45 protein-coding genes and 2 pseudogenes (1 of these 47 running past the window's edge) are annotated in these 57,671 nt (G+C 64.7%); 20 read left to right on the forward strand and 27 right to left on the reverse strand.

Annotated features, from left to right (window positions below):
• The 6 genes and pseudogenes from C4T42_RS27195 to C4T42_RS31625 all read right to left on the reverse strand — a co-directional run.
• Positions 1–301, reverse strand: a 301-nt coding sequence (locus C4T42_RS27195; RefSeq protein WP_181049223.1) for a transposase, incomplete at its 3' end; no start/stop codon positions are given.
• 139 nt (positions 302–440) lie between these two features.
• Complete coding sequence (locus C4T42_RS27200; protein WP_103986199.1) at positions 441–1,124, reverse strand: hypothetical protein; 684 nt, start codon at positions 1,122–1,124, stop codon at positions 441–443.
• Between the two features lie 508 nt (positions 1,125–1,632).
• Entirely contained in the window at positions 1,633–3,369 is a 1,737-nt protein-coding gene (locus tag C4T42_RS27205) for an omptin family outer membrane protease (RefSeq protein ID WP_103986200.1), read from the reverse strand.
• 277 nt (positions 3,370–3,646) lie between these two features.
• Positions 3,647–3,855: pseudogene (locus C4T42_RS32545) on the reverse strand (IS5/IS1182 family transposase); the annotation flags it as partial.
• Between the two features lie 231 nt (positions 3,856–4,086).
• A complete protein-coding gene (locus tag C4T42_RS31620; RefSeq protein ID WP_146074042.1) occupies positions 4,087–4,590 on the reverse strand; it encodes a hypothetical protein in 504 nt (167 codons plus the stop codon).
• Positions 4,591–4,808: 218 nt separating this feature from the next.
• Positions 4,809–5,198, reverse strand: coding sequence for a hypothetical protein (locus C4T42_RS31625; protein WP_146074043.1), 390 nt, complete (start codon positions 5,196–5,198; stop codon positions 4,809–4,811).
• 329 nt (positions 5,199–5,527) lie between these two features.
• On the opposite strand from C4T42_RS31625, the gene C4T42_RS27210 reads away from it, so the two are divergent.
• The 4 genes from C4T42_RS27210 to C4T42_RS27225 all read left to right on the forward strand — a co-directional run bounded on the left by C4T42_RS27210 (position 5,528) and on the right by C4T42_RS27225 (position 11,279).
• The gene (locus tag C4T42_RS27210) at positions 5,528–6,079 is read left to right on the forward strand and encodes a hypothetical protein (RefSeq protein WP_103986201.1); all 552 of its coding nucleotides are present in this window, start codon (positions 5,528–5,530) and stop codon (positions 6,077–6,079) included.
• A gap of 176 nt (positions 6,080–6,255) precedes the next feature.
• On the forward strand, positions 6,256–7,890 hold the full coding sequence (locus C4T42_RS27215; RefSeq protein ID WP_146074044.1) for a hypothetical protein: 1,635 nt from the start codon (positions 6,256–6,258) through the stop codon (positions 7,888–7,890).
• A gap of 730 nt (positions 7,891–8,620) precedes the next feature.
• Positions 8,621–8,860, forward strand: coding sequence for a hypothetical protein (locus tag C4T42_RS31630; protein WP_146074045.1), 240 nt, complete (start codon positions 8,621–8,623; stop codon positions 8,858–8,860).
• 379 nt (positions 8,861–9,239) lie between these two features.
• Complete coding sequence (locus tag C4T42_RS27225) at positions 9,240–11,279, forward strand: AAA family ATPase (RefSeq protein WP_103986204.1); 2,040 nt, start codon at positions 9,240–9,242, stop codon at positions 11,277–11,279.
• Between the two features lie 134 nt (positions 11,280–11,413).
• Here the strand turns inward: C4T42_RS27225 and C4T42_RS32115 are convergent, their stop codons facing one another.
• A complete protein-coding gene (locus tag C4T42_RS32115) occupies positions 11,414–11,554 on the reverse strand; it encodes a hypothetical protein (RefSeq protein WP_181049224.1) in 141 nt (46 codons plus the stop codon).
• Positions 11,555–11,798: 244 nt separating this feature from the next.
• On the opposite strand from C4T42_RS32115, the gene C4T42_RS27230 reads away from it, so the two are divergent.
• Positions 11,799–12,149 carry a hypothetical protein gene (locus C4T42_RS27230; protein ID WP_103986205.1) on the forward strand — a complete coding sequence of 117 codons (351 nt, stop codon included), beginning with the start codon at positions 11,799–11,801 and terminating at the stop codon, positions 12,147–12,149.
• Positions 12,150–12,170: 21 nt separating this feature from the next.
• Here C4T42_RS27230 and C4T42_RS27235 read toward each other — a convergent pair whose 3' ends face one another.
• From C4T42_RS27235 to C4T42_RS27250, 4 genes are read right to left on the reverse strand one after another with little or no spacing between them, the layout of a single operon-like run.
• The gene (locus C4T42_RS27235; RefSeq protein WP_103986206.1) at positions 12,171–13,412 is read right to left on the reverse strand and encodes a hypothetical protein; all 1,242 of its coding nucleotides are present in this window, start codon (positions 13,410–13,412) and stop codon (positions 12,171–12,173) included.
• Between the two features lie 45 nt (positions 13,413–13,457).
• Positions 13,458–14,345, reverse strand: a complete 888-nt coding sequence (locus tag C4T42_RS27240) for a hypothetical protein (RefSeq protein WP_103986207.1) — start codon at positions 14,343–14,345, stop codon at positions 13,458–13,460.
• A gap of 33 nt (positions 14,346–14,378) precedes the next feature.
• Positions 14,379–14,672, reverse strand: a complete 294-nt coding sequence (locus C4T42_RS27245; protein ID WP_103986208.1) for a hypothetical protein — start codon at positions 14,670–14,672, stop codon at positions 14,379–14,381.
• A 39-nt stretch (positions 14,673–14,711) separates the two neighbouring features.
• On the reverse strand, positions 14,712–15,140 hold the full coding sequence (locus C4T42_RS27250; RefSeq protein ID WP_244603292.1) for a hypothetical protein: 429 nt from the start codon (positions 15,138–15,140) through the stop codon (positions 14,712–14,714).
• A gap of 123 nt (positions 15,141–15,263) precedes the next feature.
• Between C4T42_RS27250 and C4T42_RS27255 the strand changes: the two genes are divergently transcribed.
• Positions 15,264–16,298 (forward strand): WYL domain-containing protein, encoded by a 1,035-nt coding sequence (locus C4T42_RS27255; protein ID WP_103986209.1) that lies wholly within the window; start codon positions 15,264–15,266, stop codon positions 16,296–16,298.
• A 7-nt stretch (positions 16,299–16,305) separates the two neighbouring features.
• Here C4T42_RS27255 and C4T42_RS27260 read toward each other — a convergent pair whose 3' ends face one another.
• From C4T42_RS27260 to C4T42_RS27290, 7 genes are all read right to left on the reverse strand, one after another.
• Positions 16,306–18,645, reverse strand: a complete 2,340-nt coding sequence (locus tag C4T42_RS27260; RefSeq protein WP_181049225.1) for a DUF262 domain-containing protein — start codon at positions 18,643–18,645, stop codon at positions 16,306–16,308.
• Between the two features lie 419 nt (positions 18,646–19,064).
• Positions 19,065–19,790: an endonuclease/exonuclease/phosphatase family protein gene (locus tag C4T42_RS27265; protein WP_103986211.1), complete on the reverse strand. Its 726-nt coding sequence runs from the start codon at positions 19,788–19,790 to the stop codon at positions 19,065–19,067.
• A gap of 163 nt (positions 19,791–19,953) precedes the next feature.
• The gene (locus C4T42_RS27270; protein WP_103986212.1) at positions 19,954–20,763 is read right to left on the reverse strand and encodes a hypothetical protein; all 810 of its coding nucleotides are present in this window, start codon (positions 20,761–20,763) and stop codon (positions 19,954–19,956) included.
• A 44-nt stretch (positions 20,764–20,807) separates the two neighbouring features.
• Positions 20,808–21,194 (reverse strand): hypothetical protein, encoded by a 387-nt coding sequence (locus C4T42_RS27275; protein ID WP_103986213.1) that lies wholly within the window; start codon positions 21,192–21,194, stop codon positions 20,808–20,810.
• A 597-nt stretch (positions 21,195–21,791) separates the two neighbouring features.
• On the reverse strand, positions 21,792–22,895 hold the full coding sequence (locus C4T42_RS27280) for a J domain-containing protein (RefSeq protein WP_103986214.1): 1,104 nt from the start codon (positions 22,893–22,895) through the stop codon (positions 21,792–21,794).
• Positions 22,896–22,905: 10 nt separating this feature from the next.
• Positions 22,906–23,145: a hypothetical protein gene (locus tag C4T42_RS27285; RefSeq protein WP_146074047.1), complete on the reverse strand. Its 240-nt coding sequence runs from the start codon at positions 23,143–23,145 to the stop codon at positions 22,906–22,908.
• Complete coding sequence (locus C4T42_RS27290; RefSeq protein ID WP_146074048.1) at positions 23,142–24,362, reverse strand: hypothetical protein; 1,221 nt, start codon at positions 24,360–24,362, stop codon at positions 23,142–23,144. Before C4T42_RS27290 ends, C4T42_RS27285 begins: the two co-directional genes overlap by 4 nt.
• Before the next feature lie 402 nt (positions 24,363–24,764).
• Here C4T42_RS27290 and C4T42_RS27295 point away from each other — a divergent pair, with 402 nt between their 5' ends.
• Entirely contained in the window at positions 24,765–25,313 is a 549-nt protein-coding gene (locus C4T42_RS27295; protein WP_103986217.1) for a hypothetical protein, read from the forward strand.
• Between the two features lie 424 nt (positions 25,314–25,737).
• Here C4T42_RS27295 and C4T42_RS31635 read toward each other — a convergent pair whose 3' ends face one another.
• Positions 25,738–26,115, reverse strand: coding sequence for a DUF2958 domain-containing protein (locus C4T42_RS31635; protein ID WP_146074049.1), 378 nt, complete (start codon positions 26,113–26,115; stop codon positions 25,738–25,740).
• 143 nt (positions 26,116–26,258) lie between these two features.
• Between C4T42_RS31635 and C4T42_RS27300 the strand changes: the two genes are divergently transcribed.
• The 5 genes and pseudogenes from C4T42_RS27300 (at position 26,259) to C4T42_RS31640 (ending at position 30,923) form a co-directional block, all read left to right on the forward strand.
• On the forward strand, positions 26,259–27,173 hold the full coding sequence (locus tag C4T42_RS27300; RefSeq protein ID WP_103986218.1) for a hypothetical protein: 915 nt from the start codon (positions 26,259–26,261) through the stop codon (positions 27,171–27,173).
• Positions 27,173–28,408: an MBL fold metallo-hydrolase gene (locus C4T42_RS27305; RefSeq protein WP_103986219.1), complete on the forward strand. Its 1,236-nt coding sequence runs from the start codon at positions 27,173–27,175 to the stop codon at positions 28,406–28,408. Before C4T42_RS27300 ends, C4T42_RS27305 begins: the two co-directional genes overlap by 1 nt.
• Positions 28,409–28,431: 23 nt before the next feature.
• On the forward strand, positions 28,432–28,809 hold the full coding sequence (locus tag C4T42_RS27310; protein ID WP_103986220.1) for a hypothetical protein: 378 nt from the start codon (positions 28,432–28,434) through the stop codon (positions 28,807–28,809).
• A 254-nt stretch (positions 28,810–29,063) separates the two neighbouring features.
• Positions 29,064–29,974, forward strand: a pseudogene (locus C4T42_RS27315) (IS630 family transposase); the annotation flags it as partial.
• Positions 29,975–30,287: 313 nt separating this feature from the next.
• Positions 30,288–30,923, forward strand: a complete 636-nt coding sequence (locus C4T42_RS31640) for a hypothetical protein (protein WP_146074050.1) — start codon at positions 30,288–30,290, stop codon at positions 30,921–30,923.
• A gap of 1,068 nt (positions 30,924–31,991) precedes the next feature.
• Here C4T42_RS31640 and C4T42_RS27320 read toward each other — a convergent pair.
• The 6 genes from C4T42_RS27320 to C4T42_RS32915 all read right to left on the reverse strand — a co-directional run bounded on the left by C4T42_RS27320 (position 31,992) and on the right by C4T42_RS32915 (position 38,699).
• On the reverse strand, positions 31,992–33,032 hold the full coding sequence (locus tag C4T42_RS27320; RefSeq protein ID WP_103986236.1) for a hypothetical protein: 1,041 nt from the start codon (positions 33,030–33,032) through the stop codon (positions 31,992–31,994).
• Positions 33,033–34,212: 1,180 nt separating this feature from the next.
• A complete protein-coding gene (locus tag C4T42_RS31645) occupies positions 34,213–34,500 on the reverse strand; it encodes a hypothetical protein (protein WP_146074051.1) in 288 nt (95 codons plus the stop codon).
• 149 nt (positions 34,501–34,649) lie between these two features.
• Entirely contained in the window at positions 34,650–35,051 is a 402-nt protein-coding gene (locus tag C4T42_RS27325; protein ID WP_103986221.1) for a helix-turn-helix transcriptional regulator, read from the reverse strand.
• Positions 35,052–35,183: 132 nt separating this feature from the next.
• Positions 35,184–36,095: a replication initiator protein A gene (locus tag C4T42_RS27330; protein ID WP_244603293.1), complete on the reverse strand. Its 912-nt coding sequence runs from the start codon at positions 36,093–36,095 to the stop codon at positions 35,184–35,186.
• Between the two features lie 549 nt (positions 36,096–36,644).
• Positions 36,645–38,192, reverse strand: a complete 1,548-nt coding sequence (locus C4T42_RS27335) for a hypothetical protein (protein ID WP_103986223.1) — start codon at positions 38,190–38,192, stop codon at positions 36,645–36,647.
• 297 nt (positions 38,193–38,489) lie between these two features.
• Entirely contained in the window at positions 38,490–38,699 is a 210-nt protein-coding gene (locus C4T42_RS32915; RefSeq protein WP_348529880.1) for a hypothetical protein, read from the reverse strand.
• 644 nt (positions 38,700–39,343) lie between these two features.
• Here C4T42_RS32915 and C4T42_RS27345 point away from each other — a divergent pair.
• From C4T42_RS27345 to C4T42_RS27380, 8 genes are all read left to right on the forward strand, one after another.
• Positions 39,344–39,565, forward strand: coding sequence for a helix-turn-helix domain-containing protein (locus C4T42_RS27345; RefSeq protein ID WP_210202153.1), 222 nt, complete (start codon positions 39,344–39,346; stop codon positions 39,563–39,565).
• A 358-nt stretch (positions 39,566–39,923) separates the two neighbouring features.
• Positions 39,924–40,145, forward strand: a complete 222-nt coding sequence (locus C4T42_RS31650) for a helix-turn-helix domain-containing protein (protein ID WP_146074052.1) — start codon at positions 39,924–39,926, stop codon at positions 40,143–40,145.
• A 197-nt stretch (positions 40,146–40,342) separates the two neighbouring features.
• Complete coding sequence (locus C4T42_RS27355; RefSeq protein ID WP_103986226.1) at positions 40,343–40,636, forward strand: hypothetical protein; 294 nt, start codon at positions 40,343–40,345, stop codon at positions 40,634–40,636.
• Positions 40,633–42,189 carry a YfjI family protein gene (locus tag C4T42_RS27360; RefSeq protein ID WP_103986227.1) on the forward strand — a complete coding sequence of 519 codons (1,557 nt, stop codon included), beginning with the start codon at positions 40,633–40,635 and terminating at the stop codon, positions 42,187–42,189. The genes C4T42_RS27355 and C4T42_RS27360 overlap by 4 nt, the downstream gene beginning before the upstream one ends.
• Before the next feature lie 808 nt (positions 42,190–42,997).
• Positions 42,998–46,075, forward strand: coding sequence for an anti-phage ZorAB system protein ZorA (gene zorA, locus C4T42_RS27365; RefSeq protein ID WP_103986228.1), 3,078 nt, complete (start codon positions 42,998–43,000; stop codon positions 46,073–46,075).
• A 14-nt stretch (positions 46,076–46,089) separates the two neighbouring features.
• The gene (locus tag C4T42_RS27370) at positions 46,090–46,947 is read left to right on the forward strand and encodes an OmpA family protein (protein ID WP_103986229.1); all 858 of its coding nucleotides are present in this window, start codon (positions 46,090–46,092) and stop codon (positions 46,945–46,947) included.
• Complete coding sequence (locus C4T42_RS27375; protein WP_103986230.1) at positions 46,944–48,353, forward strand: EH signature domain-containing protein; 1,410 nt, start codon at positions 46,944–46,946, stop codon at positions 48,351–48,353. The genes C4T42_RS27370 and C4T42_RS27375 overlap by 4 nt, the downstream gene beginning before the upstream one ends.
• Positions 48,350–51,418: a DEAD/DEAH box helicase gene (locus C4T42_RS27380; RefSeq protein ID WP_146074053.1), complete on the forward strand. Its 3,069-nt coding sequence runs from the start codon at positions 48,350–48,352 to the stop codon at positions 51,416–51,418. Before C4T42_RS27375 ends, C4T42_RS27380 begins: the two co-directional genes overlap by 4 nt.
• Positions 51,419–51,709: 291 nt before the next feature.
• Here the strand turns inward: C4T42_RS27380 and C4T42_RS27385 are convergent, their stop codons facing one another.
• Positions 51,710–57,151, reverse strand: coding sequence for an FtsK/SpoIIIE domain-containing protein (locus C4T42_RS27385; RefSeq protein WP_103986232.1), 5,442 nt, complete (start codon positions 57,149–57,151; stop codon positions 51,710–51,712).
• Positions 57,148–57,671 carry the final stretch of a hypothetical protein gene (locus C4T42_RS27390; RefSeq protein WP_103986237.1) on the reverse strand. The gene runs 1,018 nt beyond the window's last position, so 524 of the gene's 1,542 nt are visible here — the last part of the coding sequence; its start codon lies off the right edge, out of view; it ends in the stop codon at positions 57,148–57,150. The genes C4T42_RS27385 and C4T42_RS27390 overlap by 4 nt, the downstream gene beginning before the upstream one ends.

The raw sequence follows: 57,671 nt of genomic DNA on the forward strand, positions 1-57,671 counted from the left end.
AGCGGCGCTGATACCGGGCGATCAGCTGCGGATCGAACGTCGCTTGCCGGTCGCGCGGGATCGAAAGCTCGATCCGGCCGGTCTCGGTGGTGACCGTCTTGCGGCCATAGCCGTTGCGCGTGTTGCCGGCGTCCTCGCCCGCCAGATGGTGGTCCATCTCGGCATTGAGCGCCCGCTCGGCCAGGGCCTTCTTCAGCTCGTCCAGCAGGCCATCGGCCTCGAAGGCCGTCTTCGGATCGGCCCCGGCCAGGAGCTGGTCCAGGATCGCGTCAGGGATACGGGGTGCTTTGCGTCGTGCCATCGGGAACCTCCTTCGGGTCCACTATGGCCGCCCCCACACGAAATTCCTGACAGTCCCGACGGCGCGTGGACGGCCTGCCATGCATAGGCGGCCGCGTAGCCGACCGGCCGGATGCGTGGATCGCGTCGCGACGCTCGGATCACTCGCCGAGGTAGCGCGCCCGCTTCAGGTAGGCGCCTGGAAAGCAGGGCTGCACGAGGCGCCGGTTGGCTTCCGCCATCTCCCGGCTGCCGTAGGGTGAGCCCAACAGGACGAACACGTTGTAGCCGGGCTGGAACCCCACGAACTTCGAGGAGAAGTCGTTGAACGTCCGGACCCCGCAACGGCCGGCTGCGCGGTCCACCTGGACGCCGCCGTTGGACTCCCGGTCGGGCGCGTCGGATCCGGTCGCCAGCACGACCCACCAGCCCTCGTTGTCATCGCCGCCTGTACGTCGTGGCGTCGAGACTGCCGAACCGACGGGCACCGCGGTGGCCGACGTCCCACCGCAAAAGGCCCTCAGTCTGCGAATGAGCGGGCCGCCGCCTTCGCCCACGACAGGCGTGGTACCGCCGGTCGGGACTCGAACGCGGATGTCGTTGCCCTGGGCGAGCGCGGACATGGCCGGGCCGTCGGCACGGATGGACAACACGAGTTGGTCTCCGTCGCCTTCCGTGACCCGAAACCGCGCCTGCTCCACCGCGGTGCCCGCGAGGATGGTGGCCACGCGCTCGCTCGAAGCACGGGATTTCTCGTGGGGATCACCGACTGTCAGCTCGAGGGCGCCCGGCCCGATGCAGCGCAACGACGCGATCGTGTCGGATTCGGGTGCGGAGTAGTACACATACCCCGAGTTCCGAGGCCTCCATCTGAGAGATGCCGAGGGCCTCGGAAGCTGTGCGAGGGCGAGTGCCGACGAAGGCCTCATGCTGCGAGCGAACACTGTGGCGCTGGCGCCGGGCTTCGTGAGCGAGAACATGGCGCTTCCGCCCGCTTCGCCCTGCTCGACGAGCGTTCCCGCCAAGGGTGCGACACTGGCGTGTTTGGACTGCCCCGCCCCTGAACCGAACGTGGCCGAGGCCGGGGCCATCATCGAACCCGCAGCGAGCAGGACGGAAACGCAGGATAGGAGGCGGACTTTGCGCATCTCGACTACGCCACTTGGTTCCGACCGTGCGCGGTCCCTCGCCTCAAGTTAGGTGAGCCGAGTTAACCGCTCTTGGATATCTGGGGCTCGCTTGCTGACAAACGCAGCGTTTTCGATCTGCGCATGTTGGATCGATCCTAGCTATCTACCGGCAGTCTCGACGCCAGTGTTCAATCACATTGATTGAACACTGGCGCGCCCGAGTTCAGTAGTTGCTTTGCAGCACAGGCTGTCCGGTGGGTGCACCGAATCCCATATCCGAGAGCTTGTACGAGACCTGGGCGAAGCCGCCGTAGCGGTCGGTCTCGAACTTGGTCGGGCTTGGCGGAACGGCCGGGAACTGGGTCCGGCCGGGGCTCGCCTGCATGCGCCAGTACCGGCCGCCGACGCCGATGCTCATGGAAGGGGTGACGTCGTAGGAGACGATGCCCTCGACGAAGTAGCCGTCGCCCGTGCCACGCTGCGGCAGCGGATTGATGTCCGGCCGCAGCCAGTGGCGGTCGACGCCGTCCATCGCCACGACCGGCAGGTACGCGCCTTCGAGGCTGATCTTCAGGCGATCGAAACGCACCTCGCCGATCAAGCCGATCCGCAGGGCGTTCCAGCGCGCGTTCTCCGTCAGGCCCTTCACGTTGCCGCCGACGGCGGTGTCGCCCGCGCAGATCTCTCCGCCGGCCACCTGCCGGCATCCGAAACCGTTCGCCAACTCCGAGAAGTACTGGTAGCCGACGAAGCCGCCAATCTTGACGTTGTCGCGATCGAAGACGTTGACGCCGGCGTCGATGGCAGCGTAGCCGATGTCGCCGTTCTTAATTTGGGATACCGTATTCGAGTAGGGGGAGTTGCCCGGCGGAAAATCTTCGTCGTGCAGGCTGCCTCGAAGGACTTCGCCAGATCCGAGGAAGCCCTTCGCGAACAGCCCGGTCGGATTGTGGTCGAGGCGGGCAAAGCTTTCGCCTGCCTGAGCGTCGTACCCCTTGTAGGTCAGGCGGGAGTTGACTTGTCCGGGCACGTAGGGGTCGCCCAGCGTATAGCGGTGTGTGCCCGAGCTATAGAAGTAGCGTGCGCCCGCCTCGAAACTCCACACACCCGGAGCGATCGGGGTGGAATCGGCCAGATCGGTCGGCGGCAGGAACGGCAACCCGTCTCCGAACCGGTAGTTGAGGCCCACCCGGGTCAGGAAGCCGTTGGTCGCCACCCGCGTCCCGACAAGGTAGCCCGGCGCGGCGCCGTAGGAGTCCGGAGCGCGAACTGTCTGTTCTCCTAGGTCGTAGTACAGCCCTTCGATCTTGGCAGAGAGGCGCTGGCTGAAGGCGTACTCGATTCCGGCACCGGCCACGTAGCCGGTGCGAAACTCTCCCTTCCGTCCGTCGAACGGGAGTACGCCCCACACGCTCGTGTTCGTATCGATGCGGACATTCCCGGCGGCCAGACCAGCCGTCGCATAGACGAACACCCTGTCCGAGGCGAAGCCGATCTTTCCTCGGACCGTCGTCAGGTAGTCGAGCCGCTGGCCCGCATGGGCGATGCTGAAGGGATACTCCCCGCCGACCGCAGGAAAGTCGCCTGTCTTGAGGCCGTAGTTGCGCAACCGCGTGAACTGGTAGTCGGCGACGCCGCCGATCACCAGCCCGGATCCGATCTCGAACTGGCGATTGTATCCGAGCTCCCCGCCGGCGATGAAGGCGTCGTCGGGCGCGCGGCCCGTGCCGACGATCGGACATCCGAGATCGCCCACGGCACCTCCCGGTCCCGTGCAGACCGAATGCGTGGTGTTGTCCAGGTGACCGTAGCCAGCGAAGAGGCCGCTGTAGGGGCCGGTCCAGTTGAAGATCGGGATCGGCGCGGCCGCGATGGGCATCGGCAGCGGAAGATCCGCCGCGAAGGTTGCTCCCGACCAGACCGAGCCGATATAGCCGGCCAGAACCAAACGGCGGATCATAAACACTCTCGACGCAACGAATGCAGAACCAAGTAAGCCCCTTCAGACACAGTTAAGGTTTACAGACCGCTAATGGGGTTCGGCTTTCGTTGAACAACTGGCGGCCGTTTTGCCCGTCAATGTTTCGGGCTTTCACCTGTTTGTCGGAAATCATACAGGCGGATCGGGTCGATCTTTGTCTGGGCACGAAAGCCCAACCCGCGTTCGACAGGCGCTCGCGCCAATGGGAGCCGTTTGCAGGCCCGTCGACCAAGAGGCAGGGACAAAGCCGTCCGGCCTAGGTTCGGCAGCTGAGGGCGCCGGCACGCGTCGTCAGGGCGCGGCGATGGTCGGCGCGTGACGGGTGGCGAGCCTACGGAAGCCGACCAACCACGCTAGGGTGCACTCTACGATCCAGCGGGAGTGTCCCAGGTGCTCGCTACTCTCGATGCCGCGCCGCGGGATGGGCGGTGTGATGCTGCGCCCCCGGCACTCACGCTGACATCGTGCGAATCGACGTCGTAGCCGAGGAAGGGCTTGCCCTCGCGTGTGCTCTTTGCCGGCGTCGGCTCGGCCACCGGCGCTGGGGCAGCCTTCAGCGACTCCGCGCCCTGGGCCGCTGAACAGTGTGCCGATCGCATGGACAGGCGCAGCGGCTAGGTCTGACGTTTGGCCGCTGCGTTCAAGACAGGGCCCGGAAGGGCTGTAAGCCTCTCCAGGCGCCATCAGTTCGGTCGGTCAATGCGGAGCATATCGTGTGCAACGAGTGAGAAATCCCCGGACTGCCGACGTGGCGACAGGCAGCGCGAGAGAAATCCCTTCGACACCGAACCGAATGCTCGCGGCACCGATCATATCCCGGACCGGCGACAGGTCCGGCGCGACCACGCTGATTTGAACCACCTCGTCCATTTCGTTGTACGATCGCCGCCAGCCCCGCAGAGGGTGATGTGTCGTGTCCGTCGCCAGGTTGGCGGGCATACCAGGTTCGGGATCCCTCTGCTTCGGGTCAACCGGCCATGCCACAATCTCGACGCCGCCGGCACGGCGACAAGTCATGAAGAACCGCTCGAACGCCATAGAGCGCCGGTCCGGATCGCGCGACTGCAGGCCGAGCTTAGGCGTACCCCCGCCTGCCGACAGGGTCCAGATGTAGGAAGATCTCAGATCGTCGGCGTGCGCGGACGAAGCGACACAGAGAGCAGCCGCGATCATGCGGATTCGGCGGGCGCGCAAGGGCATCTGGCAACCTTCGTGGGTATTCGGTCAGCCTAGGTGCCATGCGTTAACGCAAGGTGGGATCATCTCTGGCCAGAGATGATCGAAGGTTCTGAACTCTATCTCAAACCGAGTGGTTAGCGCCGGATCGAGGGGGCGGGGCCGGCCTTGCCAAGGTTTCTGAACAGTGCGTCAGATCCAAGATCAGTTTCCGCGTGGCGCATGCAGATCACGGCATCGAATCACCGGATGCAGCGCACAAAGGGCTTGCCATCGATGAGCATCCGGGTCGGGCTTCGTACACTCCATGTCTCGCTGCGCAATTCCCCGTTCTGATTTTTGGTATACTCTTCCCAGAACTCGTGGCAGCGCAGGTGCACACGCGTCGCCTGCTCAACAGGCGCTCGTTTGAGGATCTTGCAATGCCACTCATAGCGCTCGGCGAGCGGACCGCCCTTGCTGTTCAGATCGATCACCACGCGTGAATTCGGCCCATCCTCGTCGCGGCACTCTTTGTCAGTGCGCGCCCAAACACCTTCGAATGCTTCGCGAGCCTGAGCCGATGGAGGTAGGAGCGCGAGCATGGAGAGAATTAAGGTGAAGTACCGAATTCGCATCAAGGTTTTGTCCACGTTGTGTCTGTATACGTATTAACCAATGATCGGGGCCGCTAGTGGCACTTGGTCGAGGGCGCCTCTAAGATGTGGCAACAGATCTCGTATCTCTTGTCTCACGTTCGTTTCGGATAAGCTAGCTGCGATACGGAGGCGAACATCGTGCGGTGTAGAAAATTATGTTCTCGGCAAGGCGACATCCTGGTGCGAGAGGCCAATATCTAGCCCGTTGAACAGCCCAAATTCTCTCATCGGAGGGGTGCGTAGGCATCGCGGCGCGTCGCTCGAAGATGATTGTTTCTGGCGTTGAATGTTTGCGACAGGCCCCAGCCAACTCGGAGCGGTCCATGGTCCATGCCGTCCTCGCCTCATTTACGCTCGCCATCGCTTTGCTCGCTTCACCGGCCTTAGCCGACGAGGCCAGCCGGTTCGTGGCTCGAACCGCGGGCTCCTACCGGAACGCCGATCCGCGTGTGGGCACAAACACGATGATCATCCTGCCGCGTGGGCGAGATAAGGCTTACATCGAGATCCACACCACGTGGAGCAACGCGCATCAGTGCGACGCTGCCGGCCTCTTCCGTGTCGACGGCGCGCGATACGTCTACGAGAAGTCGGAGCCGGTCAAAGTCTTGGATCAGAAGGTTTGGACCTGGAGCGCGAACGGTAGGACCTTCCGCTGCCGGATGACGATCTCCCACACTGGCGATCACATCGACATGCGGGTGATCGACCTCGATAAGAACGAAGGCATCCCGTGGTGCCTCGGCGCATGCGGCGCGCGCGGCAGCTTCGATCGCGAGAGCCGGTTCAAGCTGTCGCAGCGCCGACCGATCCGGGAGATCAAGGCGATTGAGGAATCGGAAAATTATAAGGCAGGCTTGGCCGACACATACTGATTCCAAGCTGATCGTGTGTGATCCAGACTGCGGTATGGACGTCGATTGGCCGAGGCGATTTTATGCCCTCGATTGAGGGGGCGTTTACTACCTCTGACGTCGTCTTCCTCCGTAAACCTGCACTCAAGCGTTCGCTCCTTAATACTCGAGGCATGCCCCTCTTTCGACAGAGAGCCATGTTCCCGCTCCGGTTTGCCTGCTTCGCTGCGGTCGTTCTCGTAGGCGCATCTTCATCGTCCGCCGTGGCGGTGGATTGGAGCGCGAAGCAGAGGCAGCCCGATCGAGACCTCGCCCTGTTCCACGCCATGGAAGGCAAAGTCTTGCATAGCGGTCCGGACAACCCGGGCGCGGGTGGATCCCCGGGACCGCACAACTTCGGCGCACGATCAGAAACGCCGGCATACGTTGGGAAATGGGCCTACAGACTGTCTTGGTGCGGGAACGACCCCGGCTTCACCGACGAGGTGCCGATCGTGCTGACCGCGGACAAGCTGGTCGGCTACGAGAACGAGTGCAGGTTCAAGAAGGTCGTCGCGGACGCCGACGGGTGGTCGGTGGAGGCGATGTGCGAGGGCGAGGGCAGGACCTACAGAGACGTGTTCCATCTCCGCGTTCAAGGAGATCGATTGACGCAACGCGCGGGCGGCCGGTCCACGACCTGGCAGAGATGTACGCCCGCCGCGAGCCGGCCGAAGGCCCACAAGGCCTCCACCAACCAGGAGCGGATCGCGGCCGGTCAAAGCCTCCGGCGTGAATTCGCTCGGCAGTGCCCAGAGCGGCATCTCGAGTGGCTCGACGGCGCCACCGAGCTGAGGGGCTTCGAGGAATACGGTCGCGACCTCTCCGCATCCGGCCGTTCGGCCCTCGTCGACGCGGCGTCGCCGGATCTCTCGAAGTGCCAAGCAGGCGTGGACTGCCAGTCGTCGGCTTACGTCGTCGCTGTCCACCGCCTGGGCTGGGCTGCGGCAGCGGCCGACAGCTTCTGTCGTCGGTCGAGACTGACGTGCACGGAACCCTACGGCTGCTCCACAGGCCGGGGCGGCGCGAGCGGGAGCGCGGGGCGCGAGACGCGTTGGGGCGGTGCCGTAGCGGCAGCGTCCAAAGCACCCGCTCCCGTGGTGCCCGGAGCATGCCGGTTTCCGGAGCTCCTCGATCGCGAGGTTCAGCAGGAGGCGAACCGGGCCATCGCGAAGGTTGGCCTGGATTGGGACGCAGCTCCCGAAAAATTTGTCATGACGAACCTCCAGTTTACGCTCGGCACGGTGGCCGACCCGAAGCATCTCGAGATCGCCTTTTCGAATGCGGAAGACGTGGACAAATGCTTCCCCTTCTTCAAGGTGAAGCGCGAACAGCTGCGACTCGAATACGCTGCCCTCCGGCAGCGCGTGTCGGACACGGGCTTCGATGCGCGCCTCGAGAAGCTGCCGTTCGAGATCCGGGAGGCCGTCGACGCCCGGAAGAGGATGTGTGGAAGCGCGCCCATCAAGTTGGGGACGACCTTCGTCGAGCGTCGCGACGTCAACGGGGACGGCAGCGACGATTTTGTCCTCGACTACGGTCAGTTCGCCTGCGGCGGCGATGCGGCGTTCTTCTGCGGGACGACCGGCTGCACGAGGGAGATCTTCGTCTCGTCGAAGGGTGCCTACGTGAAGGCGCTGGACGAGAACATCCGCAGCATCAGGTTCGAACGCATCGATGGTCGGTCGGCCATGATCCTGGGTTTGCACGGATCGTCCTGCGGCAAGGCTGGCAACGAGGCCTGCGGAGCCACGCTTTACTGGAACGGCATAAAGTTCAGCCCGGCGCACTGAAGCCGACGAGCCCGTTTTGCTGCGGTCGGCGCATCTTGCTCCGGCGACGAGACGGCCTTGAGCGAAGTCGACCGTGCCTTCCTGTGGCGCCGGCAGTTCCTCAACGGCTGCGCCCTCGAGGACTATGCGGAGGGCACTGGCCCTTTGAGACCGCGTCCGCATTGAGCCGTCCGTCAGCCGCCCTCGCCTCTGGATCGAAACATCGTCCGAGGCCGTCAATCATGCCCTTCTCCATGCAGGGGCTCGCCGCGCGCGAAGCCCGGGCCCCCGGAAGGACAGCCTCGAGCATGCGCTTGAAGCCGCGGCTCAGCACCAGGGTTCAAGCGCCTGTTTGTCAGGCAGATGGCTTTCCGCAGTGATCGGCACCAACCTGGCGCGATGCGCCCGAAGCAAGCAGCGAGCGCAGATCTGCCTACCGATAGGAACACCAAGTCAAGACGGAGTGCATCACGATTGAACGCAAGCCTTTCATCCATCTCTTACCGGTGCGGCGGCAGAACGCCTTGCGGACCATCCTCGAAACCGCAGGCAGCGAATGAGATTTCCCGTCCTTCCAACATTGGGGCTTCTGCTTACAGCGGTAGCGTCCCAGTCGGCCGCGGGCTTCGGCGCCCGACATGAAGCTCAGCAGACCGGTGCGTCGGCGAGGCCGATCATTCTCGAATGCAAGTTCTTGTCGGGTCGGGTCATCCAGTCGGTCGTAATCCTGCCAGCCCAGAAGAAGGTTCGCATGTGGTTCGCCGATGGCGGCGGTTCCGAGTGGACTTCCGTCGACACGTCGCTCGACCCCGTCGAGACGAGGGTCGAGGGCGGACGCGCGGTCGTCCTGGGCCAAGGCCTGCGGCACGTCACGTTCTATGATCTTCCGTACGAGAAGTCGGAAGGGGCATGCCGGCGGAGTCAGCGAACCGACTGGCCGCCGCAGCACACCGCCGTGATTCTCAGTCAACCCTGGGACTGGCGGGAGTAGCCGATCCCGTAGCTGCGGAGCCTTTCGGATGTGGACCCAGCCGAGCCCAACGTGCTCATCGGCACGGACGGAGCCGCCGTAGACGCCCTTCGCATGCGGTCTCACTGCGATCCGCGTGAGCGACGTTGAGTGGACCGTGCTCGCGCCGCTTCGTCCCGCGCTGGCCATGATCGTCTGTCCGTGGCGCTGGCCGTCATGCGTGGTCCGCACTCTTATCCGCCGATATCGCCGGCAGGTCGAGTTCGCCACGAGCGTTACCGCACTCGTTCGATCCATGCATGCGTCGTGATCGGGGGCACGGCAGTGCTAAGGCGCGTGCATACGTCCTATTCTGTCGTAGCGGCCGTGTTTCTCTCTCGCCTGGTTTTGAGAGAGGCTGATGACCCGTTACGACGTCTTTCACCTGCGCCTGTGCGCCCACACCGCGCTCCTGCGGCCCGAACGGTCCCGATCGAGCGGGTCGACCCCCGATTGCGCCCTCGTCAAATGGTTCGTCGACAACGCGAGCCGCCTCGGCTGCGCCCCGTTGCCGGCGCTCAATCTCGGTGATCTCGAGATCGGGATCGGCGAGGTCGATCGTCGAACCTGGATCGTCCTCAAACCCGTGGTGGAGGCTTTGGCCACGCGCAGGCACGCGCCGCCGCCGTCCGCGCTGGAGCGGCGCTTGGCGTGGCTGTGTCGCACGCTCGGCCTCTCGGCCCTCGACGGCACGATCCTGAAGCTCGCCGTGCGGGCCGCGCTCTTTGCCCCCTTCCAGACACTCGCGGCGCTGGCTGGTGAGGCGCATTCGGGGCGCGACGAGATCAACGTGGCGGGCCTCGCTGCGCTCACCGCGCAGCCGCTCGAGCGCGTGCGGCAGCGCCTGAAAGCTGCACGCCCGCTGCGGCTGCTCGGCTTGCTCGAAGACCGCAACGGCGGCGATTTCGCGCCCTCGGGCACCGTCCTGCACATCGCTCGGCTCAGCGCGAGCACGGACGAGACTCTGCGCACCGCCCTGCTGGGGCGATCCGCGCCGGCCGACCTCGCCTGGGAGGACTTCGCGCATCTGGGCGAGATCCGCGAACTGGCGGAGGCGCTGGTAGGCGCCGCGCTCGCCCGGCGCAGCAAGGGCGTGAATGTCCTGGTGCACGGCGTGCCCGGTACCGGAAAAACGGAGTTCGCGCGCACGTTGGCCGCCCGACTGTCAGCGCGCGCCTGCTTCGTGGGCGAGGCCGACGATCTCGACGCCGAACCGAACCGCCAGGACCGCATCGCGGCCTTCGCGGTCGCGCGCGCGCTGGCGGCGCGTGCGGGGCGCATGCTCCTCGTCGTCGACGAGGCCGACGACATCTTCACGGGCGTCGATGAGGACGACGCCGGCAAGCGCCGAGGCTCCAAGGTATTCATGAACCGCCTGGTGGAGTCCACGGAGGCGCCGACCCTCTGGATCACGAACCACCCCGAGCGTCTCGGGCCGGCCGTCATGCGTCGCATGGCGCTGGCGATACGCTTGAGCGAACCGGGCCGTGAACGCCGGCGCATCATGCTCGGGTGGATCGCCGAGCGGCGTCGGTTGGTGCTGCCGCCCCAGGATCTCGACAGCCTCGCCGAGATCGAGGCCGCCCCGGCGATCCTCGACGGCGGGCTGCGTGTGGCCCAGCTCACGCAGGGTGGTGCGAAGGCGGCGCGCCTCGCCGCGCGTTCCATCCAGCAGACCCTCTCAGGGCGCGCGACCGCTAGCCTGCGGCCACCTGCGCCGTTCAACCTGGGTCTCTCGGCGGCCGATGTCGACCTCGCGCACCTCGCCGAGCGCGTCGCCGCCTGTCCGGGCCGGGCCCTGTCCTTCTGCTTTCATGGGCTGCCGGGCACCGGCAAGAGTGCCTACGCGCGCCACCTCGCCACGCGCCTGGGTGTCGACGTGATCGAGCGCAAGGCCTCCGATCTCTTGTCAATGTGGGTGGGCGGCACGGAGCAGGCGATCGCCGCCGCCTTCGCGGAGGCGGCCGAGCGCGGCGCCATGCTCATCCTCGACGAGGCCGACTCGCTGCTGCGCGACCGCGCCGGCGCGCGCGCGAGCTGGGAGGTCAGCCAAGTCAACGAGATGCTCACGCACATGGAGGCGGCCCAGCACCCGTTCGCCTGCACCACGAACTTGATGGAGAGCCTCGATCCGGCGACGCTGCGCCGGTTCCTCTTCAAGGTCGAGTTCCGCCCGATGAGCGCGGAGCAGGCCGTGCGCGCCTTCGAGACCCAGTTCGGTCATCCCGCGCCCGCGGGTCTGCGCGACCTCAGGCCGCTCGCGCCTGGCGATTTCAGCGTCGTCGCGCGCAAGGCCGCCGTGCTCGGCGTCCGCGACCCGGCCGAGCTGCTCGCGCTTCTGACGGCCGAGGTCGCGGTCAAGCCGCAATCCGGCCGAGCCCGCATCGGCTTTTGTCCCTGATGGTTGGCCGGACGCGCGCGCGTGAGCCGGCCGCCCCGCCCGGTCGCGGTGCCGCCGTTGGCGTCATCGCGCAGAACACACAAGCCGAGGTGATGATGCCAATCCCAGACGACGCGAGCTTACCTCCATGGCTGTCAGAGGCTGACGACGATCGGAGGTTGGCCGCCGCTCAGAGCTCGGCCGAGGGGCTTGGCCTCACCGACGGCGTCGCCCGCCTTTTCGCCGCGCTCATCAACGTCGATGTCGTCGGCGCCGACGCGCTGCGCCTCCAGCATGGCAACGGTCAGTCCGGCTTCATCGCGGCCGACGACATCCTCGAGGGGCGTCTGCGCATCGTCGATGCCGCACGGGTGAGGTGTCTGAGTACGAACACATCGAGGCGATCGTCGTCGGGGGTTGGTCGGTCGCGGCGTGAGCGGAGGGGCCGGACGCGTTCAAGATGAGCTTCTGGGCGCGCCCGGCCGAAAAAAACTCGCGGTCGTCGACCGCCTCATGTGAGGGGTGAATAAAGGAGAGGCTATGGTGGCAATGCGAAGAGCACACGAGTTCGTCCTGCGTGACAAAAAACGATCCCTGCAGCGGCAGGTCGATGAGATCTGCCGAGCCTACTTCGATGCGGAGGATGACGCTGTTGCTGTGCCGGCGATCCGGATGCGGCTCGAACGGGACTTCGATCTCGCGATCCACCTCGACGACCAGCAGATGCACGAGCTGCTCGGTACGCTCCCGGCTGAAGCGCTCGCGACGCTCGTGGCCAAGAAGCTCCTCGACCGCGATCCACCGGACACAAAGCCAGCGTGGTGCGCCCCCTGGGGCCGCGGCTTTCCGCAGATCGAGATCGAACACGAGCAAGCCCAGGCTGCGTCGTGACGGCAAGCGCCCGTGTGGGTGTCACGTCGCACGTGCACCCTCGTCGCTGACGAGCCAGATGTAGGTGACGGGAGCCGAACCCTCGGCCTCGACGCTCCGGAGCCGCGGGGGCACCCACGCGCAGAGCGTCGGCCCGAGCAGGCGGGAGTGACCTCGGTCGATGCGCAGCAGCAGCGGGCCGAGCGTGACCTGGATCTCGTTGGCAAACGTGAGGGCGTCGTCCGCTGCCACCACGCATTCATCGCGCATCCGCAGCGAGGCGCAGAAATTCCTTAGGTCGAAGGTGGCGTTCATCACCAGCCCGTCCCAAGGGGAGTGCGTGACGCGATCGGGGGCGTACCACGTCGTGCCCGTGGCCGCGTAGCGCCGCAGGCGGGCGAGCAGCAGGCCGGCGGTCGAGGCGTGGAACCGCACGTGCTGGGCGGTCTGCGCGCGTGCGAGGTCGCGCAGTGCCCCCGCCCGGTACATCGGATGACTGCCCGTGCCCGTCTGCGTGTCGATGAGGCGCTGCACGAGCGTGGCAGCCGATACGAACGGGCCGGCATCGAGCTCGCGCAGGCGCGCCTCGGGGCAGGCCAACCGCTCCGCACAGGCGTGCGCGTATCGATCCGCCCACGGCAAGGTCCCGAGCTGGCTCAGAGCGGCAGCCGCCGCGAGGATCGGTGCCCCACCCGCAGCCACGAGCCCGGTTGCCTCTGACGGCGGCACGCGGGGTGGGGCACCGGCATCGGCGCCGCGGGCGCCCTCCGAGGCGAGCACCAGCGCGGCCGGCGCGGCGGCCACGAGGCTGAGGAGCCCGCGCCGGGCGAGCGGGCGTCCAAGCCCAGTCCCGCCCTCCTCCGCCTCCGGTGCCGCGGGGGTGGGAGCGGGCGCGGTGATGCGCTGAGCGGCCGGAACATCGAGGATCGCGACCTCTTCCTGCCACCTCAGCGCGAAACCCCAGGTCCCGAGGCGGTCCGGGCCGGCGGGGGCACCGGTGCGGACGGCCGCCTCGACGACCTCCCACAGACGCCGGGTTTCGTCGGCATAGGTCAGGCCGCCCTGCTTCTCGCTCGGCGCTGTGCCACGTGCGGCGGCCTCGACCCGGTCGCGGAACGCGCGCGCGGCCCTCGCGGTGATCCGCGTCGGGCTGGGGTGGGGCGCCCAGAGCCGCGCCGCGGCGGGGATACGGACCGGGCAGCCCCAGACGCTGTGCAGGCGCAGGTACTCGAGGTAGAGCTCCTCCACGAAGGCGGAGAGGTTGAGCTGGTCAGCCTGGGTCATCCATCCGCTCCGCTGCGCACGACCCGGGGCGAGCCCGGGCACCATTCAATCTGTCGTGGGATTTCGCGTGGCCGCGTCCCCGTGCGGGGCGCCGTGAGCAGCTCGGACCGCGCGCATCCTGAGCGTCGCGGGCGTCGCGTGTGGGAGGCGGAAGGCGATCAAGACGAGTGCTGTCCGATCCCGCCCGGGCAGAATCGTCGCCACCCAGGAGCGCCCGCTGTCGTGCGCGTGGGCTGCGGTGATGCAGGCGTCGAAGCGCTCGAGTGTGAAGGCCGGGAAATCCTCCGCGCGCAGGAGCTGGATCAGGAGGCGGCCGCCCTCGAAGCCCTCGGCCGCCAGCGCAGCGAGCGCCGCGCTCAGCCGACCGCCGCGACTCTCGTCTGCGCGTCCTTCGACGACCACCGCGCACCCGTCGGCGGTCAGGTCGCCCGCGGTGCCAGTCACCGCCAGGATATCGCTGAGATCGCAGCCGATGAGCCGTTCGCAGCCCCGCGTATAGGCGGCGAGCGCCAGGCCGACGGTGTCCAGATCCGACGTCGGGGCCGAGATGCGCAGGGCCGCGTGGGGCAACACCCCCTCCCCGCTCAACCGGTCCGCGAGAGCCGCGGCATGGACGATCCAGCGCACCTGCGGTGAGAACGCCCGCAGGCGCGGCGGGAGCTGACTCGGCGTCACGGCCCAGGACGCCTCGTGCAGCAGCACGAGTTCGACGGTCGGGCAGCGATCGAGGACCGGCATCGACGTCACCCAATCCGGCAGAGGCCGGCCGATTGCCTGAACCACGACGCTGGCTTGCGGATCGCGCACCCGCACGACCTCGCCGGGACCGAAGACGACATCCTCACCTGGGTCACGGCCATCAGCAGGATCGTAGAGGCCGACGGAGACGTGCGCCGCGCCGCGCGGCCGATCGAACGCGTTCTCTCGCGACATAGGAGTCCTCCTGGGGAGCGACGTGGAGGCCCATCAGTCGACGACCCAGCCGGCCGCGATCAGCGCCTCCGGGTCCATGAACGTGTGGCGCGTCCCATCCCGCCGATCGAAAACCCGCAATCCGCCGTGCGGGCGCGCATCCACCAAGACGCCGAAGCGTCCCGCGCTGTGCTTGAGACACAGCCCGGTGCCGTCTGCGCCGGCCGCCAGCGCCTCACGCGTCAAGGCTTGGGCCGCGCCTGACCAGCACGATCGTGGCTCGCTCATGATCACGCCTCGCACCGCATCGGGCTGGATACTGCCAAGCCGCACGCTGTCTCCGAGCATGACTGGAGCGTGCGACAGAACCGGACAGATCGGTCGCTCTCACCTGCGGCCGGCGAGCCGATCGCGCTCGGCCACGGCCGCGCGGGCGAGGGCGGCGAGCTCCGCTTTGGGGGTGAAGGGGGCCGCCGCCCGCCGCCGCGCCTTGGCGACACGGGCGTGGGCCGCCTCCCAGGCGGCCGGATCGCGGCGCAACAGGCGAAGCAGGGTCGCGCCGTTGCCTTCCCCGGGCAGCTGCTCGGCGAGAAGGGCGTCGCACGCATCGCGCATCATCGTCAGGATCAAGGTGCCGCTCGCCTCCGTCTCGGCGCCATCGCTCACGATGCCGGCATCCTTGAGTGCCTGTACGCTCGCCGCCTCGATCGTGCAGGCGACGAAGCCGCCCCGGGCGGCGATCTGCTCAGCCCGACGTGCCTCGGCCTGAGCCCGGGCGATCTCACCGCGCCCGATCGTGCGGGTTCCCCACGCCATCGCCAACCCTCCCCGTCACGCACCCGCCGAACCGTCCGTCTAAAATCGCCGCAGGCCTTGATCGGGGTGCCACGGGGGTTAAACCTCGCACATGCGTCAGAACCGGACGTATGGGGGCCAACGATGAGCACGCGCTACGCGCCCGCCGAACGCCTGCTGGCACTGGGGCTCGCGCTGGCTGAAGCGCGCGGCGGGCTGACACTCGACCAGATGGCCGAGCTGCTCGGGGTCAAGCGTCGCACTGCCGAGCGCCTGCGCGACACGCTCCACCGTCTCCTGCCCGGCGGCCTCAACTTCGTCACGCGGGACGATGGCACGAAGGCTTGGCGGGTGCCCGCCGGCCGCCTGACGCCGTTCCACGCCCCGACGCTGGAGGAGCTGTTGGAATTGCGCCTCGCCGCGGAGCGCGCACGTCAACAGGGTCTCGACCACGAAGCGGGGCGGCTCGCCACGCTCGCGGGGAAGCTCGAAGCGCATCGCAGCCGGTCGTCGTTCCGGCCGGTGGCCGCGGATCTCGCCGACCTGCTCGCCGCGACCGGCGTCGTCGTCCGGCCGGGCCCGCAAGAGACCATCTCGCCCGATCTCGTGGCGGAACTGCGCGAGGCGGTGCTCGCCTGCCACGAAGTTCGGCTCGTCTACCGCCGGCGCGACACGGGCACCCTCTCCTACCCGATCCTGCACCCCTACGGCTTTCTCACGGGCTCGCGCGCCTACCTCGTCGGCTTCAATCCCCATCCCAAGGTCCAGGAGTACCGCCTCTACGCGATCGCCAACATCGCGCGGCTGCGCCTGACCGGCGCGAGCTTCGCGCGCGACGAGACCTTCGACCTCTCAGCCTACGCGGCCCGCTCCTTCGGCGCGTTCTGGGATAAGAAGGTCTTCGACGTGCTCTGGCGGTTCTCCCCGGCGGTTGCGGCCGATGCGCGATCTTTTCGCTTCCACCCGCAGCAGCAGGTGAACACGGGGAACGACGGCAGCGTCACCGTGGCGTTCCGTGCGTCGGGTCTGACCGAGATGGCGTGGCATCTCTTCACCTGGGGTGAGCACGTCGAGATCCTCGCGCCCGAAGCTCTCAAGGAACGGTATCGCGCCTGCCTGTCAGTTGCGGGCCGCGCCGTCGGTGGACCGACGCAGCCTGCGGAATCGATCACATCGTGAGCTTTGGTCACATTACCTGCGTGGTGATGTCTTCCGGTGCCTCCGGCTCATCCTCCGCATCGTCAGGTGCAGGATCGTTCTCTGCGGCCGCGACAGCGCTGATCCAGGTGTCAAAGCCGAGCTCGTCGTAGAGCAGGGCGTAGAGGCGCGCAGAGCGAAGTTCGACCGCTTGCTGAAATGCTTCGAGACGAGCGGCATCCCAATGCCTGTTTACGCCCGACGCGACGCGCCACAGCGGGCGATCAGCCTTGTCGAATCCCAGGTGGCGCATCGTCACCTCGAGCTCGGGCGCGGCCGGTGCATCGCTCAAGAAGATGAGTTTCTCGGCGAGCGGCCGAGCCCCATCGCTTCGGTTCTCGGATGCGGCAATGAGGCGGAGGTTGCCGATGGCATTGCCGAGCTCATAACGCTCGGCGCCCATAGCCCTGCGCTCCTGCTCGCCCGCCGCGACGGCGCGCTCGACAGGACGTCGATCGCCGGTCCAGTGTGCTTGCGGGCACAGGTGGTCGAGATCGTAGGGTAGGTCGTCGTCGCGATCGGAGAGAGGATCGTACCCGGGGAAGGCACCCGCGACGTAGGCGCGCTGGAGCCAGGGCAGCATCTTGCGCGCGCCGCGCCACCAAGCCAGGCCAAGCTGCTCGTAGCCGACGGGCGCGCCTTCGGGCTGGAAGCGCTGCTTGACCGACCGCCAGACGGACGCCGCCTCGCCGACGAGCCAGCGTTCGAACGTGTCTGCAGGCAAAAGGCGATAGGCGCAGGGTTCCCCGCTCGGTACGCCGATAAAGCGGGCGTAGAGTGCGCCGGCCGGGAAAGCCTCCCCTGAAAGGCGGCCGCGCAGCAGGCTGTAGGACCAAGCCGCGGCCCGCCCCTCGTTGTACACGCAGAGACGCCAGAACAGCGTGAAGCGCAGGAGTTCGTCGCGCGAGGACGCGAGATCCGCATCCGAGCACCCCGCGTCGAGGCGCAGGACAGCCCACAGTAGGAGGACCTGCCACAGCTCGGCCGAGAGCTGCACCAGGGCCACATGCGGTAGGCCGTTCGGGTTCGTGTGCGCGTCGTACTGTAGGAGACCCCGCAGGGCCTGAAAGGCACGCGTCAGGCGCGCGGCTTGGGCATCCCGCTGGGCGTGCCCCGTTACCGGAATCAGGGACGAGAGCACCCGACGAAACGCCACCTCCGGCTCGGTCTGGTCGACCATCAAACCCGCGAAGGTCGCCACATCAGGTGTCCCGTTGGCCTTCGAGTTGCTGAGAGCGTTGGCCAGGCGAAGCGCCGAGATCGCGATCTTGGTCGGCGCGATCACCCGGCCGACCTCCGCGTGGATTTCCGCGACCGCGTCGTGGATCCGGGGCTGGTGGTACTTGAGGACCGAGTACAACCGCTCGTCGCCCGAAAGCGGCGTCCCGCTCGCCCCGATGCGGTCGAACAGCATCAGGAGACTGTCGGGGGCACCCTCCGCCGACGTGGCGAATCCGGCAGGATCGACGCGTAGCAGCGCGACCTCTGCCTGCGCGAGACGTTCGAAGTCGGCGTGCAGCCGGTCGAGCGCGAGGTCGGAAGGCTCCGCGTCCGGCAGGCGGAGGGCGGCGAACGCGGCGAGCGCGGCTGAGCCGACCCCGTTCGCATCGCGGCCGTCTGTCCAGGCGGCCAGAAGTTCGTCGAGACGGAGCGTGTGGGCCGACGCCTTGAACGGTCTAGGTAGGCGCCGGGACACCGGAGTATCCGCACTGAGGACGTGCTGGAAGATCTCGTGGTCGTAGAGCGTGCGTGTTCCGTCCCCGGTCACGAGCGCATTGTGAGGATCGAACGCTTCACGAGCCTTGCGGCGATCCTCGCGCGACAGCTTTTGACCCGTCTCGGGTTCGTATCCGAAGGGCTGACTCTCGCTCGTCATATGCAGGCGATGCTTGGCCCGCGCGGAGAGATCGATCCAGAGGCAGCGATGATCGCGGGTCGGCCCGCAGCGGCCGAGCAGCATGGCGCGGGTGCGCTGCTGGCCGTCGAGCAGATCGTATCCCGATGCGGCCAACTCCTGCGTACGGGCTTCAGGCGAGAGGGCGCGGACGGGGACCCGCGTCTGACCTCCCCGTGCGATCAGGTAGAAGCTTCCGATCGGCAGGCCGCGCAGCAGCGAGTCCCACAGGTCCGTGACCTGCTTCGGGCGCCAGACCGCGCTGCGCTGAACCGGCGGCAGCGCCAAGATGCCGAACTGGCGCACCAACGCGCCGTGTGTCCCGGCGCCACTCGTGGCATCGGACAGCGCATCGTTTGAACTCTGCGCCCAGTCCAGGAAGGACAGGACGGCGAGGCCGCGCACGGATGTTTTCTCGAACAGCGGACTGATCAATTTCTGTTTCCTCGCTAGACTGGAGTGGGCGAACCTGCCGCTGGACGGTAGGCACTCGTGTGCTCTTTGGGCCGCCTCGCGCTCGAAGGGTCGAACTGAGGAGATCTGCTCGGCACCCGTCGCGCTGACATCCCTGGGCACTGACGCCGTGGATGCTTCGGCGTCGGAACTTGCCGGCCCGCTCTGACGACGCCGGTCGTGGTCATGCGCCACCGGGACGACAGAAGTGGACGTATCCCCGTCGAAGGATCGCGCCATGGTCCAGCGCCAGGCCCAACGCGCTGGCGGCGAGAGGGGCGATCTGGCTGGGCATGACCTCCACCTTAGGCAGCGACCCGCCCGAACCGCTGCGACCGAGCCAGGCTCGCCCCGAGCCTCGGGATGGCTCTCGTCCAGAGCCCTGTTAGGTGCCAACGCACTCAGACTACAGCAACCGCCAATCCGCTGTGATCACTCAGGCGCTGTTCCGAACTCGCCTTGCCCTCCCAAGCTGCGACCACCTCCGAGCGAGACGCCCAAGCTGAGGGCAGCAGAACGTGATCGATAGGGGGGTGTGCCAGCGCTCCGGCAGGAATGCGTTCGGTCTCGGTCGCGCAAAACAGACCGCATGCCTTCATGGCCTCGCGCAGGAGCTGGCGGCTCTGGGCGGTGCCATAGTAGTGCTTCCCGCCGAGGTTCATGTTCAGATCGCCCGCGACGCACAAGTCAGCCTCCGGGTGCTGGCGGCGCAATGCAGCCCACTCCTTACCCTGTTGCACGACGACACGGTGAAGCTCGGACCAGTTGCGCGCCGGCATAGCTGGTTCTGCGTCGCCACGGTCACTCGCCCAAGGCATGACGGTCCCATAGACGATCAGTGGCCTTGAGGGTACGTCCACCAGCGCGGCCACGGTGCGTCGCGGGTCGACCACTTCAAGCTGTTGAAGGACAGGGTAGCGGGTCCAGATCGAAGCCCAACGGCCTCCGCGCCGCCCGGTCGGCCGCTGAGCGCTGTGGACCGCGACATGGGTTGCCGTGAGTTCAAGCTCATCGTGCGTTTCGGTGAGCACCCACACGTCGCAGGCATGGTGTTCAAGGAGAGCACGGCGCTGCGCGTTCTTCTCCCACCCAGCAGCGTACTCGACGTTCCACGTTCCAATCCGCACGGCCCTGGTACCTTCGCGTTCGCCATTCGACCAGGCTCAGCCGGACATCGCAGCATTCAAGTCAGGCGTCTGCCTGGATCCGGGCGAGGAGCTTTACTCTTGCGGAAAAAAGTTGATCCCTTGCCAGCGATACTCATGCTCCGGCTCGATGAGCCGTAAGGCGTCAATCTGGCTTGACCAGCACCTGACATAACATGTCAGACACCCCGCCATCGGCAAGAAAGCCCATCGCTTTCTGCGTCGAGGTGTCGGTCATGATCCGGGACTTCCGCCCGTTGTCCAGTACCAGCAGCTTCTGGCCACCCTTCTCCACGACGGATGCCGACCAGCGCTTCACCCGGGATGCGCTGGTAAAGCCTGCGTAGTTCGATTGGACGTTCGTGACCTGCGCGTGACCGTCCCCATCGAGAAAGAACTCGATGCTCGTCCCTGGACATGTGCAGGTGGCAACACCGGAACGACGATAAGGCGGATAGCGATCACCAGCGTTCTCGGTGGCGGCTGCTTTGGCCTCACGGACGTCGAACCCGACGATCGGCACCGTCCTGCGGTCCCCCTGATCGAGCTTGGCGCCACACGAGATGCCTGAGATCTGGCCGCCCTTCCGGAAAATTTTGCAGGCGCCGTCATCCACGGTCTGGGCCACCCCGCTGCGCAGGTAGACACGTTCGACTCGGACCATGTCTCGTTCGGTGAAGTGGCCTGCGTAGCCGAGTTGCGGGTTCGTCTCGGACTGCTTTTCGACAAAGGTGAACAGGACGCGTGAGGCATCGTTGTTGGGGTTGATGATCACCACCGAGTTACAGAAGAAGCGCGACTGCCGCTTGGTTAGATCCTCCGTCTGCGCTCCCTCAGCGATGTGGCTACTCGGGAGGCAGGTGCCGTCCAGGACTGTCGGCGTGTTGAAAGCCTTGGCCTTCGCTGCGGCAGGACCTAAAGTAAGCGCCACGGCCAGCACAAAATTACGGTACATCTCTTGGATCTCGGGAGTGAGTGACGCGCGGGAAGGCGTTTGGCCTAATGCTTCCGGTTCAGGGTCTGACGCAAATTCTGCTTATCTGTGACGTAGACGATGTTATCCATTTGCCATCGATCGCCAACTGCGGTCATCTCGTAACGGATCACCGGTTGAAGATCCGGCACGGTCGAATTACCGAAGTGCACGGTTACATCGACCCTCGAAGGAGCTTGCTGGATCGACGAGAGCGATCTGATCACGAAATACTCCGGCTCCTGGCTGCCGGTGAACGGATCGCCATCGAAGTCGCGCGCACCCTTGTTAAAGCTCTTGAGCAGCGAACTGGTGAGAAACCGCTTGAGATCATCCCGCTTGTCGTCGGCAGTCAGGGTGGTGCTCACATCGCGCGAGATCGCCTCGCGGACAGTAGCCTCAGCGGCACGCATGGCCGGTGAGGCATCCGGAGTGCTTCGCTGCACCACACCTTGAGCGAGAGCAGGCCCAACCGTCGGGAGTGAGTTGCATGCAACCGCGCCCAGGAGCCCGACCAACGCGCCGAGCGCCTTTGTGGACCTACTCATTACGCACTAACTCCGGAATAGGCTGCGCAAACGCACACAACCTATGCGGGAAGCTATCACACGCCTCCTTATGGTCAAGCTTAGCTCGACGTTCTTGTTTGACACGGCAAACGAAGCGAATTGATCAGTGTCTCTGATTTTAGGAAGACTACTGCGTTTCTTTTGTGCCAAACCCGAAGCGGCTGCGTCGGCCGGCCGGAGCCCTTGCAGTTAACATCCGCTTTCATGATTGATCGAGAACGGCTAAGGGGACCGAAATGGGCGAAAGCCGAACGTCCGCTAGCCGCACCGATGACGAAGGTTCGCCTGGCGCAATACAGGAGGACGCGTCTTTACGCCTGCCAGCGGCCCGCCCGCAGCGGTTGTGGCCTCGCCGCGTTCGCGACTACGAAGCGATTTTCAATGGCAAGGTTCGAGACGCGTTTACCGTCCTCTGGATAGAGGGGCGGCCGTGCCATGCCGTCAGCGAAATTGCCGTGCCTTGCGCGCCTCGTCATAGGCGACGTTGAGGCGTTTCGATTCCTCCTCGGCCAAGGCGCGGAGCTTCGGACCGAGGCTCGCCACGCGGTCCGAGTGGTAGCCCTTGATGGCCTCGCGGTAAGCCGTCTTGATCTCCGCTTCGGAGGCGGCCGCTGAGACGCCGAGGACTTCGTGCCACGGCGTGTTGGGCGACGTCTGCTCTGTCTCGCGCCGATGGTCAGAGCGTGCCTCTTCGCGCGGGGCTTCCGAATGGTCGATGTCGAAGAAGTCGTCAGCGTCCGTGTGGATCGACCACTTCGCCTCGAGGTACTGCCAGGCCAAGGTTCGGTCGCCGTCGAGGCGGCGGAGGAGCTGACGGCGGTGTATCTTCAGCGCGATGGCGAAGGCCGCGTAGGCGAGCAGGGCTGCGCCGACCAACGGGCTGATCAGCATCCGGGCTGGGAGCGGATCCCAAAGCAGCACGGCCTGCGCGGCGTAGGCGGCATCCGGGCTTGCGATTGACCAGACGTACAGGATGAGGCTGGCGCCCCCGAGTACGAGCAGCGCGTGCAGGATCGAGAGCTTGACGGCGTAGCGCTGCGTCCAGATGTCGAACTCCGATCGCCAAGCCGGGAGGTCGGTGCCGATCTGAAGGCGAATTTCGTGGATTGCACCGGCGATGCGCAGAAGCGCGGCCTCGGCGATTTCGAGGTTTGCGTTCAACTCCCGACCGAGCCGGCTGCGCGTGTCGAAGCGGGTCTCGCCGCTCCCCTTCGTCAGGTTGAGGCCCTCGTGCGAGCCGCGGCCGTACTGATCCTGATGCCGCCGTGCCCAGTAATCCTGCTGGCCGAGCAGTTTCGCGACCGTGTGTGAGGCGCCCGCATCATCGAAGTGCGCCGGGTCCGGGAGAGCGGGTGGGGTGGTCCCAACCTCACGCAGGATTACGAGGGCGGCGACGACCGCCAGCGGCAACGCGTAGAAGGCCGCTGTGATGGCGAGCTGGAAGAGGAAGGTGAGCACGGTGACGATGACGCCCAGCGCCATCAGCAGCAAGACCAGGATCAACCCGAAGCCGCCGTCGTCCGCGCTCTTTCGTCGACGCGCCATGGACCGCGCCTCAAGCCTTGGGCGTCAGCGCGCCGCCGAGCAGCGCCAGCAGGCCGATGTAGAAGACCGCGCTGTAGACGTAGGTCATCAGCGGGCTACGCGCCTGCCGCGTCTCGGACAGGATCGAGCCGTAGCGACCGGACGGGAACATGTACATCAGCCATTGGATGGCGAGGCCCGGTAAGAGCAGGCGCTTCCACGGGCGATCGAGTTTGATCCGCGGCAGGTTCTCGCGCTGCCAGTCCATCACGCGACCGTCTTGTCCTCGGGCTGGGGTAGCGGCCGGCGGCGTCCCCAAACCATGCGTCCGAGGGTGAGTCCGACGCGGCGGGCGAAGATCGCGGCGGTGAAGGCCCACGCGAGCGCCAACCAGACCGATTGCAACAGCAACGAGATGATGTTGCCCAAGAGAAGCGCGGAGGAGCCGAGCAGCTTGAGCACAGCCCGCGTCCGCCGCCCCATCGCTTCGGCCAGGCGGCGGATCTTGCTCATCTCGCCCGCGTCCCGGGCGAGGTTCAGCGCCTGGGCGGCGCCGCGCTGGCCGAGCCGTGCGTCGAGCGCGAGAGTGTCCTCACCCAGACGCGTCAGGGTTCGCAAGGCGTCCGGTCGGATCGCCGCCTGCGCGGCCCGACGGGCTTCCGACACGTTGAGGGTGCGGGCGGCGGCCACCGCCTCCTTGAGGGAGGTTGGGTTCACGGCCTCCCGGGTCATGCCGAGCAGCTTCTCGACGAGCTCGCGCGACAGGAGGCCGGCCTTTCGAGCTCCCTTGAGAAAATCCAGGCCCTTCGCCACGGGAGCTTTGGCGGCGACACTGGCCCCGCCGCTCGGCAGCATCGAGGCGACCGTGACGCCGGTCAGAGCGACGCCCGCTGTCGACAGGCCGAGGACGAAGGCGTCGTAGGGCTCGCCCTTGTAGAGCTTGTTGCCCTCCTGCCAGAGGTCGCGCAGATCGCCGACGCCGACGAGATCGGCCGCGAACGAGCCGGCAGTGCCGACCCACGAAGTGGCGTTGCCGGAGGCGAAGCCGTCGAGAAATGCCTTGCCCGCATTCTGCCCGGACGTACCTGTGGCCGCTTCGACGCGCTTTCGCCGTTCGGGATCGACCGGAATGCTCCGGTCATCCGCGAGATCGAGGAAGCTGGCGGCGAGATCGCTGTCGTTCTGCCGCAAGGCTTCGTCGATCTCCGTGGCGATGCGATCCGGCGTCGCGATGGCGGGGAGGCGCAGTTCTGCGAGGCGGACTGGATCATCCTGAGCGCGCAGGAGCGCGATGCTTGACGTGACGCGGGGTACAATCAGCGTCCCGAGACCGATCAGGATGAGGAGAAGAGCTGCGGCGATGGCAAGACGAACGCCAGGGTCGCGGCTCGTGAGCAGACGAGCGGGCGGGCTGGATTTCAGACTGTGCCAGAGCGCAAACGGTCGGGCCTGCCCGGTCTTTGTGGACGGAATGTCAGTGGGAGGCATCGAGGACCTGTCCGCCCTGGAGGACTGTAGTCCCGACGCGACGGGGCTTCTCCCCGACCAACAACCGTAATGCGTGCCTGCAGCAGGCACGCTGATCTGGCGCGACGAGCCCGGCGCAGCGGGCGATCTCATTCCCGACGGAAGTTATGGTGCTCGCCATGGCTCGAGATCATCGTCGCGCGGTGGGTCGCACCGTAGGGAGCGTGCGTGTATCCCACAACGTGAGGTAGGGCTCTCCTGCCTGATTCAAACGCAACGCGACTTTTGTGTCACGGCAGGGCGGTGCCTCCGCTCTAAGCTATCGAAGGTGCGATGTGCGCTGCCACTCGGTTGATAGGCTGCTCATCGTACGCAGAGAGATCAGCGCGCCGCACGCATACGACTGTCGAGATAACATGCGAGGTGTTGAGCTATGCAGATGAGGCGGAGTTCGACGTGAACCATCTAGAGCAGCTTGTGTCAGAGTGGCTCCAGTACAACGGATATTTCGTCCGCGTGTCTGTTCAAGTTGGTGCGCGCGCGCGGGGCGGATTTGAGGGTGAGCTCGATGTTGTTGCGCTCAACCCGGTGACGCAGCATCTGCTCCATGTCGAGTGTTCTCTTGATGCCTTGTCGGCTGAAAAGCGCGAAGAGAGATTTGTTGGTAAATTTGAGCGTGGTCGAAAGTACATCAAGGATGCATTCAAGGGTATCGAGTTGCCAGAGGTCTTGGAGCAAGTACTGGTTTTGCAGTTTGCCAGCGGGAACGTCCGGTCGATCGGTGGGGTTCGGCTCGTGACGGTTCGCGAGTTCATCCGAGAGATGTACGAGGGGCTTAAGGGTACGTCTCCGTCGAGCAAGGCTGTGCCGAGTAATTTGCCTCTCCTGCGAACGATCCAGCTCGCGGCCGACGCGGCTCGAACCGCCCCCTCCGAGCACCGGATTATCCGTTCGAATCCGGATTTGAACTGAGGCCTTGCCCTCCTGCGTTGCCCTTCGTTCTGGCGACCGGACTGGAACTGACGTCCCGCAGCCCGCACAGCAACGCTGGGGGTACCCGCGCAAGTTTTTTGCCGCGCGCACTGTTGAGCCTGGCGGCTCGGGGCTAAATACGCGGATCCCCCTCCTCCGGAGGAATGGGTAAGCCTCCCTCCGGACCGAACCGGCATCTCTGCCGTGTCGTCAGACACGGCACACGAGTACGATGCGCTCCGATCGCTGTCTCCCGCCTTCGTCCTGCATCATCCGAACTGACTTCTGCTGCCTCGGCAATCCTTCCGGTGAGACCGGCAACCAGATCCGCTTCGCCGTCTCGTTCGTAGCGTCTCCTAACTTTCTGCCTCTTAGTGGGAGCGCTTCTGTCCTGCGCCGCTCCGAGAGTGCTGTGGCCGCGTCATCATCCGCTCGACCGTGCTGAGAAGGGTTGCACTGCGGCAAGCCAGGGCTGGCGCGGTGGCGGTGGATGGCTCCCTTCGTTGAGGCCGCTCTCCGCGCCCCGGAATTTGTAGGCGACAAAGGCGGCACTGCGCGCCACCACCAGCCGCAGCCGGCCCTGCAGGGCCGCCACCTCGGCCAGGCTCACGAAGCCGAGTTCGGGCTCGCTGATCGACGGGCTCTCGTCCCAGCCAGAGGTCGACGCAGAGGCGGGGTGGATTGCACCGCAGTCCGATCGGCTTCGATCGACTTCGGTTTGCTTGACCCGTTGGCAACCTTCGCTGGCCGTGGAGGCTGTTCGCGGCCACGATGCCCGATGTGCAGGTTTCATCTGGTGCATTTAAGGCGCCCTCGGAGGCAGCCTCTGCTGGGCAGCCGGGTGTGGCGCCGATGCATCGATCACACTTTCTGCGCTAGCGCTGTAAATTCTCGACCACCCTTGCGGGAATATAGGAGGTGGGGAACACGCACCGGGATACGATCATGGCCTCCGCCACCTTTGACCACGCGCTGCCGACTGCCTTTGTGGCGGCCCTACGCGAGGAGGCTCGGCGCGAGGGCTGGTGGCGCGACGTGCTGCAGGATCCGAGCCTCGTCATCGCGACCCGCGGGCGCAGCCTCAACGTCTACTGGCACGGGCAGGCCCTGTTCACCGTCACCTGCCCGCACGGTGCCCTGCGGGTGACCACGCACGAGAAGTTCCTGCTCGACCCGGCGCTCGCCGGCCAGGTGCCGCTCCGGGCCGACGGGACCTTCGACACCGCGGCCTTGCTGGAACGAGCCCTGGTCGACCGCTACAAGGGCCCGACCACCCTGGCCAAGCTCAAGACGGCGGCGGCCCTGTTTGCCGGCGACGAGAAGCGCGGCTGTCATGAGATCGCCGTGCGCAACGCCGCCGTCATCGACGTCGAGGTCGCGTTCCCCGGCCGGCACACTGTCGGGGCGCACACCTACACGGCGCCGCGCGTCGATCTCGCCGCCGTCGAGGCGGACGGGTCGGACGCCCGGCTGGTGTTCTGGGAGGCCAAGACCTACGCCAACGGCGAACTGCGCGCTCTGGGCGACGAACCGGCCCCGGTTTGTCGCCAGGTCGAGGCCTACCGCTTCGTCCTGGCCGCGCAGCGCCAGATCGTGGAAGCGAGCTTCGCTGGCGTGGCGGCCAATCTGGTGGCGTTCAAGGCGATGGGGTGGGCCAGGCCGCTGTCGCCGCTGATTGAGGCGGTCGGCGCCGGCGAGGCTCGGCTGCACCTCGGGGCCGAGCCGCAGGTGGGCCTGGTGGTGTTCGGCTTCGACGCCGGGCAGCGCGAGGAGGAGCGCTGGATCAAGCACCGAGCCAAGCTTGAGCAGCACATCCCCACGGTGCGCTTCATCGGCGACGCCACCAAGATCCGCCTCTGATGCCGCTGCGCCTGACCATCCATCGCGGCGCCCATCAGATCGGCGGCAGCTGCATCGAAATCGCCCATCCCGACGGCGCCCGTCTGATCCTCGACGCCGGTCGTCCGCTGGACGCGCCGGAGGGGGCCACCGGCCTCCTGCCGGACAGCCTCGACCGGTCCACGCCGGCCACCGTGCTGATCAGCCATCCCCACCAGGATCACCATGGGCTGCTGCACGAGCTGCCCGCGGATTGGCCGGTCTGGACCGGGGCGGCGTCGGCCCGGCTCATCGCCATCACCGGCGAGGTCTCCCGCCAGCCGCTCACGCGAGACCTCGATACCTGGACGAGCCGGGGCGGCCCGTTTGCGGTCGGCCCGTTCACCGTGACGCCGATCCTAACCGATCACAGCGCCTTCGACGCCTACATGCTGCTGATCGAAGGCGCCGGCCGGCGGATCCTCTACACGGGCGATTTCCGCCGGCACGGGCGCAAGGCCGACCTCGTCGACGCTCTGATGGCCCGACCGCCGCGGGATATCGACGTTCTGGTCTGCGAGGGCACCAATCTCGGCACCGATAAGCCGGTGATGACCGAGGCCGCGCTCGAAGACGATTTCGTAGCCCTATTTCGGCGCACAACCGGCCGGGTGTTCGTGGCGTGGTCCGGCCAGAACGTCGACCGCACGGTGACGCTGTACCGCGCCGCCAAGCGCACCGGGCGGACCCTGGTGATCGATCTCTACACCGCCGATGTCCTGGACCGGATCGCGGAGGGCACGCGGCTGCCGCGGGCGGGCTTCCCGAACCTGAAGGTCGTGGTCACCGCCGGCCTGCGCGGGCTCTACGCGGGCCGAGGCCGGGAGGACTTCGTCGCCTGCATGGCCACCCATGGGGTTGCCGCCCGCGCCATGCCAGAGAACGCGGTGGTGATGCTGCGCCGATCGCTCATGCGCGACTACGCCCGGGCCGGGCTAGTCCCAACGGCGGCGGACGCCTTCAACTACTCCATGTGGCGGGGCTACCTCGTCACGCCCTACCACGCCGAGCCGCTGGAGTGGTGCCGGGCGGCCGGTGCCGAGATCGCCCATCTGCACAGCTCCGGGCACGCCGCACCGGCGGACCTACGCGCCTTTGCAGCGGCGATGGCGGCGAAGGCGGTGGTTCCGGTGCACGGCGAGAACTGGGACGCGGAGATGGACGGGTTCGGGGCGGTGCGGCGGCTGGCCGACGGTGAGCCGTGGGTGCTGCTGTGAGCCTCGTCCTGAGCCCTAGAGCCATGCAAGCGCCGACCGCCCCGGCGGTGGGTATCCTCTGGCGGGTGGCGGACTGCCTGGTCCTCGATCGCAGCGTGTTAGCCGAGGCCGAGCCCTACGGCGATTGTCTCACCCACCCGGGCGGGCACTACGAGCGCTGGGAGGCGTGGCAGGCCTTGAGCGCGCCCGCCCTTCGTGCGGCTGGCCTGCCGGCCGAGATCGCGGTCAGTGAATATGATGACTGGCCACGCGGGCGGGTGGTCTACGAAGTGCCGGCCCGGCGCTTCGTGCTCTACGCCGACCGGCGACTGCATGGGCGGGAGATAATCGACCTCCTGCGCAAGACGTTTGGCTTGCAGAGCGCCACTGTCGCGGTGCGGGCCGACCCGCATTACCGGTGAGGGTGCGGGGGCAGTTATCTACCCCTCGCACACGAGCTCGGGACTTGGCGTCATGCATTCCGCGCTGTCACGGCATCGCTTGCATCGATGTCACGGCCTATTCGACCCGTGCCAAGCCCCTGCGGACGTAATCCTGAAATCTCACGGACTTTTCGAGGATCTGGCTCGTCTTCGCCTCACGGCCCTTAGAGCGCCATCCGAGCGTGGTGAAACAGCTGGTTGGGTGATGGGTTGTTCGGCGAAGGACAGCGCCGATGTCCTCAGCCCTGTCCGTCGATCTGCGGGTGCGCGTGGTCCATGCTGTTGAGGCCGGCGCGTCCCGGCACAAGGCGGCCGAACGCTTTGGGGTCAGACTTGCAAGCGCGAGCCGTTGGTGCGGGCAGTTCGCCCGTGAGGACCAGGTTGCGCCCAGGCCGATAGGCGGCGATCAGCGCTCGCATCGGATCGAGGCTCATGCCGGCCTGATCCTGACCCTCTACGAGGCGCAGCCCGGGATCTATCTGCATGAGCTGCTTGCGGCTCTGGCCGAGCGCGGCGTCTGCGTGTCCCAGAGCAGCCTCTCGCGCTTCTTCAAGCGCCACGGCATCTCGCGAAAGAAAGCACGCGGCACGCGGCCGAGCAGGACCGGGAGGACATGAGAGCTGCGCGTGAGTCGTGGTTTGCGGGCCAACGCGACCTCGACCCGGATCGCCTAGTGTTCATCGACGAGACCGCAGCCAACACCGCCATGGCCCGGCGCTACGGGCGCGCTCCACGGGGCGAACGCTGCCGGATGAGCGTGCCGCAGGGCCACGGGAAGACCACGACCGTGACGGCAGGCCTGCGCGCCAGCGGCATCACCGCGCCCTGGCTGCTCGGCGGCGCCATGAACGGGCAGGCCTTCCGCACCTACGTGGCCGACGTGCTCGCTCCAACGCTCCAGCCCGGCGACGCGGTCGTCATGGACAATCTGCCAACTCACAAGGTCAGCGGCATCCGCGAGAAGATCGAGGCGGTGGGCGCCTGGCTCCTCTACCTCCCTGCCTACTCGCCTGACTTCAACCCGATCGAATGGGCCTTCGCCAAGCTGATAGCTCTGCCGCGCAGTGCGGTGGCGCGAACTATCTTCATTCTCTGCGACGCCATTCGGCGCAGCCTGGATCGTTTTGCCCTAGCTGAGTGCCGAATGGCTGCCGTGCGGGTCAACGAGTACGTTTTCCCTGGCGGCAAGCGCGGCAAGCCGCTGTCCAACATGGCGATGCTGGTTCTGCTCCGTCGGATGAGCCGAGATGATCTGACAGTCCACAGCTTCCGGTCGAGCTTCAAAGATTGGGATTCGGAAACCACTCACTTCCCGCGCAAGGTTACCGAGCCGGCGCTAGCGCACGCGATCGAGAGCAAGGTTGAGGCGGCGTACCGGCGCGCCGACTTATTCGCCAAGCGGCGCGAATTGATGGATGCCTGGTCGCAACTTTGCGCTCACTAATTAGGATACGGCTATGAGTGGTAGATTAAAAAGGCGTGAGATGGATGGCTCATTTGAAGAGAGACAGGTCGCAAGAGCAGATAACATTCTGGTTGATCTGGAATATTTTTTAAACGAAATATGCGAAGATATCAGCGTAAAAGATATTAACGGGCAAATCGATGATTATGATGACATAGAATCTATCAGAGCGACGGCCCGTATCATAGTAGGACGAGATAGTATTAGAAGCCTACTACTCTCGATTCGAGATTGTGATAAAGAGAGATACATCGGTCTTGTAGAAGATTTTGACGATCTCATCAATGGGTTGGTTAGCGGAATTCTTGTTTGCAAAGTATCAAAAAGTGTACAAAAGCGTATTCAAGGTGCAGCCTTTGAAAATGCGCGGCGGCAGAAAATGGAAAAGAACATTTTTCGCGAGGCGGAAATAGATCGTATAATTGTCGAAATTGCTGAAAAAATCACTAGAAAAGATAAATTTTCATCACTGCGTCAACTCTGCGGAGGTATTGAAGCTGAGCTTCGTGATCCAAGGAATGGCTATGGATTCACTAGAACTGTAAACCGTATCAAAACAAGATTAGAGCGACTCGAGGGTAAAAATGAAATTTGCCTATCTCAATTCATAATAGTTAGCATGCGTTAGTCAAGGCTTGGTTTTTGGCTATATTATTTCCAATCCTGCATGTGAGGCGCTCTCACCAGCACCGCCTGGTAACCAGAGGCGTGCCGCCTCGTCCCCGTCCTGGATGGCGAGAGACCTGCCTGGTCTACGTCGGGCTGCATCTCCTATTCACACTACCCCTGGTGCCCGGGCACCTCAGACTGGGCACTTCCACGAAGCCGTCCCCGGCCCCCGTTTCTGCGCGTCGGAGATATCCTCACCCCGGATCAGCCGGTCGACCAGTTCCTAGGTCCGCTCCCGAGTGGGCCGGAACACTGGCGTGTAATCGGCCAAGTAGAGCGACCAATTCCCATTCACGAACTCCTCGACCGCCCAAGCGGTCACGTTCGGGAATTCCGGATTGGTCTTATCCGCAGCAAGGAATTTTGGCGCGGGTGTCGGCATCGGATCTCGTGTCGGTCATGTGTAAGCGCCTGGTTGCTCCTGCCGCTCGCCGCGGCTCACCGAGTGCTGACGAACCGGTTGACCGGCTGGAGCAAGGGCATCTTCAAACAACGAGTCGGAAAATTGGTAGGGCTTGGTCGGTCGGCTAAAATCCTTCTCACCGAACGCCATGTGCCGATGACGTTGCGGCCCGTCCCAGGACCTTGCTCGGCCTCCGAAAGCCCAAAACTTTGCGTGTCGGGCAAAGACTGGGGGTGGGCGGGGGCTTGCTTCTGGGAAATTGAGGTTTGTCGCAAATTTCGGGGCCATCGACATCACGCTGTTAGCGCGGTCATTAGCCAGGAACTGACGGACGCCGGTTTCTTACTGGACGATGAAGCCACTGCTCGGCACGGGCTCACCGCACCGCTCTCGTGCTCCCTTGCGGGAATGGGCTTCAACTCTGGCTCTTCTGATAAACGAAGTCCAACGCTTGGCCCATAGCGCATCCCTCGCCGCATGGTGGTCAACCGTACCACCACACCGCGGGATCAAACACCAAAGGTGCTCAGCTTGCGGGCGCGGCTTGTCCAATCTTCGCTTTGGATTGCCCAAGGTCGTAGCTCAATTGCTCTCCCAATGCTTGGATGCGCATCGTGAATGATTTTACTGGTGAAGAATTCCTCCACCTGAGCCCAGATCTTCATTCGCTTTTTGCACAAGGTCCCGCAGGTTCCGTGACGGCGGCCCGTAGCTGACGACGGCAATGTCGAGATCGTAGCCGGCACACTGCAGCGCACGCAACAAAGCCTGGTCGATCCACGCATCGTCGTTGCCGAAGGCGCCCCCACCGAGCCGCGTCAGCAGCACGCGGTCGGACGAACCGCGGGCGGCGTTCAGCCGGGCAGCAAGTAGCGTCGCCTCGTAGGCTGCCTCCAGCACGAGGCTGGCGAACGGCGCCCACGTTGATGGCGGCAGCCGACCGTAGGCCACGGGCAACGCCGAGCAGAAAATTTGGCTCGCGAGCGGGCCCGGAGACGGTCCGTCCGTGACCTCGACATCCGCGTGCAGCCCGACGCGAAGCAGCCCGCGCAGTTCGTCCAGCGTCTCGGTATCTGCCGTCCGGAGATGATTGTTTACCGCGGCCAACCCTTGGCTTGTGGGCAGGACGTAGCCGTTCCGCATCGTCCATAGCTTCTCAACCGGAACATCGAGGCGCTGCGCCAGTGCTGCGCTAAGATCGGCCAAGCCATCGAGCTGTCGGTCCGCATCCTGTCCGACCCCGCCGGATACTGGGACGAGGTAGTTGCGAAAGATCGTAGCCGCGCCCGCTGCCATGGCGCAGGCCGGCCCCTGCGTGCGATCGTGCTCGTAGCGGGTGACACCATCCTCCGGCGTCACGGTGGGGCCGACCATCTCCAGCATGTTGAATTGGCTGGCGACCTGGAAAAGTGCCCCGCGGTTCTGTGGATGGCCGTGCATTTCCCGTACGTCACCCTCGGCGATAGACAATTGCAGCCGGCCGGGCTGGCGAACAGCAGCCGCGGCGGTCCGCAACTCGGCCAAGGACGGCAGCGTTAGCGTACCGACCGCGTAAGTTCGGTCCGTGCCTCGGCTGTGCAGCCGTCCGTCGATCACGGACAAGCGGGATTGCGTCTCCGTGTACGATGTCTCCCGAAACCCAGTGAGCCGCTCGAACCAATCCATGCCATCAGCCTCGGTGTCGTGGGAGCGCTTTGCTGACATCTTCTCCCTCATCGCTTCTGCCGTGCGTGGCCGCTCGTCGTGCCAGGACCGGCCGTGATGGGTCGAACCCAGGCTTGTCCCACCACCGAACCGGCACCCGCTTCATGTCCTCAGAGATGTCCTCGCCGCGCTCCAGCCGATCGGCAAGAGCCTGAGCTTGCTCTTGGGTTCGACGTGCGACGAGGTTGTCTCCGACGACGCACATCGACCATGTGCCGCCCACGAGCTTCTCCACGACGAACTCGGTCAGCCGAGGGAACTCGCTCGGCGTCGTGTCTCTGATACGGAATTTCTGTCGAGTGGTTGTCATGGGTCTCGCATCCTGATCGTCGGGGGCGAGGCCTTCAATTTGAACGCGCGGGAATTATCTGTCAGGGGCAATTTTTCTTATATTTCGTATGGGCTGATATCCATGGCTACTCCGGGAAAGCGCGACGTTACAGCTTGCCTTACAAACGCTTCGAACGTGTCTAAGCCCTCAGTGGCCATCACAATGAAGTCGTAGCCGAATGAGTCAGTCCCATTTTCTTCAAATTTATGAAAAACTTCCCGAAATATAGATTGAAGAAATTCTTCAACATCACAAGAATGCACGCCTCTTTGCGATTTTTTGGTATTATAGCTTATCCTCACAAATTCTTTATTTCGAAAATGAACATGCATTTTATTAGACTCCGAGTGAGCGCTGGTTGTCTAGCCAGTCCTGAGTTGCGATAAGCTATTGTCGGGATGCATGTGTCTGAATACCATGTTGGCCAGACCGGAGCTTTAGCACGTCAAACTAACATAATTGCATTCGCTCCGGTAAAACTAAACTGATGTGCTGCCGGGGTGATCTTCCGATAAGGTAGCGCAGCCTTCAAAATCCGAAAAATCTACGCGTTGGGAAAACGGGTGTGCCCGCAAAAGCGTTCTGGAAATTACAGGTTCGTCGTAAATTCCGGAGGCCTTGAGTGTATCAGCTGAGGAACGTCTGCTCGCCGGTTGAGACGCTCAGCCGAGGGAGATGCTTGTGCTGGTCTCAAAATCCCGGGGCGCCTCATTGAAGCCCAGCCGCGGTGCTGGGCTTCAGGTTGTATGCCCGTAGCTTATCCACTTTGGTCACTGCATCGTTCGACTATGATTTTTACGTAGGTATTTATTAAATCCTTCCAGAAAGATTTTCTCCAAGGTCAATCCGAAAATTCAAGCCTTCGAGGTGACGAAACTTCCTAAGCTCATGGCTCATCGCTTCTTTTAAGACGAATATGTTGCTACGTGCAGGTATTCTAACACTGAACTCGTAATCAGTTATCCGCCATGAGTCTCCAAAAATTTCATTCAACGCAGCACTGATCCACGAACGTATTGCCGCTTCATCGTGCTGATCGGCCAGATTTTTCCCGCCGAACTTTATAAAGATTTGCTGAGTGGAGAATTCCGAAATCATCGTCGTGTCCTACCCGCTTATGTTGGAGCACAGGGTCAACCGGAATGGCCAATCCATCGAGCGCACATCAGCGGCGGGTCATAAGCTCTCGTGCTAGTTCCTAAGTTCGGAAAAAAGGATCTTATAAAAAACGTTGGGAAATCAATGGCTTATCCTGTTCTTGATGAAAGCTGTGGCAGCGCCAACGCGATGCCGAGCAGGTGCTTCCTCGGCTTGCCGGTGATAGCGTCCCATGCCCGCAGCAGCCGGCGCGTGTCACCGTCGCCCATACTGCCAATGTCGATCGGCGGACTTGGCTCGAACACGCCGCTTGGCGCTCCCACGAACCAGAAACCCGGCTCGACGCACAACGCCCGCGCGATCTGCACCAGCCGGTATGGGCTCAGCCGCAGCGCACCGGTCTCGTAATCCCGGTATGTGCGCTCATTGAGCCCTAGCACCTCGGCGAGGCTGTACGTCGTGTGCCCGCGGATCATCCGCTGCAGCCGCATGCGCTTGCCGATGTGGCGGTCGATCGGGTTGGGGATGTGGTTCTTCGCGCGACGGGGCATCGTAAGCGGCTCAAAGAGAAGGGGTTTTGGACGATTTTCACCCCCTGCTGAAAAATAAGGTCCTGGGCACTTCGGACCCGGTTACTCAGGGATGAACCTGACAGCGGCCAGCGCAGAGTTGCGGTCCTCGTGTCAGAGCCGCAGCTCAACCGGCTGGTCGATCTCGTCGATCTCGTCATCCAAGAGCCCGCATCCGGGTGCGACGGACATCTCCACCGGACGCGTCGGTGCAGTGGGCGTGCTCGGTGGCGTACGGCTCTTGCGAGCCTTCCCGGGACGCACATCGATCACCAACTCGCCACCGTCTTCCCGTTCGGTGTTCGCCAGCTTCAAGGTGTGGTCGGGCAGCGGGTCGGCGGTGACAATCTCGACCAGCCGATCATAGAACCTCGACCAGCTGTTCATGCCCGACAGCTTGTAAGCGCGCACCAGCCGGATCGACGCTGGCGGACCGGGCTCGTAGCGTCGGTACGCCACCGCCCACCGTGCGACGACGCGCATCAGGGGAGAGCCGCTCAGGTCGAAGTAGGCCGGGTTGACCTGAGCGACGAACGGTCCGCCCGGCTTGGTGATCTCCTTCAGCATCCAGCGAGGAACCGTCATGCTCCAGCTCGGATGAAGGTCGTCCGTCGTGGCCCGACCCCGGTGGTAGGTCTCGAGCAGGGTGAATTCCCGATCTTCCTCGCCGCGTCGAAGGAGCAGGACCCGCGTGTTCACCAGCCGCTGCAGCGCAGCTTCCAGGCGCTCGATCGGCGCACTGCCCTTCACCTTAGGTCGCCGGATCGCGGCCAGTAAATCCCGGGGCTTGAACGTGATCACGGGATTGAGCGTGCGCAGGCTCTGCTCGCCCGGGCCGTTGAACGCCTCCATCAGCGTGGACACCGCGAAAATCACGATGTCCCAATCGTCGATGGTGGCGACGCCGGTCGCGCCGTCGAGCGCCGTTGCGCGAACAAAGAAGCCGCGCTTGCTCTCCTCAAAGGCGACGCCGATCGTACGTCGCCCCTCGCGCTTGCCTGAGAGCACCACGAACGGGTGCTGCATCGCCACGACAAGGTCACGGTACCACTCCGCGGGGGGCAGCTGTGGTCGGCGCTGGCTCAACTCCCGGGGCAAGCGCGGCTTGCGTACCGGAGCTGAGCGAGTCGCATGATTCTGGGGGATGGGGTCAACGAACATCGGAGTTGTCCTTGTAGGAAAGCAAGGACAACACGCCAGGACCACCACTGGGTCAGGACGCATGGACCTTACCTTAAGGGTATGAAGAAAATCGACCCACTTCGTTGGAATGCCCGGCGGGTCCTCGACGTGTTGGGTGGGTGCTTTGTGGAATTAACAACAGAACGAAGGACCTATGAACCTTCAGATCGTTCGCTTTTCCCTCAGCTCATCTGAGACTGTCTATGCCGAGCCCGGGGGCTGCTGATCGAGCACATACTCCGGCGAGCGCGAGGGCCGACGTGACCGAGAGATCGCCCAGCGGCTAATCCCAGCATCGCCCGACCGGAAATCAAGCAAGACCTAAAACTGGGGTCTCGCACGCGGCATAACCGTGGTCGGGAACGCACGTCCTTAAACCTTGACTGGGCAAATTTAAGTAGCCGGGGGGTAACCAGGGGGGACAGCAACGGCCGGCGCGGTAAGCGGAGAAGCTGTTGGCAAGGCGAGCGAGAATACCCGCGCGGGGCACGGGGGACATGCTTGCGCCCCCTGGTCTGTACCATTCTGTAATAACGCTGCACCCTGTGCGGGATCGATGGCTGATGCCGGCCGATCGATCACCGCCTCAAACCCCACCTCCGCGCGCCAGTGCGCCGCCATCAAGTCGTACACGTCCTCGGCATCCCGAGCCCGAACGACGAATTCGTCGTAGACCGGCAACAGGGGGATGCCTCGTTCGATCGCTGCGAGCATCGTGGCGAGCATCACGTCCGCCTCGATCCTCATGAAACGCAGGCCCTTGCCTGAATAGAAAGCCTCACGGATGGGGGCGTGGTGCGCCTCGATGACATCAAGCACCGCGGCCGCCTTCCGCCGGTGTGCCTTGCTCAGTCGAACCTTCTCCGGGGCTTGGCGAGTGCCGCCATAGGGCTTTGCCGCTCGCCCGGCCAAGACGTGCGCGATGGCGTTGATGGCCTGCCGCCGACCCTTGGCGCAATTGATAGCTGTGTTCGTGGCTCGCTTCACGAACGCACGCTCATCCTCCCAGCCGGGGATGGCATAAGCGTCTCCAGTGAGCTGGATCCCGGCCTGCGCGTAGGCGATCGCGAGGTGCGAACAGCGAAAATCCAGCAGCAGCACCTCTTCGCCGCCGAGGGTGAGCTGCTCGCGTTCGGCCTTGGACAGCTGCTGGACGAACAGCCCGGTCATCCGGCCATTCTGATCCCAGTCCTCGTTGTTGTGCACGACGTGCACCGACCGCGCGTCGGAACGCACCTGGAGTGGTCTGAGCCCGCCGCGACCGTCGGGGCGCGGGTTCGGCAGGATCCAACGATCCGAAAGCTGAGTGATCCTGGGATTAAGCGTACCGATCTCCAGCCGCGCCAGCATGCCGTTGACGAGGTTAAGCTGGGTACGGCGCTCGCGGGTGAAGGTCGTCTCCCTGTAGGAGACGAGACGCTTCTTTCCGTTACGCATCCGGAGAGGTTCGCCCGGATGCACTTCCAAGACCGGATCACCGATTGCCGTCAGCGCCGTATCGGTTAGCGTGTATGTGGACTGCCACCCCTTGGCCGCGTTCCGGCCGACGGGCGCCTTGATCAGTGTGATCAGCCCCGCGGCGGCCAACTCCCGGATGACCCCGGTGACGATGCGATAGCTGTAGCCCAATCCCGAGTACCGAGCGCGACCGGAGTAGTGGTTGCTGTTGAAAGAGACCGAAACGGCACCCTCTTCCTGGTGGGCCACGACACCTGCTGCCAAAATGCCGGCCCGCGCCTGGTCGCGCCTCTCATCGCCAGTGAGGAGGCCGAGGCGCTCCATGTGCGCGCGGCCCAATCGCCGGACGAAGGTCAGCGGCCGGTCGCGCTGCTCGCGGGTCTCATCCTCATCGTTTGAGAGAAATCCGAGCTTGGTTCTTTCGACTTCATCGACGTCAGTGCTCGCCTCATTCCAAGGTTGGGCGTTACATGACTCGAACATCTAATTGTCCCCTTGTTAAGGGACACAGCCGCCAGCGACATGCTGGGCTTATGCGTTGCGTCCCAGCAAAGGACCGCGCCATCACCTGATTACAAGCAGCCAGCGATTTAGCTTGAGGGGAGGCTCAGCGGCTCGTGCTGCTATGTAACACTCTGCACGAGAAAGAAATTTCGCCTCGCCCTTCAGCATTTATGCTCCTGTCTCGTCTCCAGGCGAAACAGGCCTTCGAATTTTCAACCGTAAATTCGTGATTAGGGTGAGCTGTAGCCCTGGTAATGGACCGCGCAGGGCACCGCGTCAGAACAGCGTGCGCCAGCGTCGCCGCCGATGCTCGGGCCGGTCGTGCCGCATATGGCAGCGTTGGCAGAGCGCGATGAAGTTCGCATCCGCGTTGCTGCGCGTGTCGCGGTCGCGGTGCATCGTGGCCAGCGCCACCCTGGTCGCTGCGATCGTGCCGAGGTCCTCGGCGGCCGGCTGGACCGGCAGGATCTCGCCGTCGCCGCCCACTATGCGCAGACATCCCGGTCCCACCGGCGTCCTTCGCCGAGGTGATGAATGGTCTGCCGTGTGGGCAACGGCACCGCTCGCACCAGCCGAGCGCGCGAGGGCAGTGGATCATGATCGACGGCTCGCTCCAGTCGATCGGGTGGAAGTAGCAGCGCTCGCGCCAGATCAGCATCAAGGTTAGACCTCACCCGAGGTGCCATCACTCGTTCCCGCAGAAGGTGTTGTGGGGGGCAATCAGGCTTGACCTGTGTAAACAGATCGAGGCGCCCCGTCTGAAGGTGAGCGAGCTGAGAGTGCCACGGATCTGGCTGCGGTTCTCACTAAATCTGCTTCAGGCCTACCGTTCGGTACTGTGACGACCCTCCGGCAATCTTCACCGTTACGAAGTTCGTCGGCGGTGTGCGATCCGGCTCGCAGGATTTCCCAACACCGGCGCATCGTCCAAGAATCCTGGAGAGAACAGGGATTAAAGCGGGCTCACCACGGCATATCCTTTAGGTTGGACTAAGAGTCTGAACAAAAAGGAATATTTTGCTCCGCTCTTATAGAGCGGAGTATATCGTGCTCGACACGTACCAAAAGATCCGAGATCATCCGTGTGCACCCGTCGGGATACGTGGTGCCGGCAAAATCAAGGTGCAGCCATGAACATCAAGTTTCAAGGCGCAGCAGGAAATCTGCGCGCGCCGATGGAGAAGCTCGCTTACACGATTCCTGAAACTTGCTACGTGACCGGACTTGGTCGTACTACAGTGTACAATCTTATGGCTAAGTCAAAATTGCAATCTCTAAAGGTAGGTGGCCGAACGATTATCACCGCTGATAGTGTGCGTCGCTTCCTCGCCTCACTTGAAACAGGCGCTTAATTTATGGCCAGCGAAAATATGCTCGAGCAACGATGGCATGCCGAAGGACCTCGGGATGCCTCTCTCAGGACGTCTGCAGTCATTGCTTCGGTGCAGGCGCAGCAGGTGGGTGGAAAGCGGCGTTCTGAGTGAAAGCTCGCAGATAACATTCACGTTGATGTACGCAAGGGATTGAGGAGCGCTGGCCACAGGACCACGCGGGCCGCGGTCTACGAAATGGTCCGATAATTCCGTGAAAATGAGAGCTCGTTCCTCCCAGAATTCTCAGGACTGAATTTGCGGCTGCGCCGCACGCGCGAATATTCAATATTCCACTGATCCCGCGCGAAGACGATGTCGGCAATAATTAGGTGAAGCCATGAACTGCTCGGCTCAAGGCGGCGCGGAGAACTCGCGCGCGTCAATAGGGAATCTTGACTATACGATCCCAGTGATCTGCAACGTGCTGGGCGCCGGTCGGACGACCGTCAACGATCTGATCGCGAAGGAGAAGCTGCGCGCCATCAATGCCGGCGCTAGAACCCTGATCTTGGCGGACAGCATCCACAGCTATCCCAACTCTTTGGCAAAGGCTGCTTGAGCGATGAAGAAACCCGCGCATCGCGGGGCGACGGCGGGTCTCTCAAATTGCGTCCGGCAAGATCGCGTTGAGAATTATGCGCCAACCGAGGCATCTCGGCAAGCCCCCTATATTATCGCCTGCTTTGGATTGGTGCCGTCTATGACCGGCGTCCTCGCTGAGCTGCCGTTCACGACTATTGACTGTTGGGGGCGCGAATGAGCGCCTCCTCCCTCGACCCCGGCAATTACGCCTTTGGGGACCCGGACAAGCTCCGGGCCATTATCGCAGAGCTGATGGCGGCAGTGGCCACGCGCGCCAACATGGTCGGCGACTACGCCGCCCTGCGGGATGATGCCGGACTTCGATACTCGATGAAATGCGCCGCAGCCGAGTTTAGGGCCGCATTGAACCTGCTCGGCGCCCTGACTGAGCAAACCGAGCGTGAGCGCAAGCGGCGGCAGCCGTCTACCGCACCCCTTCCTCATTCGAATTCGGACGCCCGCCGATGAGAGCGCAGCACTTCGCCGCCGCTGAATTTGCGGCTGAGCTTGAGCGGCTGGAGCTCGCCGCCGAGGAAGAGCACGATCAGCTTCGTGACGATGATGCCGGGGAGCGGAATACTGGGCCGGAGCGCTTGCCACTATTTCCGCTGCTCCCGCCAGCCGAGCCTTATCCAATCAACGCGCTGGGTCCGATCCTCGCGGAGGCAGTCGAAGCGATTTCCAGGAAGGTTCAGGCGCCGCCGGCGATCGTTGCCCAGTCGGTGCTCGGTGTCGCTTCCCTGGCAGCGCAGGCCGTGGCAGACGTCCGCATGCCCTATGGGCAGCGCCGTCCGCTCAGTCTGTTCTTGCTGTCCATCGCCGGCACGGGCGAGAGGAAGACTAGCTCGGACCGGGAGGCCCTCCGGCCAGTCACGCGGCGAGAGAATGACCTTCAGGAGAGCTACGCCCGCGCGCATCAGGATTGGATCATCGAGCACGCTGCATGGGCCGCGGAGAGAAAGAAGGTCGAGAGCAACCGCAAGCTCGGGTTCGCGGACCGGAAGGCTCATCTCACCGATCTTGGACCCGAGCCCCTGCCTCCGCTGCATCCGGTCCTGACCTCGGCTGAGCCGACCTTTGAGGGGCTGGTGAAGAACTGGCCAGGTCTGCACCCCTCGCTCGGCCTCTTCGCCAGCGAGGGCGGCGGCTTCATAGGTGGCTTCAACATGGCAGCCGAGAATCGCCTTCGTACCGCGGCTGGCTTCAGTCTCGTGTGGGACGGGGCCCCGATTACCCGCGTCCGTGCGCTCGACGGCGTGTCGATCCTGAAGGGTCGGCGCTTGGCGTTGCACCTGATGGTCCAGCCCGAGGCAGCCGCCGGCTTCCTGAGTGATCCTGTGCTTCGGGACCAGGGACTGCACTCGCGCATCCTGCCCGCAGCGCCAGACAGCATCGCCGGAACACGGTTGTACCGTTCGGCTTGCTTGCATGGCGAGGAGCAGATTCGTCGCTATCACGAACGGCTGCTATCCATGCTAGAGGCGTGCCAGCCCGTTCCAGAGGACCGCGCACAAGGTTTGACGCCGCGTGAGATGCCGATGAGCACAGCGGCCGAAACCTTTTGGTGCACATTCTACAACGAGGTTGAGATCCGCTGCGGCGCTAGGGGCGACCTTCATCCGATTCGGGATTTTGCCGCAAAGGCGGCCGAGCATGCCGCCCGGATCGCGGGTGTGCTGGCGATCGTGGCCAATAAGCATGCGCCCGAGATTAACGGTCAAACAATGGCCGACGCCATCGAGCTGACGACCTGGTACCTCAGTGAGACACGGCGGCTTCAGACCGCATGCCGGACTGACCCAAAGCTTGTCCAGGCCGAAGCGCTGCTGACTTGGATGCGAGGGCAGCCCAATGCGACCTGCAAACTTCGCGATTTGCTGCGGCTCGGCCCGAACACAACCCGGACGAAGAAGGACGCTGAAGGAGCGCTCGACATCCTCAAGGCTCACGGCTGGGTCGAGGAGGTCGCCGCCCGTCCTCGTACCTTCCGCGCCTACCCAGAAGAGGCTGCGCATGGCTGAAGCACGACGCACAGAAACCAAGGTGCCATGTGCGACAGTTGCAACAACTGCGACAGTTCACGGTTTGGACGCCAGAACCGTCGCAAATGTCGCGAGTGTCGCAAGAGCAGTATAGAATTCTATAATTTTAGAGCGGATATCATGAGTCACGGGGGCTGGAGTGACGCATTGCAACATCACCAGCTTGATTAACCAGGATCGCGCGGAAGGGCCGCTATCACTTGCATGAACGGCTCGACGCGATAGCTCTCACAGGAGCAAGGAAAAATCTGATTTGAAATACAGACACATTCTGCAGTGTGCGCTGCGCTTTCGCAGCAACGAGCTTCTCAACCGTTTCTACGCGTGAGCCGCCATGTGCAGCCTGATGCAGAGGTGCGTAAAGAGAGCTGCCACTTGGCCGAGATGTGTTCACGAGACTAGGCCATGTGCGATAATCTCTATGACGCGTTACCAGTCGGAGCGCTTGATGGCGTCCGGTAGGGCGTGTCAGACTGGGAGTTGATCGCGGTTCAGTACACCGACATGCCTGATGTCGTCCCACACGATCTCTACGCGCCGCTCCCAAAGCCGTTCCGCGTCCAGCAGAGCTCTATTGACAGGGGCGGCATGGGGCTTACGCCATCGATGGAAATGTCAGGTTTTATGCGGGCCGCCGCTCAAGCGCTGCCGTGGTGCAAAACTGCCACAACTTAACCGAGACATGCAATCTAGCCCACAACCTGAGTGTCCCGCTGGGACGTCTGTTGTGTAGACCGGTGCAGCAGGCCGCCCGCGGGGCGCTTTCTGAAACCGGTCGGAGGTATCAGTGTACGCCGTCTTTGCGCGTCCGGTCGTTTGGCACGGGCTCGTCCGTGCGGTCCTGTTTCTCGGTTTGGCCACGGCATCAGGTGTGCTGCTGGCGCGCATCATGCCCTTCGCCAACACGGGCATCTTGGCGGACGTCTTCCAGGAGATGGCCCGCGGCACCTACGAGCGCGTCAGCGACCGCGTGTTCGCCTTTGCGTTGGCCTCCCTCGTCGTTCAAGTCGCCGCCTCGCTCGCGATCACCTTCTTTCTCACGCACGTGCTTCTGATCCGCTTGGCGCTCGCCGACGCGCGACGGGTTCTGAAGCGGACCGGCGACACCCGCGCAGTAGCCGAGGCCTTCGATGTGCTGCGGGAGCGGCTTGAACGAAACGACCTGATCGGTTCGGCCTGGGGCGAGTTTGCCGAGACGCTGGTTCCAGAGCCACGCGCAGTCCGCAACACGATGCGGCCTCAGAGCTTCATCAACATCGGCGTGGCCCGCGAGCGTCTCTTCGGCTTGAAGATGATGAGTTCGGTGCCGGGTTATTTCGTCGGCCTTGGCCTGCTCCTCACTTTCATCGGGCTTGTCTTCGCGCTCAACAAGGCGGCTGGCAGTACCGGAGCCGGATCGGCTGAAGAGATGACGCGCTCGCTCAATGAGCTTCTGTCGGCCGCGACGTTCAAGTTCGGCACATCCATCGCGGGCCTCGGCTCCTCCCTCGCGCTCGCATTTGTGTTCAAGAGCTACGCGATCTGGATCGAAACGGGCTTCGACGGTTTGTGCCGCGATCTGGAGGACCGGCTGCTGTTCTATCCACCGCAAGCGATCGCGGCCGAGACCAAGACGATCCTTGAGGATCAGCGCGACCAGTTGAAGGAAATCAACAGCGAGCGCTTCTTCACGCGCCTCGGTGATACGGTCACGCCCGGCATTCAATCCGCGATGGCCGCAGCCGTGCAGCCGATGACCGAGAGCCTCCACGCCGCGGTCGGACAGCTGACCCAGACGAGCCAGAGTGGCCTCGACGAGATGCTCCGGCGCTTCCAGGACAATCTCCAGGGCAGCGCTGGCGCCGAGCTGAAGCAACTCGCGGGCACGCTCGTCGCGATGCAGGGTGCGCTTGAGGGGGTCCAGCGCGACCTATCCGGATCGGGACAGGATTTCTCGCGGCAGCTCTCCGAGGCGGCGGCCAATCTCGACCGTCTCGTCGCACAGGCCGGGGCCAACCTCGGCGCATCCGCCGACACGAGCCGCGCCCTCCTCGAAGAGGTCGCGCGCGAGTTGCGGGCTACCTTCGAGATGGCCAACCGGCAGGTGGCGGAGAATCTCGCGGCCTCAACGCGCGGTGCGGCCGGTTTGGTCGAGGACGCCATGGGCCGGGTGCTCGAGCGGCTCGAGAGTCAGACCACCGCCTTCGGGCAGTCGATCGGTGCGCTGCAGACGGCGCTGGCGGATGGTGTCGCGGGCAGCGCCCGCTCGGCACAGATCGCAAGCGAACGGGCGAGCGGTGCCACGCAGCAGGCGGCTGAAGCCGCCGCGGCCGCGATGCGGAGCACGGTGGACGCGGTGGCAGCCTCGGCCGCAAGCTCGGCGGCCCAGGCTGAGCGGTTGATGGAGCAGATGTCGGCGCGCATGGACGCGCAGATCTCCACGATGACCACCGCGGTCGAGACGCTGCAACGCTCCCTCGCGGGCCAAGCCGAGGAGAACGCGCGCACGGCCCGCGAGGCCGGGGCGGCGGCCGCGCAGAGCACGGCGCTCGCCGCGCAGGAGGCGGCGCGGGCCATGCAGGGCACGGTCGGGGATGTCTCAAGCTCCGTCCGTGCCTCTGCGGCTCAGGCCGAGGGCGCCGTGGCGCTGATGGCCGAGCGCATGGACGCACAGATGCGGGCCCTCGTCGACGTCGTGGGCACATTGCGCCAGACGGTCGAGACCCAAGCCCAGGAGAGCGCGCGCGCGGCTCGTGAGGCGAGCGCTGCGGCTTCCCAGAGTGCGACGCAGTCCGCGGAGATCGCGGCCCGAGCCATGCAGGGCACGATCGGCGATGTCTCCGCCTCGGTCCGCGACTCGGCCGCTCAGGCGGAAGGAGTCATGGCGCAGGTGGCCACGCGTATGGACGCACAGATGTCGGCGCTGACCGAACTCGTCAGCGCGCTGCGCCAGACCATCGAGAACCAAGCTCAGGACAGCGCACGGGCGATCGCCGAGTCCGGTGCCGCGGCCTCGCGGAGTGCGGCACAGTCCGCCGAAGCGGCAGCGCAGGTGATGGCAGGCACCGTCACTGACATCTCAAGGTCCGTCTCCGGGGCGGCGGCCGACGCTGAGCGCAGCTTGGGCCAGGTGGCGGCCCAACTCGGAGCCCAACTCGCGAGCTTCAATGAGACCGTCGCGGCCCTCCAGCGCAGCGCCGCGGTGCAGGCGGAGGATACCGCGCGGGCGGCCCGTGAGGCCGGCGCGGCGGCGGCGGCCTCCGCGGCTCAAGCCGCACGCGACGCCGCGGAGGCGATGCGGGGGACGATGACCGCGATCGTCTCTGAAATGCGCGGCGGGGTCGACGCGCTGTCGGGCACACTGCGCACCGTCGAGGCGGCTTTCGCCGGGCAGGTTCGCCACGTGGACGGCGTCGCCGCCCGCTCGCGCGAGACCGCCGACGCGTTCGCGCAGGCGTCCCGCGCGATCCAGGGCGCCAGTCAGCCCCTCCTCCAGACCTCCGAGCGCATCGCCGGGGCGGCAGAGACCATGGCCGGATCGGTGCACGAATCGGCCGACGCCCTGCGCGCAGGTCAGAGCGCGGCGACCGCTCTGGCCGAGCGTCTCGAGCGTCACCTCGAGCGGGCTGGGCAATCCCTCGAGGCCTACGAGCAGCGCTTTGCGCACGTCGACGCCGAACTCGGCCAGGCGGTCGCCCGGTTCGCCGAGCAGGTGCGTCAGCAGCAGGATCGCGTTGCCGAGTTCGTCACCGAGATCGATCGGCATCTCAGCGGCACGACCGACAAGCTGGCGCGCATGGTCGACGACCTCTCGAGCAGCAACGAGGAACTGGGCACCGCGCTGTCCGCCCTCGCCCACCCGATCCGTCTGGCCGCCGCGGAGTAGACGAGGGTTAGATTATGGTGGTCGAGGCCGAAGCCCCCGTCCATGGCGACGCGGAGGAAGAAAATTACTTCATCTCGATGACCGACATGATGGTGGGGGTGCTCTTCATCTTCATCATCATGCTGATGGCGTTCGCTCTGAATTTCCAGAAGCAGGCGGACCGGCAGGAAGACAAAATTTCCGTGGCCGAGGAGGTCGGGCGCAAGCTCGAGGCGCTCGAGCAGCGGGTCAGCCAGCGATTGAGCGAGATCCGGGAGGCGGCAAGCGCCCGCGCCCAACTCCTGCACGATCTACGTGACGCGCTGAGCCGCGAGGGATTGAACGTCACGGTCGACGAGGCGAACGGGGTTTTGCGCCTGTCGGAGGACGCGATCCTGTTCCCCGTCAACGGCGCCGACCTCGTCGGCCGGGCGCGGGACAACGTCGACAAGCTCGCGCGCGTGCTGGCCCACATCCTTCCGGTCTACAGCCCGTGCCCGGCGGTGGCCGACAGCCCGTGCCTCAGTCGCAGTCGCGCCTACGTCGAGACCGCGTTCATCGAGGGCCACACAGACAGCACCGGCCTCGACACGAACAACTGGGACCTCTCGACCAAGCGGGCGGTCAACACCTTCCGCGAGCTCATCGTCGCGGCCCCCGACTTGCGGCGCATCCTCAACGGCCGGGGCAGCGAGGTCCTGTCGGTATCAGGTTACGCCTCGACGCGGGGGATCGATCCGGACAGAACCGCCCTCGCCTACTCGCGCAACCGGCGCATCGATCTGCGCTTCGTGATGGAGGTCGACAGCGAGAGCGGTCTGCGTGAGATCCAGACGCTCATCGACGGGATGAAGGGCGAGATCGCTCATCTGAGCCGGCCAGCCGTCCCATGAGCGCACCGGCGGGCTTTCGGGTGGCTCTTGAGGGGCTGGCGCTTGGCGCAGGGCGCGCGCTGCCGGCCGTGCCGCGTGCGGCCCACCTGGCCCGGGAGTTCGACGCCCGTGCTGGAGGCGCGGCCGCCAAGCCGCCGGTCGACCTGGACCGGGTGGCAGAGCGCGTCATCGCGGCCTTCGACCGCGGTGAGACCCCGGCCGCTCTTGATTGGCGGCACGCCCCCTGGTGTCTGTGGCGCACCGAGCCACCGCTCGCCTCGCATGACCTGGCCCTCCAGACGCTGCTCGCGCAGGTGGGGCAGCCGAAACGCCGCGGCGTCTATCGCAGGCTCGCGTCGAGTTATCTCCTGGATTACGCGCCCGATCGCCCGGAGTTGGAGCGCGTCGGCGCCACGCTCGCCGCTCACGCTGCGAGCGCCGGAGAGCCCTGGGCCGCGTTGCAGGGCGAGTTGCGGCTGTTTGAACCGGGCGGCGTGGCGCGCTTGGCGGACGCCGCGCTCGCGCAAGGCTGCACGGTGCCCGATCTCCTGACTCGGCGCGGCCTCGGCGCGATCGCAACCGGCTCCGGGCTCGCGGAGGCTGCCTTTCTCGCCGGCCTTCAGGCCCTTGCCGGACGTCCGATCGCGAGCGCTGCCGAGCGGCTCGCAACCATCAAGGCCTGGTGTCTCGGCCCGCGCGGCGAGCTTGTCTATCAGGCGCATCGCGCCGCGATGGTGAACGCCCTGGTGCTGCCCTACCGCGACCGGATGCCGAGCAAGGGCGACCAAGCCTCGCTCCTCAGCTTCCTCATGCCCCGCTTTGGCGATCCTCGGGTGAAAGCCGGCAACTGGATCGGCATGGAGGCCGCCGCGTCCATCGTGAAGCGCTGGCTCACGGAAGTAGCCCTGCGTCAGTTCTTCGATGTGGTCGACACGATCGCGCCCGAGCGCATGTGGCGCTTCCGGCGGGCGTTCTGGGGAGCCTACCACAAGCGTGATGCGATCCTGAACGCCTGGGTCGTGTTCGGCCCGGACGGCGCGCGCGAGGCCAAACGCGCGTTCGGTGATGGCATCGCCTTCGGGCAATTCGTGAAGGGCGGCCGCAAGCCGCTTCAGGACGGGCACGCCGTGCTGCTCCTCGACCTTGGCCGATGCATCGTCGCGGACTGGAGTCACACCGGCTACTGCAACATCTGGCCCAGCGACGATCCGGATAAGCCCCGCTACCTCAACGCTCGCTCCTACACCACCGACGACGTCCGCCGGCCGGTGCCCGAGGATCGCACCGAGCGCAGCCTCACCGCGCACGACATCTTCAGCCACGGCGGCTCCGACGGCTACGTGTGGCAGCATCGGGTCGCGGCCCGGATCGGCGCGCTGACGGGCCACCACCTTTTGGCGAGCGAATTCGCGGCAGGCTTCGAGTGAGCGCGCGCTTCCGCTCGGACATCGAGCCCGGCGGCGTTCGGGTCACGGCGCTATCGCGAGGGCTCTTCAGCGCACGCCTGATCCCGCGCGCCGATTGGCCTCACTCCGACGCCCTGCGCGCGACCGCCCGTACCCTCGATACGTTGATGGGGCAAGGACGCGCGACAGCGGACGCGGACGGGTATCGCCTACCGCATCGAGAGGCCGCGGCGCTGACGCCGGACGATGCCGGCCGTCTCGGGCTGCCCGATTTCGGTCAGGTCAGCCTCGATCTGACGTTCGAGGGGCGTGTCGAGGCGCCGGAGGGTCGGATCCGGTGCGATTGGCGCGATGGGCGCCAACGCCCCATTCACCCGGTGCGAACCGGACTGATACTCAGTTTCGGCGACACACAGACGCGCCTCTCCGGTGCCCTGCTCGATCTCGTCGAGGCCGTCGACGCCTACAACGCCGGCCAGGGCACGGACCTCGAGGCGCGCGTCCAGGCCTGGATGCCCGTCCAGCGCGCTCTGCGCGCGGCCCTCGGCCCGGACGTCGCCGCGGACAGCTACACGCGCGGCCTCACGCTCTACCAGGCGGGTGCGTTCGCCCTCGACGTCCACGAGACCCGAGAGGGGCTCGCCTTTGAGCCGCGTCTGATGGCGCGGGAGAGCGCGGCCTCGCTCGCCGACGAGGCACCTGATGCCCTGCCTCCTGATGACCTGCCTCCCGACGCCGAGCTGGCCTTCGAACGTGCGGCCGAAGGGCTGCTCCCGCCAGAAGATCACCGGGCGTTTCTGCGTCAGGCGCTCGACGCGAGGGGTGTGACGCGCGACGCTTATGTCGTCGGGCGCAACCGCTTCGTCCTGATCGATCCCCACCTGAAGCCCCTCCTCGACGTGGTGCGGGCCAAACGCGCCGCGCCGGATGCGGAGCGGCGCCGGTTTGTGCGCAATCCCCGCGCCGGCCTCGCCGAGGCGCTCGGCGCCGACGCCGAGCAGACACGCCTGTTCGTCGAGACCGCCGCCTACTCGAGCCGCGTGCTCGAACTCGGGATCTGGGAGAAGCCGAAGCTGCCGTGGCTGACGCGGCGCGGGCACACCTGGCTGCCGGAGGCCGGCTGGCGCGACGCGGACGGCCAACCCGTTGCCGCACCGGATCTGTCGGTCGCCGAGCGGCACGCGCTCGCCGAGGCCATTCGCGTCGCCCGGGCAGGTGGACAAGCCGAGGTGCAGGTGCAGGGCGTTACCGTCCCGATCGGCGCTGCTGAGGCCTTCCTGGCCAGCCTCGACGCCGATGACCCGCTCCCGGCCGAGCCGACGCCCGAGCCGGAGCCGGAACTGACGGGTGCGCCGGCCGAAAAGCCGGTTCTCTTGATCAAATCGAACTACGAGGACGTCGAGTACGAGCAGCCCCTCACCCCGCGCGTAGCGCTGATCCCGCGGGAACCGGTCTCAGCGCGCATGGGGGCGACCCGCCTCAAGGCTCATCAGCACCAGGGCTTCGCCTGGCTGCTCGACACGTGGCAGGCCGGCTGGCCCGGCGTCCTGCTCGCTGACGACATGGGGCTCGGTAAGACGTTTCAGGCGCTGACCTTCATGGCGTGGCTGCGCAGCAACCAGGAGGCGGCGCCCACCACCCGAGCCGAGCGCGGTCCGATCCTGGTTGTGGCCCCGACCGCGCTGCTCAAGAATTGGGAGGCTGAGTGCGCCCTGCACCTTTCCGGTCCGGGCCTGGGTCACCGCCTCGACGCCTACGGCGTCAACCTGCGCCATCTCAAGCTGCCCGCCGAGCGGCGGCCCGATCCCGGCCAGACCCTGGACGTCGAGCGCCTGCGCGCGGCCGACTGGATCCTCACGACCTACGAGACGCTGACCGATCACGAGCAGGCCTTCGCCCGCCTCCGCTACAGCCTGGTGCTGTTCGACGAGATGCAGAAGATCAAGGCGCCCGACACGCTCAACACCAAGGCGGCCAAGGCGCTCAACGCCGACTTCGTCCTTGGGCTGACCGGAACGCCGATCGAGAACCGCCTCGAGGACCTGTGGTGCATCATGGACCGCCTAACGCCGGGCTATCTCGGTGATCTTAAAGGGTTCAGCGCTACGTATAGTGAGGAAGACCCGACGCGGTTGCGTGATCTCAAGCGCAAGCTCGACACACCCGTGCTGAGATATCTCGGCGATCTCAAGGAGTTCAGCGCTACGAATGGTGTGGAAGACCCAGCGTGGCACCGTAATCCCGAGCGCAAACTCGACACACGCTTCAGGGGCATCCCCCCTGTGATGCTGCGGCGGATGAAGGCCGATGTCCTCGAAGGTTTGCCGCGCAAGAACGAAATTCGCTACCCAGTGATGATGCCGTCCGCGCAGGCCGTTGCTTACCGGCGCGTGGTCACGGACGCGCAGCGTGCCGCGGGCGCACGCAAACCCGGCGACATGCTGCGTGTCATCCACGCCCTGCGCGGCGTCTCGCTTCATCCCGACGATCCCGAGGCGGCGCGCCTCGACGGGGCGCGGGCGTTTCAGGACTATGCCGCGCGTTCGGCGCGGCTCAGCACCTGCGTCGAGATTCTGGCGACGCTGCGGACCAAGGGTGAGAAGGCGCTCCTGTTCATCGAGAGCCTCGCCATGCAGGCGCTCGTCGCGCGCGGCGTCGCCGACGTGTTCGGGCTGCGCGCGCTGCCGGGCATCATCAACGGCGGCACGCCAGGCGAGCAGCGCCAGCGCATCGTCGACGCGTTTCAGGCGAGCCCCCCCGGCTTCGGCCTCCTCGTCCTCTCACCGAAAGCCGCCGGTGTCGGCCTGACGATCACGGCGGCCAATCACGTGATCCACCTTAGCCGCTGGTGGAATCCGGCCGTTGAGGACCAGTGCAACGACCGCGCCTTCCGCATCGGGCAGACTCGAGACGTCACGATCCACCTACCGATGGCGGTCTTTGCCGACCATCCAGAGGCCTCCTTCGACCGCACGCTCGACGCCCTGCTGCAACAGAAGCGGGCGCTCTCGCGCGAGATGCTGGCCGCGCCCGTCAGCGCAAACGACACACGGGACATCTTCGCACGCACAGTCGGAGCGTCCTGACCGCGTCAGCGAGAACTTTGCCTGCTCAACCCCCAGGCTGCGAAGAAAACGATGAAGCCCGATAACCGACGATACATAACCTTTACTACCACAGGCAGCGCTAGACTGTCTCTATGTACCTTCCGGCCCCTCATGGTCGCCACCATGCCGTAGCATCGCACGCGATCTGGTTCAAAATACCAGCCAGGTCAAAGCCGTCCCGTATCGCGTCTATCACGAACATTCGCGATCGAATGCGGGCAGACGTTATAATGCATTGTCGTAATATCCCCGGTTTACTAGGTATTGAGACTATTCGTGCATGGTGCCATCGCTCGTTAAGATTGCATTCACGACAAGATCGATATCATCGTCTGAGAGGAATGGCGCTTGCGCGTGGATGATAGCGGGCTCGCCACTTAGGCGAGCGGCCAAGTGGCCTAATCCCAGTAACTGCTCAGCGCCTTTAACACCGAGCGCGATCTCCGACGTACCGACGCTAGCGACTTTGAGGATCAATCGGTTGCCGAGATTGTCTCGCAGCTGCATTGGCATGACATTGGCGTCCGGCCGCTGTGCCGCAAAGATCAGGTGCATGCCGGCCGCGCGCGCCTTCACCCCGAGGCGCGAGACGTTGGCAGTCACCGCAGCCTTATAGTCCTCAGTGAGCATCCATTCAGCGAACTCGTCATGGACGAGGAACATATAAGGCAGCCGCTCAGCCGCCGATACTTTTGTATTGTAAGCGCGGATGTCACGCGCACCTTGTGTGCGGAAGAGCTCGTATCGCCGCTCCATTTCGGCGACGAGACCTTCCATCACCTCCACGGCGCGTGACTGATCGACAATCACGCCACCCCTCAGATGCGGGAGGCGTTCGACTGCCGCATAATCAACACCCATCTTTGGATCGATCAGATAGATATGCGCGAGCTGGCTCGAATTCGTTGCAGCGATGTCGAGCAGCAGCGCCTGGATCAGAACCGATTTTCCCGATCCCGTCGCGCCAGCGACTAGCGTATGCGGCTCGTGTTGCTGTCCCCCAGCGAACGGTCCGCCAAGATTGAGGTACAAGATCTCGCCGTCGAGCTCCTTCAGGCCGAGAATGAAGGAAACGTTCACACCGGCCGCGTTGCGGTTGATCTCGCGACGGGCCCATACGTCCCACAGAGACACGACCTGCCGCTGCGGACGTGCCACGCCCACGACGATCTCTCCTGGAAGGGGTGAGACGGAGATCAGCCGCAGTCCGTGAGTTGTGAGCAAGGCGGACTGGCGATTTTCGAGATCCTCGACGCGGAGGCGATCCGAACCCATGAACCGGATCAGCGCCGCGTTTGGAGTGAGACGCGTGCCCACGATCTTTGCCTGGAGATCATACCCCATCAGCGCCGATCGGAGCTTCTGTGAAGTAGCCTCCAGCCAAGCCTGATCATGGGCCGAGGCTTCCAGAGCCTCGGCTCCACGCGATCGGATCAGCGCCTCGATCGCGCTCCTCGCCGGCGCTGGGCTTGGTGGGGCAGAGCTGGCGGGCGGCCGCGTTGACATTATAACAGGCTCTAAGGCTTCCGACGCGATCGGCGTTGGAGCCGTCACTGGCGGTAAGCTACCGCCGGCCTGGGCGCCGGTTGACGGTGCATCAAGCGCGACACTTGGGATGTCCTCAGGGGTCAAAATACCCGCGACTGCTCCACTCGCTTCCATAACTTCAACCACAATGCCACCGTCCAGGTCGCCTTCGTCGTCATCCTCATCGTAGTCGTGATTGATCGGATGCGCGGTGACCGCCGGAAGCAGGCTTGAATCGACCTTCTTGGTCCATTCCACCCGCGGTGCCGGGTCGCGGTAGACTGTGGTCAGCCAGACATGGTTGATCCCAAGGCCGGCACGCACAGGCGTCAACGGGCTCTTCGCCTCATAAGCCTTGATCACCTGGCGCAGGCCCTCGCGCGTAAAGGTTTCCTGTAGCCCACCCTTGATGTCGGTCAATCGCTCCTGCTCACCCAGATCGGCGCCATCTCCAGCGGGACCAGAGACGAAGATGTGCGAATAGCCTCGAAGGTCGATAGGCACCTGTCCGCGGCGGATACCGTCGCGAACCCGCTCGAGCAGGTGCGGCTGTCCGAGCGCCGCCGTACCGTCGAGGAGAAGGTCCGCGATCCGCGAAAGCCATAGGTCGCGATCGAGTCGCCCGGGGTCACCAAACAGCGCATCGTCGATACGAGCGACGGTCTGACTCAACTGGCTTCGCGATTTCCGAGCGGCTTCCGGTTCGCCGGATTGATCGACATATTTAGCCTCAGTTACGATCGCGCGAAGCTTCGGGGCGCCCCCCTCGCCTGCCACTAGGCTGAGCCCGAGGATGTCGGCAATCCCCTCTTCCTTCTGGCCGAGCCACTCCGCGTAGTCGTCGAGCAGGAACCAGGCGACCGCCGCGCCAACACCCATTTCGTCCGCAATCAATGCCCGGCTCAGCACTAAGCCGATCAGCTCGCCGGCAGACACGCCGCGCTTGGCGGCGCGGAGTACGATGTCGCCGGAGATCGAATTGGCGTCGTCGATCATGCGGCGGGCGAGCGCCGAAAGGCGATCACCGTCGAGGCCGAGCGACAGCTCGGCAAGGCGCCGGCGGACCAGCACGTGGAGGATGCGAAGTTCGGACGTCGAGGATACAACCATATTGCGGCCATGCGTCCGCTGGCGCCGGTAGCGGATGACGTTGATGCCCTGTGCGGCAAGCTGACGTTTGTCGATCAGGTCGTCATATGTGGCGACCCATTCGGCGAGACCATGTACTTCGTCGAACATGGCGCGCAGACCGCCGTCCTGAAACGAGATCTGGCGGGCGGGGAGGTAATGCTCGTCGGCGCCATGGGATTGCCGGCGGACGACGTTTGCCACGGCATCTACGTAGGCCCAGCCGGCGTCCGGCTGGCGCGGGCAGGTGAGATAGCTCGTCGCCTTCAGTTCGTCCTCGGCCGTGACGCGCCGATAGGACCAGCGGGCGGGGACGTGTTCCAAGATGCTGGGATTTTCACGCTCGGCAGGCACCGGGAACCACTGCTCGCGCGCCTGCCTCGAGACGACATCGTGCAGAAAGGCGACGTCGATTTCTCGCTCCGGCCCCTGGCTCGTCGACGTTCCCCCGTCGAGCATGACGCCGATGCGCAGCTTTGACATGAAGTTGCGCGACGTCTCGCTGACGACGACAGAGTCGGGATCGCCCTCCGATCGCGCGAGGAGTTCGGTGTAGACGCGGGCGAGGCGCGACCGATCGCGGTGCCGCACCAGCACGTTGCAATGAACCTCGTCTTGGTCCTGCACGGAGCCTAGCGCGCTCACAGTTGCCAGCGGCAAGCCCGCCGCATCGCAATTGAAGAGCAAGATACTGAGGTTCGATCGCTCATGCGGCTGGAGGTCGAGGTATCGTTCCAGCAACCTGCGAATTTGGCGAGCCGCCTCGCCTGGATCGACGTCAGTCGTTGCTTCTGAGGAAGCCCGGATAGGCCGTTCGACCAGGCTATAGTCGTTTAAAGTATTCGTTTCAGTCAGGAGAACGACCTCGCTACCTTCGTAACCGACCGCGATCTCGGGATAGAGCGGATGTGCAAGTTCGGCGCGCAAGTCGGCGAAGAACAGTCGAGAGTCGCCGAAATTCACATCGACGTCTGAAAGTAGATAAGCAGCTAGGCCAGCTACGGACCGCATTTTTGCGGCTGTGCCGGCGAGGCGCAGCGGGTGCCATGGTGCGACGACTGCCGACGGAGCGCCGCCAACGACGGTGACCGTGCCGATGCCGAGCAGCGGCTCCCACAGATCGCGACGATTGATGTCGCCACCGGCGTGGGTGTTCAACGCGCGCAGCAGATCGCCGTAAGCATCGGCCTGTGCAATCATCGTAGGCGAGGCATAGCCGGTGCTCTGAAGTGCAGCGAGTGCGTCGCTGTAGAGTTGATGAAAGCGCGACCACGCTTGTTCGATTCTCGCGGCCCCCTCTTGGCTGACACGACCCGCGGTACGCGCGTCCTTAAGCGCGGTGGGAAACAGCTTGGCGATGTTCTCGCCGATGTTAGTGCGCGGCACGAGCGTGCCGGCATCTTGCGCAAAAGCCGGCTGCAGCGTGCCCACATCGCTCAGCGAGATTGACTGCAAGGCACCCTTTCTGCTGACTGGCAATCGCGCGACGCTGCTGCGCCCGAAGGGCCGTTTGAGCAAGCGGCCAATATCCTTGGGCAGCTCCAGCCCGATGGCATTGGGCTGCGCCGTCCAGACCAGCTGAACAGTTGCGCGCTCGCTGCCGGCGGTCAGCGCGACGTCGAATTTAATCTGAGTTGCCCCGCGAGCCGTCGATTGGTTACGCCGATACTTTGTCTTCTGCCGAGCTTTCGCACGGTCGAGCAGCTCCTCATACTGGAAAAGGTCTTTCACGTCCCAGGTGACGTTGGATCCCATCAGCGCCTGCAGGCCACGATAGCGCATCCCGAAGGCGAGCCCGACATCGGCGTTGAGGTCGAGCCACTGATTTCTGGTCCGGCGGCCTGATGTGATCGTCAGCCTGCGCGAGCCGGCGAGATTGACCTGCCCAAATAGACGCTCGATTGCTAATAGCAGACCTTCAAGGAAATCAGTACATTCGATCGGACGTCCAAATACGAAACGCTCCCACTTCACTCGGAGCGAACTTTCTTGGCCAAGTTCATTTCGGTGCGTCTCGAAGAAATCGCGATCATCTTCACGCGTTTCCTTCAATGACCGATTTTTGAGCTCTTTGAGATACTCCTCGTCCGACGGGCTTAGCCGGTCGGGTAGGTTGAATTCGTAGAAATTAAGCGTTTCCTGGCCTAGCGGCGCCTTCTTGAGTTTAATGCCTGAAAAGAGCTGTAGGATGCTCTGTTCTTCCCATTCGTATTCGCTGAGCGCCGCTGCCTCAGGCCCCCAGCCAGGGGGCGCGCCGATGAAGGCCTCGATCGCGGGGTGGACGACCACCGGGATGTCCTCACGTACTGTGGCGAAATGCTGGCGCAGCTCCTCACCTTCGATGACCTGCCGGTTCGGGCGCTGCTTGACCATGAGCGGCTTGCGCTCGGCGACCAGCTTCTCGAACAGCTTCTTCCAGCGGCGGTACTGTCCGCGTTCCTTTTCCTTGAGCGACATGAAGTAGCCGCTGTCACGAGGAAGCCTAAGTGCGGGAAGCGCCCAGCCAAGCGCATCCGCTATCGGAACGGCATCGGTGGCAATCTTTTCTCGCGTCATCGAGACGTAGGTTGCGATCTGGTGGAGGGAGCAATCCTCCGCCGTCGTTAGCCCGCGCAGCGCGCACTTCCACGCTTCGATCTGATTATCGGTCAGCCCTAGTCCAGCGGCGGCGGCATCGACCCAGGGTGCCGGCTCTTCCGTCAGCTGCTTGGCGCCGATGAGAGTCACGTCGCCGAGCGAAGCGCCTTGATCGTCGTCGGTATTGGCAATGAGAAGTGCGGGGCGGTCGCACTCAGCATGGCGAACCGCGACCGTCCGCTCGCTCGTCATGACCGCGTCGGGCAGGCCGAATGGAGAGACCAGGCTTCGGGGCAGCGCAATCTTCAGCTTTGCGGCGGTCGCAGAATCGGCAAGCAGTGCGCTCGTGATCGCAGCGACCTGTTCGCCGGTGAGCCGGTCGAGAAGATACCGCGCAACGCCGTCCTCGCCTGAGAGGGCAGTAACGCGGAGACGGATAGAGGTTGCGCCGGCGGCGCCGATCAATTCAGAGGGCGTCACGCGACCATTGCTCGCTGAAAGGGGTTTTCGACATAGGCGCAGCTGTCGGACAGCCGCTTCAGAAGGCCGAGGCTGGCGAGCCGCTCCTCGAGCCGATGAGCGTTATCCGAGAAATCTTCCTGATCCGCGGAACCGCCGTCGATGAATGTCTGCGCCTGGGCGTCGCCGATGACGAAACCATAGCGATGATGGAGAAGTACAAGAAAATCTTTAAACTCGAGCCGTTTGTTGACGCACGCGACTACAAGGGTCTTGAGGAGTTGATCGGTTGGCGCATAGCGGACCCGGCGGCTCGATCGCCGCGAGGCAAGACCGATTGAGCGGGCCCAGGTCATGTGGATCTTGCCGACGTGCTGCTTGTGCCGTGTCATTGCGCGACCGACCAGTTCATCAACCAGCGCCTGCGGCGTGGTGGACAGGTCGTCCTCATCAGCTTCGGGCCAGCTATACTCCCGCTTGAGGATATCGATCGCGTTTAGAGTTGGATCGTCGGATGTGATCGCGGCAGCCCATGCCTCAG

Source organism: Methylobacterium sp. 190mf (assembly GCF_900107945.1).
In the GTDB taxonomy this organism is placed as follows: Bacteria; Pseudomonadota; Alphaproteobacteria; order Rhizobiales; family Beijerinckiaceae; genus Methylobacterium.

Bases quoted from the DNA above. Each gene is read 5' to 3' on its own strand.
- C4T42_RS27280 (WP_103986214.1), bottom strand. From the start codon at position 22,895: ATGGCGCGTCGACGAAAGAGCGCGGACGACGGCGGCTTCGGGTTGATC.
- C4T42_RS27355 (WP_103986226.1), top strand. From the start codon at position 40,343: ATGAGCGCCTCCTCCCTCGACCCCGGCAATTACGCCTTTGGGGACCCG.
- C4T42_RS31640 (WP_146074050.1), top strand. From the start codon at position 30,288: ATGAGTGGTAGATTAAAAAGGCGTGAGATGGATGGCTCATTTGAAGAG.
- C4T42_RS27300 (WP_103986218.1), top strand. From the start codon at position 26,259: ATGGCCTCCGCCACCTTTGACCACGCGCTGCCGACTGCCTTTGTGGCG.
- C4T42_RS31620 (WP_146074042.1), bottom strand. From the start codon at position 4,590: ATGCCCTTGCGCGCCCGCCGAATCCGCATGATCGCGGCTGCTCTCTGT.
- C4T42_RS27370 (WP_103986229.1), top strand. From the start codon at position 46,090: ATGGTGGTCGAGGCCGAAGCCCCCGTCCATGGCGACGCGGAGGAAGAA.
- C4T42_RS27225 (WP_103986204.1), top strand. From the start codon at position 9,240: ATGACCCGTTACGACGTCTTTCACCTGCGCCTGTGCGCCCACACCGCG.
- C4T42_RS27245 (WP_103986208.1), bottom strand. From the start codon at position 14,672: ATGCTCGGAGACAGCGTGCGGCTTGGCAGTATCCAGCCCGATGCGGTG.
- C4T42_RS27210 (WP_103986201.1), top strand. From the start codon at position 5,528: ATGGTCCATGCCGTCCTCGCCTCATTTACGCTCGCCATCGCTTTGCTC.
- C4T42_RS27255 (WP_103986209.1), top strand. From the start codon at position 15,264: ATGAGCACGCGCTACGCGCCCGCCGAACGCCTGCTGGCACTGGGGCTC.
- C4T42_RS27330 (WP_244603293.1), bottom strand. From the start codon at position 36,095: ATGCAGCACCCGTTCGTGGTGCTCTCAGGCAAGCGCGAGGGGCGACGT.
- C4T42_RS27270 (WP_103986212.1), bottom strand. From the start codon at position 20,763: ATGTACCGTAATTTTGTGCTGGCCGTGGCGCTTACTTTAGGTCCTGCC.
- C4T42_RS27325 (WP_103986221.1), bottom strand. From the start codon at position 35,051: ATGCCCCGTCGCGCGAAGAACCACATCCCCAACCCGATCGACCGCCAC.
- C4T42_RS27335 (WP_103986223.1), bottom strand. From the start codon at position 38,192: ATGTTCGAGTCATGTAACGCCCAACCTTGGAATGAGGCGAGCACTGAC.
- C4T42_RS27250 (WP_244603292.1), bottom strand. From the start codon at position 15,140: ATGGCGTGGGGAACCCGCACGATCGGGCGCGGTGAGATCGCCCGGGCT.
- C4T42_RS27290 (WP_146074048.1), bottom strand. From the start codon at position 24,362: ATGCCTCCCACTGACATTCCGTCCACAAAGACCGGGCAGGCCCGACCG.
- C4T42_RS31650 (WP_146074052.1), top strand. From the start codon at position 39,924: ATGAACTGCTCGGCTCAAGGCGGCGCGGAGAACTCGCGCGCGTCAATA.
- C4T42_RS27375 (WP_103986230.1), top strand. From the start codon at position 46,944: ATGAGCGCACCGGCGGGCTTTCGGGTGGCTCTTGAGGGGCTGGCGCTT.
- C4T42_RS31635 (WP_146074049.1), bottom strand. From the start codon at position 26,115: ATGCACCAGATGAAACCTGCACATCGGGCATCGTGGCCGCGAACAGCC.
- C4T42_RS27305 (WP_103986219.1), top strand. From the start codon at position 27,173: ATGCCGCTGCGCCTGACCATCCATCGCGGCGCCCATCAGATCGGCGGC.
- C4T42_RS27360 (WP_103986227.1), top strand. From the start codon at position 40,633: ATGAGAGCGCAGCACTTCGCCGCCGCTGAATTTGCGGCTGAGCTTGAG.
- C4T42_RS27320 (WP_103986236.1), bottom strand. From the start codon at position 33,032: ATGGATTGGTTCGAGCGGCTCACTGGGTTTCGGGAGACATCGTACACG.
- C4T42_RS27345 (WP_210202153.1), top strand. From the start codon at position 39,344: ATGAACATCAAGTTTCAAGGCGCAGCAGGAAATCTGCGCGCGCCGATG.
- C4T42_RS32115 (WP_181049224.1), bottom strand. From the start codon at position 11,554: ATGCTGGAGGCGCAGCGCGTCGGCGCCGACGACATCGACGTTGATGAG.
- C4T42_RS27235 (WP_103986206.1), bottom strand. From the start codon at position 13,412: ATGACCCAGGCTGACCAGCTCAACCTCTCCGCCTTCGTGGAGGAGCTC.
- C4T42_RS31630 (WP_146074045.1), top strand. From the start codon at position 8,621: ATGTGGTTCGCCGATGGCGGCGGTTCCGAGTGGACTTCCGTCGACACG.
- C4T42_RS27215 (WP_146074044.1), top strand. From the start codon at position 6,256: ATGTTCCCGCTCCGGTTTGCCTGCTTCGCTGCGGTCGTTCTCGTAGGC.
- C4T42_RS27310 (WP_103986220.1), top strand. From the start codon at position 28,432: ATGCAAGCGCCGACCGCCCCGGCGGTGGGTATCCTCTGGCGGGTGGCG.
- C4T42_RS27240 (WP_103986207.1), bottom strand. From the start codon at position 14,345: ATGTCGCGAGAGAACGCGTTCGATCGGCCGCGCGGCGCGGCGCACGTC.
- C4T42_RS27230 (WP_103986205.1), top strand. From the start codon at position 11,799: ATGGTGGCAATGCGAAGAGCACACGAGTTCGTCCTGCGTGACAAAAAA.
- C4T42_RS27275 (WP_103986213.1), bottom strand. From the start codon at position 21,194: ATGCGTGCCGCTGAGGCTACTGTCCGCGAGGCGATCTCGCGCGATGTG.
- C4T42_RS31645 (WP_146074051.1), bottom strand. From the start codon at position 34,500: ATGATTTCGGAATTCTCCACTCAGCAAATCTTTATAAAGTTCGGCGGG.
- C4T42_RS27205 (WP_103986200.1), bottom strand. From the start codon at position 3,369: ATGATCCGCCGTTTGGTTCTGGCCGGCTATATCGGCTCGGTCTGGTCG.